The organism is uncultured Chloroflexus sp., from assembly GCF_938091255.1.
Taxonomy (GTDB): Bacteria; Chloroflexota; Chloroflexia; order Chloroflexales; family Chloroflexaceae; genus Chloroflexus.
Genome location: NZ_CALLJH010000010.1, coordinates 1 through 57671, shown reverse-complemented (window position 1 = coordinate 57671; position 57671 = coordinate 1). Strand labels below are relative to the sequence as shown.

The following is a 57671-nucleotide window of genomic DNA, read 5'->3' as shown; positions in this document are numbered from 1 at the left end:
GAACCTGTATGTTGTTGTAGCGCGTACTGCACCAACTGTCACGGTGTTTCGATATAACTCCGCATTGCGAAGAAGCAACAAATGGACAACCGCTATAACACTGTGCTAACACTACGCTACTACCCAACTAATATCGCCAGAGTAGAGTGATGTTAGCTGAAAAACAACAGAACTCAAGCGAGGTCACTATGGTCTTTGCAAGCCCAATTCGCACGGGCGAACAGAGCATCAACCGCGTCTTGCAAGCAGGATTGCCGGTCTTACTCGTCTTCGACCGGCGCGGTTGCCAAACTTGCCAGCAACTCGAACCAACCCTCGAACGGTTGGCGCAACGCTTTGCTGGCAAGGCGCTGATTGCGCGGGTTGATGCCGATGATAACCCGGCTCTAGTGCGGAAATATAGCGTCACCGATCTACCGGGGCTGGTCTTTATTAGGCATGGCGCGATAGTGGCACGCACTGCCGGCGCTGCGCCAGAGACGGCCTTACAAGCATGGTTAAACTACCTGAGCGGCGAGGGTTCGCAGCCGCCGTTGCCGAGCGGGCCGAGTATGCCGCTGCACCAATCGGCGCCGGCCACCAATGGCACCGCACCCAACCCTACGTCAAACCGTCCAGCCGCCAGCGAACCACGCGCGCCGGCTGGGCCGGTGATACTGCGCGACGCCACCTTCGATCAAGTAGTCGGCCAGAGCCAGCAGCCAGTGCTAGTCGATTTCTGGGCGCCGTGGTGCGGCCCGTGCCGGGCCGTCGCGCCATCGATCGAGCGGCTGGCGCAAGAGTTCACCGGCAAGGCGGTGGTTGCCAAGCTCAACGTGGACGAAAACCCGTACACGGCCCAACGCTTCGGCATCACCGGCATCCCAGCGATTTACGTCTTCAAAGACGGTCGGGTCGTTGAGCGGCTAGTCGGCGCACAGCCGTATCAGGTCTTGCGACAAGCGCTGGCCCGGCATGTGGGACGATAGCACACGGGTAGCCTCGGCGGGAATATCTCGCCGAGGCCGTTTTTGCATGCAATGATGGTTACGCATAGAGTGGGGTTAGCGTGAATTATGCGCAAACACTGTGTTCGCCTTTCATACGTCAGGCTCCCTGCTGTATGAAATACTCCTACCTATCTTTAATCCACATTCAGCAGAGAGGTCATGAGGAAGGTATAGTCTCGCTATTCGCTCAGGACCATCATTGAGTGGCCGGGCTTGCTCATCGCTGATGTGCTGTTCTTCGCCCTCGGCTGGAACATCCGCGCCGATCTTGCCCGCCAAATGGCAACCATGATCCCGGCACAAGGCACCGTTGTCGAAGACGTATCGCGCATTGCCAACACCAACAGCGGGAAGCGAACCTTCGACGACCCGGTAGTCAAGTTCTGCACCGCCAATGGCGAGCCGATCCGGTTCGAGAGCACGCTTGGCGGCAATCTGCCAGCGTTTCAAGCCGGCGAGCAAGGAGAAGTGCTGTACACCCTTGTCAATCCATAGGAAAACTGACTACCGGTATATATCTTTCTCGGCAGTTTGGTGACGCTCGATCTGGATTGAATTCTTGAAACTCGGCGGATTGCTTGGCCTGATCGGCACGATTCTGTGGCGCCGCCGCGCCTAGATACACGGCATCCCACCTTTTCTGTCGGGCAGGATGCCGGGTTGACACTTATGGATTAGCCGGCGTTTCTCCCGGCGTTGACGGCTGCGTGCGATTTGGCTGCGGAACAACAAGGGCCTGTCCATCCACCGCTTGATTGTTAAGCAACAGGGTCAGATTGGTGTTTGGGTCAACGAACCACACATTCCCCCTCGACATCATTTGCACGAGCAATTCACGCTTGCGCAGCTCGAACAGTTCGGGGTTTTCGCGCCAGTAGCGACCTTCAATTGCTCGCACCTGCGCTTCGCGATTGGCGGCCTCAAGTGCCGCTGCCGTGATACCTTTTTCGCGAGTCAACGCGACCAAGGCCTCTTGCTCGGCTTGGAAGAGGTTATTGGCTTGTTGCGCTTCGATCTGCTGCCGGCGTTTCTGCTCGGTTTCAATCTGCACTTCAAGATTCGCTTTTTCGGCCAACAACTGAGCGTATGTCTCACCAACCTTGATATCAAGTACCTTTACCGCTTCGATCGTGATGTACAGTTGATCAACCGGCGCGCGTTGGCCATCACCGGGCGGCGTGGTAAGAAAACGGCGGATCCGCTCGGCAAAGGCGCCACGATCCGAGAGCGCTTCATCGAGGGTAAACTGGGTACTGGCGCTCTTGAGCGCATCATTGATAAACCCATCCAGAAAATCATTCAGTTGCGCATCACTGACCCCGATCTCAGCATAGGCGGCGCGTAACGCCTGCTCAGTTGGTAAGCGGCGAAAATCGACTTGAATATCAATGTCGTACAACTGTTTGTCACTGCTGGCAACATTTTGCGAAATTTGCCGTGACTGGCGGCGGATATTGACCAGTTCGATTGCGGTGAAGGGGGCAAAGGGGCGAAAGATCGGCCCCGGCCCATGCACAGCCACGATCCGACCTTGCACCAGCTCAATTGCAGCCTGACCCTCATCAACCTGTACATACTTCATTGTGCTGAGGCCGATACCAGCAATGATCAGCACAAGAATAAGCCCGCCAACTAATGACAACCGTGCATTCATACTTCCTCCTCCACCCGGGCGTGACGCACGTTGCGACGGCGCACCCCCCGATTACGTCGGGAACGACGTGTGTTCTCGTTGATTAGTACGCACCGCAGGGGCGGAAGTTGCAACCGCCTCGTCGATCCCTAACGTTTCGGCAACAATATAGAGTGGCCGGCCTTTCACTTCGTCGTAGATGCGACCGACATATTCGCCGATGATGCCGAGCGAGATCAGTTGAACCGCACCAAGGAAGAGTACACTCGCCAACGTGCTGGCCTGACCATAAAACGCCGGTTCGGCGGCAGCGGGATTGGCTAACCGCATTACAAACACCACAATCAAGAAAATCATACTGATTGCGGCCACGATAAAGCCGAGATAGGTCGCTAGTTGCAGCGGCAGATACGAAAAGCTGGTAATGCCATCGAGGGCAAACCGCAGCATCTTGCGCAACGGATATTTGGTAGTACCGGCGGTGCGGGCATGGCGACGATACGGCACACCGGTCTGACGGAAGCCAACCCACGCTGACAACCCACGCATAAAGCGGTGGTGCTCGCGCATGCGTTTGAGCGCATCGACAACCTTGCGATCCATTAGCCGAAAATCGCCGGTATCGACTGGAATCTTGACGTTGGTAATCCGTACGATCAGGCGATAGAAGATAGCTGCCGTCGTTTTCTTAAACCACGTCTCACCTTCGCGCTCCTCGCGTACACCATACACCACCTGATAGCCTTCGCGCCAACGGGCAATCAGATCGGGGATCACCTCCGGCGGGTCTTGCAAATCAGAATCGATCACGATCACCGCTTTGCCGGTAGCGTAGTCGGTGCCGGCGGTAATCGCAATCTGATGGCCAAAATTGCGCGAGAAGTTGATTACTTTGATGCGTGGATCGCGCTCGTGCAGTTCACGCATAATCTCCGGCGAACGATCTTGGCAACCGTCATTGACCAGCACTAGCTCAAACGGTTCTCCCAGCGGTTCGAGGGCCGCAATCACCCGCCGGCAAAACTCGCCGATCAGTTGCTCTTCATTGTAGACCGGCGCGACCACAGAAAAGGTTGGTTGCACATCAGCCATGGTTCCTCCCCGCCGCATTGGGCGGTTGTAAAGACATTGGATAGTAGCATCTTACGCAATGTAGACGTATCACAATGCGCTTACCAATGACGAGTAAAGCCGCCTGTAGCAAGTTCGATCTCGGCTACCGTAAGATTGATCACAACCCAATAAAACAGGATCGCACTGATCAAGAGCGATCCGAAGGCGAACGGATTCCCAAATCGCCTAAGCCGATGATCTATCTCAGCTAGAAATGACGTTATGAAGAGCGCCAATGCCGGCATCATCGGTAAGAAGAAGCGCTCCTTATTGGTCGTGAGCATCACAACCAAACCGTAGAACATGACCCATCCAAGCAACAGTAGATAGCGCCGATTCGATAATGGGCCTTTCACGATCATACCACCGAACGCTACGAGCCCGAGCGGCCATATAAATAGTTGATGGATTGTATGCTCGCCAAATTGGCGGATATTGCCTAACCAATGACGCCAAAGTCCATACGGATCAAAGTTTAAAATAAACCACATTTGTTCAAACGTTGATCCTTCCGGCACTGAGTCAGTACGCTCAAAAGCGAATGACCAAATGTTTACGTATTGCCGCGTCGAAAATGGCAGACCCGTATCGCGAATATCGAGCAACCACTGCGGCGCCGACACAAGCAGAAATCCGCCAAGCAAAGCCAGCGGGCCAATCAAACGGCCAAGGCGGCTCAACCAAGCTAGCCGTAGCGGCAGTTGAGGCATAGGTTGAAAGTACAACCACACCAAACTCGGGATCAACAGCATCGTGGTCTGTACGCGAAAGAGGTACGCAAGACCAAGCGCCATTCCAGCGAGGATGACTTGCCGCCAAGGCAGTGGCTCATGCCATAGCAAAGCCAGTAACGCCAATGCGGCAAAACTGACCATTGGCGCATCAGTGCTGGCAAAGACGCCATGGGATACCACCACCGGCGCTGCTAACATCACTGCGCTGGCCACCCATGCATACGATCGATGAATCGCTCGCCAAACCATAAGCGTTGTAGCGCCTATCGTCATAAATGTAGCGATAGCGCTGGCGATCCGGCCAAACAGCAGCGCTTGATCACCGGCCAACTGCCCCAACCATAAAATCAGCGGAAAACCGAATGGATAAAAGGGATGGGCGCGGAATACACGCTGCCAAGAGCCGCCATGGTACAAATGCCAATAGTAATCAGGCCCTTCAACGTACCAATGCCATTGCAAGGTTGCTATGACGGCAAACGCCAGAAGTATGACGATCATCCCGGCAATGAACGCGCCGCTATGTGTGCGAGCGGCGCTCTGCGCGAGGAAGGCGCCAATGGTTAATGCCGCAACCATGCCCGGCAACCACGAACATGGCAACCACGTGTAGTCGTTTCCCTGAAGCGGATGCCATACAAGAAGGTCGTATCCTACCGGCAAGAGGAGAGCAACCACGGCAAACCACACAAGCCGTTTGCCGCGCAACGGCCAGAGCAGACGAGCAAATCCCAACAGAGTTACGCCAATCGTGATCAGCGGCGTAATCGGTGCCGTCAACGTGTTTGAACTGCGAATACTTACATGACTGACCGCAATTCCTAACAACCGGGGATCATCTTGATTACGGTTTCGGGTTTCAGCATCAATGGTGAAACGACGTGGTGTAAACAAATCTAACCAGTGATAGGTTGCAGGTGACTGCCAAAGGATATGGTATCTGCGGAAGTCGGGGAGCTGATCTGTAACCACGATTGTGGCCACTGGAAAGGCACGGTCTTTGATCTCAACGTAATAAGGAATAACATCACTGGGAATGTAGGCGCGTATTGTAACCAGATACCTTGCATGCACCGGTGGGAGATTGATAATAGCAGGCCCGCTCGTCCAGCGAAATGGCGTACCATTAGAAGATAGCTCTTTGGTGAAAAAACCGGTTCCCACGATTGCCGAGTCAGCGCCGCCAATGACTGCATCAATCCGCCATGGACGTGATGCCAAGAGCCATGTTGCGCTTAGGGAAATGACGAGCAGTGCAAGGAGCGTTGCCAATGGCAGAAGCTGGATACGCGAGAAATGATAACGCATAATAATTTCAATAACTCAAGCAATCGCGAATAACCACGTCTCACACCGCCGCCATCTCTTCCCAATTCGGCCCAGTCTCGAGATTGACGCCAAGGGGCACAATCAGTTGGTAGGCGCTGCTCATCACTTCACGCAAGAGCTGGGCCGCTTCCACCACCTCTTCTTCCGGTGCTTCGGCGATCAACTCGTCATGCACTTGTAAGAGCAGGCGAGTACGTAAGCCGCGCTCACGTAAGGCGCGATGCACGTTAACCATCGCGATCTTCATAATGTCGGCAGCAGTCCCTTGGATCGGGGCATTGATCGCCTCGCGTTCAGCCGCTGCTCGCCGCGCCCCGCTGGCGCGTAAGTCGTCCATCATACGCTTACGGCCAAACAACGTCTGCACATATCCGTGCTGACGACCAAAGGCGAGGGTCTGGTCAATATAGCGGCGAATGCCGGGGAATTGGGCGAACAGGTTGTCGATCAGTTGACGAGCAAGATCGCGTTCGATGCCAAGACGTTGGGCGAGACCGAAGGCACTAATACCGTAGATGACACCGAACACGACTGTTTTGGCGACACGGCGTTGATTTTTATCGACTTGATCGGGCGCAACGCCAAATAAGCGGCTGGCTGTAGCGGCATGAATATCAAGGCCCTGTTGGAACGCAGCGATCAGATTTTCATCACCGCTGATGTGGGCCAGCACACGCAGCTCGATTTGCGAGTAGTCGGCGGCGATGAATCGATGACCCGGGGCGGCAATAAAAGCGCGTCGAATTTCGCGCCCCTCTTCGGTGCGTACTGGAATGTTTTGCAAATTGGGATTATTCGATGACAACCGGCCAGTCGCGGCGCCAATTTGGTTGTACGAAGTATGAATACGGCCCGTGCGTGGATTGACCAGCTCAGGCAGAGCGTCGATATACGTACTCTTGAGTTTGGTGAGCTGGCGATAGGCCAGAATATCGGCGGCGATCGGGTAGAGCTGGCTCAGCTCTTCCAACACTTCAGCCGTAATCGAATAGCCACCGCTCTTGAGCTTGCTGAGGCCGTGGGCGCGCGGATCAATGCCCATCCGCTCAAACAAGACCTCGTTCAGTTGCGGGCCAGAATTGATGTTAAACGGGCCGCCGGCCTGCGCATAGATGCGTTCGGCCAGCTCGTGAATGCGGTGGGCGAAACGTTTGCCCAGCTCGCGCAGATACTCGTGGTCGAGCAAGATGCCGGCCAACTCCATATCGGTCAACACGTCGATCAACGGCAGTTCGACCCGATAATACAAGTCGCGCAGAGCGGCATCAGCTTCAAGTTGGCTACGCAACACCTCGGTTAAGTGCAGCGTATGCAGCGCATCGGCAGCAGCGTAGGGAGCGGCCTGCTCGATAGGCACGGCGGCAAAGCTGATCTGCTTGCTCCCTCGCCCGATCAGGTCTTCGATCGTCGTGGGTGGTTCGGATAGTTTCAACTCATAAAAGGCCAAATCCTTCAACCCTTGCCGTTTGCCCAACATCGCTGCAGCAATCATCGTATCAAACGCCAGACCAGCCACCTTCATACCAGCACCGGCCAGCACTTCGGCATCAAACTTGGCGTTGTGAGCAAATTTGGGCGTGTGCGGGTCGGCAAATAGTGGGCCAAGCACCGCCACCACCTCGGCCAGCGGCAACTGCTGACCCGTCTCGTGCCCAACCGGTATGTAACAGGCGTCGTCAGGAGTAGTTGCAATCGAAATACCGACCAGATCACTCCCCACTGCTTGCAAGCTCGTGCATTCGGTATCGAAGGCAAACGCCGGTGCGGCGCGCAAGCGCGCCACTAAATCGGCCAATGCCGCCGCGTCGCGCACAATCCGCGTCGCCGCCGAAGCCGGATTAGCTGCCGGCACTGCGCCGCCAAACAGCGAGAGCTGGGTCGGGCCAGCGGCAGCCAGCGGCGCCGCCGGCAGATCGGCGGGCAACTCGGCCAACGCCGGCGCTTGCACCACCGGTGGCAACTTCTTGATCAAGTTTGAGCTAACACCAAACTCCAACTCTTGCAAGAGGGCCATCACTGCGGCCCGATCGTACACGCCAAGCCGGGCTGCCGCTAGATCAAGCTGCACCGGCACGTTGGTCACGATTGTTGCCAGTTGGCGCGAAAAACGGGCTGCATCCGCTTGCCCATTCAGCAAGGTCTGGTACCGCTTCGGCGCATCAGGAATGTGGTCAAGGAGATTGTCGAGTGAGCCAAACTGCTTGAGCAAGGCAATCGCGCCCTTCTCACCGATCCCGCGCACGCCGGGGATGTTGTCAGAGGGATCACCCTTGAGACCACGCAAATCGGCGAGTTGTGCCGGTTCGAGGCCATCGTACCGCTTGCGCACCTGCTCGACATCGTACAGTGTTACACTCGTCTTGCCACCGTAAGGGTTGGCCAGCGCCACGCGCACCTGCTCATTCACCAACTGTAACACATCAGAATCGCCGGTGAGGATGATCACATCTAGCCCTTGAGCAGTCGCTTGGCGAGCCAGTGTGCCGATCACATCATCAGCTTCATACCCCTCGGCAGTGTAGATCGGGATTGACAACGCCTGCACCAATTGGGTGATCCGCTCAAACTGCGGGTAAAACTCTTCCGGTGTCTCGGCGCGCCCGGCTTTGTACTCAGCGTAAAGGTCATCGCGAAAGGTACGCCCGACGTCGAAGGCAACGGCAGCGTATTCAGGCCGGTAGTCGGCCAGCGCCGTCAGCAAGATTTGGGCAAACCCAAAGACGGCATACGTCGGCTCGCCGCGCGACGAGCGCAGCCCACTCTCGCGCAAGGCAAAAAAGGCGCGATACGCCAACGCATGGCCATCAACTAACACCAACAACGGGCGCGCCATACCAAAGCTCCATTCCCAACGATGCGCAACACCCTTTCTGCGCCCATGGATTATACCACGCCGCAATATGGGAACATCCTCGCTCAACGTAAACGGACGTTAATTGCTACGTGGTACAATGTGAGCAATGTCAAAGGCGCTGGCGTAACAACGCGTGATTGCCCAATGCTTGACACCGCCAGCAGCAAATACAACTCACTTGACACACTTGTATGACCACAGCCATTGCAACCGATCAACGGTTCGATCTGCATACATGGCACGGCCACGTTGAACAGGCCAGCCGGCTGCATGCCATTCAGCGCGCGATCCAATCAGCGGGTTTACTCGGCTATCTCAAACCATTGCCCATCCGTCCGGCAACCGAGGCCGAATTGTTGGCCGTTCATAACCCACACATGCTGCACCGGGTGCGCCAACTGGCCAGCTATGGCGGGGGACAGATCGATAGCGACACCTACGTCACCGCTGATTCGTGGGAAGCAGCCATCCTAGCGGCAGGCGCAACGATCTGCTTAGCCGAAGCTATCGCCGAAGGGCGTTGTCACAACGGATTTGCCCTCGTCCGTCCACCCGGCCATCACGCGACTGACATCCGCTCAATGGGGTTTTGCCTCTTCAACAATATTGCGGTTGCCGCACGGGTATTGCTCGATCGGCACGGCCTACAACGAATTGCCATTGTCGATTTTGATGTGCATCACGGCAACGGCACCCAAGACATCTTTTACCGCGACGGGCGGGTGCTCTTTTGTTCGACCCACGCTGCGCCGCTCTACCCCGGCACCGGCGCGATTCACGAGATGGGAGACCCGCGCACTGCCGGCGGCACAACCCTCAATGTTCCCTTACCCTACGGCACTGGCGATCAAGGGTACGACCGCGTCTTCCGCCAGATCATTGGGCCGGCGCTGCGCCGGTTTCAGCCCGAAATCATGCTGGTTTCCGCTGGGTTTGACGCGCACTGGAGCGACCCGATCGGGCCAATGGCGCTTTCAGTAAAGGGGTTTGCCCGTATCGCGCAACACCTGCTCGATTGGGCCGCCGAGCTGTGTGATGGCCGGATCGGATTTGTACTTGAAGGTGGCTATAGCTTGCCCGCCCTCGCTGCCGGTGTCGTTGCCACGCTTCGCTTAATGCTCGGTATGGATCCCGGCCCTGACCCGATGGGTGGCGTCCAAGCACCTGAACCAACGATTGACCATATCATTACCGCATTGCAGAATCAACATCCGCTTTTGATGCAGACTGGTTATCAGGGAGAAGCATGATTGCAGTGATTAACTATGGCGCCGGCAACCTGCCCAATGTGGTGCGCGCGTTGCGGCGGGTCGGCGCCAATTTAACCGTTACCGACAACCCAGAGGTGATTCGTTCGGCGCAGGCGGTCGTCTTACCCGGCGTCGGCGCTACCGCCGATACGATGGCCAGCCTGCGCCAGCTCGGCATTGCCGCTATCTTGCCGGAAGTGGTGGCAGCCGGCACACCGTTTCTCGGCATTTGCGTCGGCATGCAGGTCTTGTTAAGCGAGAGCGAAGAGTTTGGTCGGCACCCGTGTCTCGATATTGTGCGTGGGACAGTTCAACGCTTACCAGAGAGCGCCGGTAAGATTCCGCAAATTGGATGGAATCAGATGCAGATTGACCCAGCATTTCGCGACCATCCTCTCTTTGCCGATATTCCCGATGGCGCTGATGTTTATTTCGTTCACTCGTACTACTGTGATGTCGCTGATCCGACGATCATCGCCGCACGCACCGATTACGGATTGCTCTTTCCGAGCGTGATCATCCGCGACCGGCTGGCAGCGGTGCAGTTTCACCCCGAAAAGAGCGGCGACTATGGCTTGCGCCTGCTAGCCAACTTTGTGGCGTGGAGTGGCGCAACCACTCAGAGAGGATGAGATATGGAGATTATTCCGGCAATTGATTTGAAAGACGGGTGCTGCGTGCGGCTGTACCAAGGCGATTTCGCCCAGATGACAGTCTACGCCGACGATCCGGTCGCCGTGGCGCGGGCATGGCAAGAGCAAGGGGCAACCCGTCTGCATCTGGTCGATCTCGATGGCGCCCGCGCCGGGAGACCGCAGAATGTCGCTGCTGTCTTGGCCATTACCCAAGCCGTGCAGATTCCAGTGCAGCTTGGCGGCGGCTTACGCCGCGAAGAGGATGTCGAGGCGGCTTTAGCCCTTGGGGTCGAGCGCGTGATCATCGGCACCGCCGCGATCGCTGAAACTGAACTGGTGGCTCGCCTGCTCAATCGCTTCGGCGAGCAGATTGTGATCGGGATCGACGCGCGGAACGGTATGGTGGCGACCGATGGCTGGACGGTCACCTCAACTGTGGCGGCCACTACACTCGCCGCACAGATGGCTGCGCTCGGCGCGCGCCGGATCATCTATACCGACATCAACCGCGACGGAGCGCTTAGCGGTCCGAATTTCATCGCGCTGGCCGAATTGATGCGCACCGATGGTCCAGCGATTATCGCGAGCGGCGGCATTGCCACCCTCGATCATGTGCGCCGGCTGGCCCAGCTTGGAGTCGAGGGAGCGATTATCGGCAAGGCGTTGTACGTGGGAGCGATCAGCTTGCCCGAAGCATTGGCCGTCGCCCAAACGGTGACTTCACAACCATAAGAGGATTGTATGTCGAATTCAGACCTCACTGCGCGGTACGAAGAAGAGCGCCTGCGCGCGCAAGAGCAATCGCAATTGGTCTACCTGCAAAGCCAGATCGACGAATTGCGCCGCCTGCTCAAGGACCAGACCAACAAATATCAGTGGGCAATGGAGCAGGTACGCAAAAACGAGGGTGCAATTGCGCAAGTGCAAAGCCTCTTCGAGCGTCACACCAGTGAAGTTGCCCAAGCTAATGAAATCGTGCGCCGCGATGTGGTCGCACTACGACGGGAAGTGGCAGCGGCACTGGTCAAAATCGAAGAAGGTGTGCGTCCGTTGCGTGATATGCAGTCACAGATCCAACAGATCGCCGAAGCGCGCAAACAAGATCGCGACTTTCTCGCCGGCTGGCTTATTCGCATCGAACACGTTGAACAACAAATTACTGCCCTCTCGTCGCAGATCAAAGAACTCGACGAACGTCAACGTCAATTTGCCTTGCAACTCGAACGCTTGCGTGAAGCTGATGCAGCCGTGATGCAAGAGGTGCGGCGTGTTAACGATGATATCCAAGTCGAGAAGCAACAGATGCGGCGAATGGCAGTTGAAGCCCAACAGTTTGTTGCCGATCTCCGTCCATCGATCGACGAGCAGAAGTCACGCATCGATCGGCTCGAAGAACTTCGTCAGCAGATCGACCTCTTTGCCGAGGTACTGCCCGCCCAAATTAAAGAAATCGGAGCAAAGCTCCCTGACATTACTGCCGAAATCAAACGGATTGAGCGCATTTCAACCGAACGCTTCTTGATGAACCAAGAACGGTTGGAAGAGTTGCGCCAGATGGCCGATGATCGGATGAGCGCGTTGCAGGAGACTGATGAGCAGTATCTGCGCCAATTGACGGCATGGCTCGAACGGGTTGATGGTTGGTTGCGCGAGCTTGAGCAGCGCTTCACGCGCACAACTGACCGGATGGAGCTTGAACAAAAGGCGCAACTCTTGCGCATTATGGAATTGGAGCGGCGCGAGGCAGAAACCCTCAATGCCCAACTGGCAACGCTACGCCAACGGCTCGAACAGACGCGCGCTGCCCATCTCGAATTGGGCGGCGGCGATCAGCGATCATAAATACAAGGCGCTGGCGGCAGTCGCCTGCTTCAGCGCCTTGGCGTTACCTTTGCGCTACCCGCCGCAACACGAAAATGCGCGGGTAGAGGCCACCAAGATCAACACGCAGGTGTTGCTCAAGTCGCCATTCCGGCAACTCGGCTAAGGTGCGCTCCATGAGTCGCACTTCGTGGCTGATGATCACTGCGCATCCATCTAGCCGCGTGACGCGGGCCGCCTCACGCAGCAAGGCCGGGTAGAGCGTGACATTGCTGGCATGCGAACCGACCAGATGCCCAAACGGTAAATCGGCCAATACCACATCGATGCTTGCTGGCGGCAATGGCATGTGTTGCGCATCCCAATCGTGCAATGAAACCTTGTGGCTCAAGCCGGCGGCGGCAAGGTTACGATAGGCGCATGCCAACGCTGCAGGGTCAATATCACACCCGATCGCCTGCGCCGCCGGCCCGATCAACAACCGCTCGATCAACAGCGTACCCGAACCGCATCCCACATTTAGCACTCGATCGCTGGCGCGCGGCTTGCTTAGCAGCGCCATTGCGTGCGCTACCGGCCCATTGAGCGCTCCCTCACGATTACACACCCGCCATGAGCGAGTCGCTAATGGCCGCGGCGTCAAGCGTACCAGCACGTCCCAACCAGCCCGCTCGCGGCTGGGGCGCAAGCGCAGCACAAGATCGCCATCGTCTTCACCGATCGAGAGACCGAGCCGCTCGCTCAGCTCGTGCTTGAAACGTCGCAGCACACTACTCTCGGCGCCAGCAGCGCTGAGCAAAAGGGTTTGAAACGTGTTGGCAGGATGCAAACGACGCACCGTGTCGATCATCACCGTGACTTCGCGAAAGTTCTCATCGCCGAGCAAAGCCCGTGGCCGCGGAATGGCAAAGCTGCGCACTAAGAAGACTGAAGTAGCGCAGCGTAAATCGAACAGCGCCGGCAACGGGCCGCGCATCGTTGCCCTGATCACCCCGCTCTCTCCCGGCGGGTCGAGCCGGATACCGGCGATCCGCTGCGCTTCCGCGCGCGCCAATGCTTCGATCCCAGTAGGGACAATGATTTCAATTCGGTGCGACATTGTTATACTATGATAATGAAGAGGCGAGGTTAGCGCTATATCGCCTTGTTAGTATACACGCAAAACGCCTATGGACATCGGAACAACTATTTGGCCGCCTATGCCAGCGCGACCGCAGGCACTGGCCGCAAGCTGGTCGCGCTACGACCACGGCGCGCTGCGTGAATACTTGCAACGCGCGCGTGAGATCGGTTTGCAGCAAGTACGTTTTGATCTGCGCTGGGCAGAGGTGCAGCCAAGCGCACAGCGGATTGCGGTCGCTGCGCTCGATGGCTTCCACCGTGGCCTTGATCTTGCCCAAGCCAACGGTCTGCACGTGGTTGTCTCGCTAATGAGCGCCACCCTTGGCCCGGCGCTCCATCTGCCCGATTGGGCGCTGGGGGTGCCGGCGCAAGCGTTGACCAACCAAGCGGTAAGCGAGATCTTCGCAACACCGGCGTTGACGATTCTTGACAATACCTTCTACCGGCGCGAACCGGTGCGCGATCTCTACGCCGATCCCGACATGCGGGCCGCGCAACGTTACTTGCTCCGCGAAGTGATCGGTAACTTCGCCGCCCATCCAGCTATCCATGGTTGGCTGTTAGCCGCCGGGGTTGAGCGAGTCCTGCCACCAACTGACCATCGCGATGTGGCAGCATGGTGGGCCGATCTCGCCGAGCGTGCTCGCGCCCACGGTGCCAACCGGCTGTTTGGTCAGATTGATGCTGCTGCGCTGAGTGACCCCGCCAGTTTGCGCCCCTATGACATCGCAATGGCCGGTGGCGAAGTCGTGATGAGTGTGGGGCCATGGCCGCCGATCGGCGATGGACCGCCAGCGCGCGGCGAGGCCGTCTGCTTTTTGCACACTGTGGTCGCTGGTTTGCTGGCCGAAGAAGTGAACGATACCGCCGCCACGCAGGTGGTGGTTAGCGATCTCGGCTGGCCCACTGCCCCTCGCCCACAATGGCGCGGCTGGCAGCACGATGAGGTCTTTGCCCGGCCCGCTCAAACGTTTTTGGCTGATGAAGAAGAGGTGGCCACGGCCCTACAAGCAGCACTGCCGACATTGGCCCGCTCTGGGGCCGCCGCGGTCTGGCTGGCCGGGATGGTCGATCCGGCAGAGGAACAGTGGAAGATCCCACCGTTCGACCGCAGTTGGCCGGCGCGCACATGGGGTTTGTGGACGGCAGATGGCCGCCCGAAAGCGAGTTGGGAGGCGCTGCGCGAGACGATTGGCAGTCTGCCAGCGAAGGGTACATTGCCAACCCTGCCGGTTGAACCCGACCGTTTCTGGCGCGATCCGGCCACCGAACTGCGCCGGCTTTGGCGTGAATACCGGGCCGAGATAGTATGAACACGGATTGACACGGATTGGCACGGGTCGGGCCATCCGTGTCAATCCGTGTTCTATTCCTCGTCTATGGTTGGCGGTTGCCATCCCCATTCAGCCAACAACGCCAGATCGGCCTTAGTCAACACACCGGCTGCTGCGGCCCGATCCAGCAGATCGGGCCGGCGGGCCAAGGTGCGGCGCAACCGCTCGGCTCGCCGCCAACGGGCAATCTCGCCATGGTTTCCAGAGAGCAATACCGGCGGCACACTCAACCCCTCCCAAACCGCTGGACGGGTGTAGTGCGGGTATTCGAGCAAAAAATCGCTGTGACTCTCTTCGATAATCGATTCACTATCGATCACCCCCGGCACCAACCGCGCCACCGCATCAACCACCACCATCGCCGCCAACTCACCGCCGGTCAACACATAATCGCCGATGCTGATCTCGCGGTCAATCAGTGTCGCGCGCACTCGCTCATCGATCCCCTCATAGTGACCACAGACGAGGATCAGGCGCGGCAAGGCCGCTAATTCATGCGCTATGCTCTGCGTAAACAACTCACCGTCAGGCGTAAGTAGAATGGTTGGCCCGGCTTGCTCATCAGCGGCGCGCACCGCCCGAATCGCCGCCGCCAACGGCTCAGCTTTCATCACCATCCCGGCGCCGCCGCCATAAGGCGTATCATCGGCGGTGCGATGGCGATCAGTCGCCCACTGTCGAATATCGTGCAAGTGAATGGCAATTTTGCCAGCCTGCTGCGCCCGCTTGAGAATACTCTCGGTCAGCGGCCCCTGAAACATAGCTGGAAAGAGGGTGAGGATATCAAACCGCATGCCGGCTATGCCTCAACGCTACGCAGATACTGGTCAAAAAACTCGACAACCCGCCGGCAATACGTCACCCGATCGACAAAATACCCGCCACAATGCTCGGCGCCGGGCACCTCCCACAAGATGCGCGGCTCGCGAGCAGCGTCATACAATTGGCGCGCGTGGCTCACCGGAATCAGCGAGTCATCAATGCCATGAATGATAAAGACCGGGCGTGGCGCAATCTGGCCGATGGCGTCAATCGGGCGGGCTTGGCTAAAGCGGTAGCCGTGGCGACGAGCGACGATCGCGTCGGCCAAGCGTACCAACGGCTTGGGCGGGATGCGCAGCACTTGGGTGATGCTATGGGCCACCACATCATCACCAGCGGTAAATGAGCTATCGGCCACGAGCGCCCGAACCGACTGATCGCGGGCCGTTGCCAAAATCCCCACTGCCGCTCCCATCGAATAGCCAACCACACCAATCGCCGCAGCGGACATCCGCTGGCGCACAAACTCGAGCGCCGCTAGCAAATCGTCAACCTCGCGGCTCACCAGCGTCTGCGGCCATGGATCCGATTCGCCGCGACCACGATAATCAAACAGCAGGACATTATAGCCGGCTCGCCAGCAATAGCTGCCAATGCCAAGCAATTCATCTTTGCTGCCGGCATGGCCATGGCTGCCCACGATCACCGCATTCGTTTCGGGGCGCGGCAACCACCAGCCCACCAGCCGCAGACCATCGCTGCTGCGAAACTCAACCGTCTCAAACGGCACTCCTAACTCCCACGGGGTAAAGGTATAGCTGTCGAGATAGGTACGGCGCGGCGGCGGGCTGACCCGCAAACTGACGTAGTATGCCGTGCCAGTAATCCCACCTAACACACCAATGGCGCCGGTCAGCGCCATCGGTAACAAACTCCAGCCAAATCTTTTTGCCATCATCCTATCCTCGTGCAGTTCCGACAAACTCAAACACCGGCGTGGCCTGCGGCTGCAATAGCAGATGGATTTCATACAACCCATCGGCATGCCGGCCATGGAAGGGCAAGCCCAAGCTGGTCGCCAGCCGGATCATAGCGGTATTATCGGCGTGCGTCAAAAAGATCAGCCGTTCGAGGTTTGCCGCCCGCGCCTCGGCCAGCAGCAATTCCAGCATCTTACGCCCAACCCCCGCCCCGTGATAGTCATCCCGCACCAAAATTGAGGCCTCAGCTACCTTAGGGTCATGTGGCAAGCGGGCAAAACGGGCCACGGCAATGGATTCTTCACGCCCATGCTCGTCAGCCAACGCCACCAACGCCACTTCGCGGCGCGGATTAATCGCCGCCAACCGTTGCGCCGATTTATGCACCAGTTCGGGGGAAGCATGTTCAGCCGCAATGAAAAACCGGCGATAGATCGATTCCGGCGACAAGCGATAGAACATCCGCTCGAGCAGTTCAGCATCCGCAGCGGCAAGACTGCGCACGCGCAATGTGCGTCCATCACGGGTGGTAATGGTGAGCGGCATTGACTGGCTAACACGTTGTTCGTTCATACTAACCTCCGGCATCGCTCGTGCTCTGGCAGCAGAGAAAACAGAGCAGATACGGTAGATTGCACACCTTCGAGCATCTGAGCTGATGCATGCCGCCGCTGCGCTGCACATACGGCGCTAAAGGTATTGTAGCATGAGAGTGGTACACTGCTGCACTTTTATAACGCAATGCGTTATGAAAGGAACGACAACCAACTTTCCTGCGCTCAATCCGGCACGCCGGACGGCCCGCAGGCAGATCATGCCATGTACAGCGAGGATCGTTTGTTTGAATTAATTGCGATTGTTGGCCCCACTGCCGTGGGTAAAACCGAATTAGCGGTCGCATGGGCGCAACAGATCAACGGCGAGATTGTCTCCGCCGATTCGCGCCAGATCTACCGTGGCATGGACATCGGCACTGCCAAGCCAACCCCTGCCGAACGCGCCCAAGCGCCGCACCACCTGATCGACATTCGCGATCCTGATCAACCGTTTTCGTTGGCCGAATTTCACGATCTGGCGCTGGCGGCGATCACCGACATTCAAGCGCGCGGGCGCACACCACTGCTAGTTGGCGGCACCGGCCAATATCTGGCAGCAGTCTTGGAAGGCTGGCAGATTCCGCGCGTCGCCCCCCAGCCAGAGCTTCGCGCCGAACTTGAGCAAGTAGCAGCTCAAGAGGGCGCTGCCGTACTCCATGCCCGCCTCGCGGCGGTTGATCCGGTCGCGGCGGCGCGCATCCCGGCCACCAACGTGCGACGGGTCGTGCGCGCGCTCGAAGTCTATCTGGTCAGCGGCGAACCGATCTCGCGTCTGCAAGAGCGGCAGCCGCCTCCCTTCCGCCCGCGCACGATTTGGTTGCACCGGCCACGCGCCGAACTTTACGCCCGCGCCGATGCCCGCATCGAACGCATGATCGCTGCCGGCTTGGTTGAAGAGGTCGCAAACCTGCTAGCCCGCGGCTACAATTGGTCGTTGCCGGCGATGTCGAGCCTTGGCTACGTCCAATTCCAGCCGTACTTTGCTGGAACTGCTGATCTTGCTGCTTGCATCGAACGGCTGCGCTTCGACACCCATGCCTTCATCCGTCGGCAAGAGATGTGGTTTCGCCGTTTGCCCAACCTTGAAATCTGGACGCCTGATCACCCGGCTTGGCGCGCCATCATCGCTTGAAAAACATCGTATTCGCGCACCACATGCTCAAGAAACCGTTCGGGATGGCCATCAGCCGGGGGCAATCCGAGGCGTTGGCGTATCAAGGCCGCGAGCTGACCGGCCAACGAGAGGCGCGCATCAGCGCTGAGCGCATCGCGACAGCGCAAGAAGTCAAACACGAGCGCCATTTCCGCCGTCGATAAGCGCTCTAAGTTCGGCAACAACGGCGTTGGCGGCGCATCGGTTGCGCGCGGCGGCACCTGTATTCTGACCGGACTTAAGATTTGGTCAAGGGTGATGAGATTACCTTCGCGCACCACCACCGTACCAGCGGTAAGATCACCTAGCCGGCGGTTATGGCGGTCGATAAAGATGGTGAGCAGGCCAATGCCGTAACCAAACGGCAAAAAGTCAATCGCCCGCATCAGATTACGCACCACGACCGCTGCGCCATCAACCGGGCGGCCACCCTCGCGCAACACGCGCAACCGCAACCACCGTTTACCCAGCGTCTGGCCATTCCAGATTAACTCGAAGAAGACGTAATAGCCCCAATTCAACACAAAAGCGAACACCGCGAACAATGCCCACAGCACGTCTTCATTGCCAACGCCAATATCGTTGCTGGCAAGCACAACGGTGGCAGCCATCATCAGGAACGTGACCAGAATCGTATAATCAATCACCGCCGCTAGACCCCGGCTGGCCAGCCCGGCGGTGGTGTAGGTTATCATAACGCCTTCCGGCGTTTCGACGTGATACGTATTGGCAATGCGATTGGCGGTAAGCATGTGGGTATACAGCAATCGATGGATTACGTATGGAGTGCGGTAGTTCGCCTGCCGCACTCGGTTATCACGAGCGGAGCAACATATAAGCTGCCATTATGATGCGCTCAACGTCACCTGCCAATCCAACTCGAGCACGTTACTGGCTCGGCAACTCGGCGTCATCAGGCGGAGCCGAGACCAGTTCTGGTTCAGGCTCCGCTTCCAAATGCTTCATATCATTCACCAATTTGACCCGCCAGTGTTTGTAACCGATTTCAAGAATGGTGATCGACGTGTTACCGATATGCGGATAGCGCCCAAAGTTGGTGTCATGAAAGTTCTCGGCGTGGGATAACAATGCACGAATACAGCCGCCGTGAGTGACAAACGCCAACGTGTGACCACGATGTTGGGCCGCCATCGCCTCGACGGCTGTCACCACCCGCTGCCGCAGCGCAGCCATCGTCTCGCCACCGCCGCGTGGCAGGTCATAACCTTGCATAATCTGCTTCCATTCATCAGGGAACTGTGTCCGCACCTCATCAGTTGTGAGACCACTCCAGTGGCCGGTATCGATCTCGCGCAACGCCGGCAACAGTTGCACCGGCACTTTCAGTACAGCACCAATCTCCCATGCCGTCTGATACGCGCGCGACAAGTCACTGCTGTAGATGGCAGAAAACCTTACCCCATCACGTACCAACCGGTTGGCCAACAATCGCGCCTGCCGGTAGCCAATCTCGTTGAGCGGAACATCAATATGTCCTTGCCAACGTCCCTGCATATTCCAGTCAGTCTCGCCGTGGCGGATCACGTAGATGGTGGTCATGGCATTCTCCGCGAAGAATCCTTTAGTTCTCTTGCTATGGTAACACAGAGTTATGACCGGAATGTTAAAAGAACGAAACGCACACTGTCATTGCGAGGTGCAGGGGTCGCGCCCTACGCGGCCCCCGCGCCGCAGCAACCTCCCCCATTAGCGAAAGCCATTCCCGTTTGTTCTAATCCCTCGCCCAATTCACGAAAGGGAGCTCGTTTTGTACATGGTGAAGATGCGGTATGATGGGCCAAGGTTCGAAGCAGATTCTCGGATAGATTATGTTCACCCACACAAACGAACATTTCACACCGCAAGAGGTCGCGCTGCTCACGCCATTTGTGACCAATGTTGACCGGCCTGTCTTCTGTTTGCGCAACTTGCCGGAAGTAGTGAAGGGGGCGCTGTTTGCACGTTATAGCCGTAGCACGAAGAGCTTGCGCCGCCTCCTGCTCGACGAGTTCATCACTGAACCAGAGTCAGGGTTCGCCGCGATTGTGTCGGCAGTGGGCGATAGTCCGGCGGCGCAGTTAGTCGCTGCACGCCAAGCCGAAGCCTTCTACGAGCGGGTGCTGATTGGATACGGCGATGACTCGGTGGCTGAATTGGGGGGAGCGCATGTGGCCTGCGAAGGCGTGAGTAACATCGCTGCCAAGCTGCTCGAAGACAGTCGGTTGGGTTTGTCGCCGCTGGAAAAATCGACCCGCTATGTCCGGTTTGATCTGCCGGGGCCAGATGGCTATCGCTACCTGCGCGAACCGGTGTTGATGGCATCGCCGTTTGCGGAACGCTATACGGCGACGATGGACAACCTCTTCGCGACGTATAGCGCATTGCTCGGCCCGGTGCAAGCATGGCTGCAAGCGCAATTCCCCCGCGATGAAGCCACTACCCCACGCGCCTATCGCAATGCGATTCAGGCCAAGGCACTCGATCTGTTGCGCGGGTTGTTGCCGATGGCGACCCAAACCAATGTTGGGTTGTTTGGCAATGGCCGCGCGTTTGAGTATCTGATTATCAAACTCGCCGCTGCACCCTTTGCCGAAGCGCGCGCCTTGAGCGAGGCAATTCAAACTGAGTTAGATTATGTCATTCCGGCCTTTGTCAAGCGGGCACGCAGCGAACGCGGCAAGGCGTATGCCGCATATTTGGCCGCTACCCGCGAACAGGCGGCGCAATGCGCCGCACAGCTCGCCATCGCTCCGACCAACGAGCCAGCGATTGCGGTGCGTTTGGTTGATTATGATCCGCAAGCGGAAGAAAAGATGGTCGCCGCCATCCTCTACCCGCATCTCGATCTGCCGCTGGATTCGATCCTCGCTTCCATCAGCGCAATGCCGGCGCAGGAACGGCAGGCAATCATCGCGGCAGCCGTTGGCGAACGGGGCAGTCGCTTCCACCGGCCCGGTCGCGCCTTCGAGGAGCCGTATTACACCTTCGATATCTTGGCCGACATCGGCGCGTACCGCGATCTCCAGCGCCACCGTGTGCTCACCCAAGAACGGCAGCGCTTCACCGTCAGCCACGGCTACGTCACCCCTCCTGAACTCGAACGGATCGGCGTCGCGCCTCAGTATCGCGCTGCGCTTGAGCAGGCTGCCGAATTGGTGACCGACCTGCAACGCGACTTTCCCAATGAAGCGCAGTACGCAGTGCCCTTCGCCTTCCGTGTGCGCTGGCGGATGAAACTCAATCTGCGCGAAGCCTATCATTTGATCGAACTGCGCAGCGCGCGCCAAGGCCATCCCGCCTACCGCCAAATTGCCCAGATGATGTTTCAGGCTATTAGTGCGGTGCATCCAACGCTCACCGCTGGCATGCGGTTTGTTGACCACCACGACTACGATCTCGAACGGCTGGCTGCCGAGCAGCGGATCGATCAGAAGCGGCAGGGGACGTAACGCCGCGCGCTACGAGGTGGCACGCGGGTTGCTGGCCCACCAGAGGAAGCGCTCTCGATGCGTTGTTGCTGGCTCCATTGAGACGCAAAGCGAACAAAGACGCGAAGGATGGAATACAAAGACGCAGAGGACGCAGTGAATTGTTGATCACCCTCACCCCATCCCCTCTCCCACTCGCGCGGGAGAGGGGTGTTGCGGCGTTCCGCGCTCCGACGCCTGTCCCGAAATCCGCACGGCCCTGCCCCCGTCAAGGGGGAGAGGGTGCCGGAGGGGTGAGAGCCATGATCCCGCACAGTGGGCTTCGTAAGCATAACCCGACCCATTGGGGCCGGGTTCCCTGCACAGCAGTTGCGGCTGTTCTAGATTAGATGTTCTGGCTACGCTCAACAGGTTGATCGCGTTAACTCGGGAAATGGTGCCGGAGACGGGACTCGAACCCGTAAGGGGTTTCCCCCAGCGGTTTTTAAGACCGCAGCGTTTGCCATTTCGCCACTCCGGCATAACGCTTGCCGACCTTCATTATAGCAAATTTACGAAAACCGGTGGCGCCGCACGATGCGCACCAGCAACGAACGATAAAATGATCGCGTACTCATTGCGGCTGCAAAAAGTCTCCGGCGCACCAACCTTCGATCCCGGCGCTACGCACCTGCCACCACACCCAGCCATCACGCTCCACCGGGCCGCCGATAATCTCGACCTGCGTACCCGGAGCTAACACCAGCAACACCGGAATATCAGCGCCAAGCCCGGGTTGCACACGCAAATTCAGCGCCGGAATGCCTTCACTTACCACTGCCGTGCGCCCTATCGCTAAGCCATCGGGCAACGGCGATGGCGAAGGCGCAACGGTTGCCGGCGGATTAGCGCTCACGGTTGCGAGCGGCTCTCCGCCCGGCGCTGCTGTGGTCTGCGCTATAGCTGGCAATTCGGTTGGAGCCGGCGACAGATTGACAATCGGGGCAGTGGGAAGTGTCACTGACGCCGGACTTTGCAAGCTGAGCGCAATTGCTAGCCCGATGACAAAGATACTGACAATGATCAACGTTGGCGCAACCCAACCCGGCACTAACGGCCCGCGCGGCGTCTCTTCATCAAGCGCGCGATGGCCCAGAGCACGAATGCGACGCTCTTCATCATAGGCGGTATGGCGGTCGCGCAACCGCACCCGCACCGGCTCGTCATCGGGCAAGGCGGTTTGCGCACGCATCGGTTGGGTTGCGCGCTGGCGAGGTCGTTCCGTTTCAGTTGTAGGCAATGCCTGCACGCCATAACGCGGCAACAGCATGACGGCGAGCCGCTGATAGGCCGCTAGCGTCTCGCCAGTAACAGCTAGATGTTCACCACGGGCAATCCGCCCGCGTAGCCGGTGCAGGCGCTGCACGGCATCGACCTCTTCGGCGCTGAGCGGCAACCGGTCAAGGGCCTGCATCGCGGCCAACACGCCGGCAAACGGGCCGAGCGCAGCCGGCGAATTGACGCGCAACAGGTGGGCACGCAGCGCATCTTCGATAGCGCCGTGAATGCTGAGCAACGCCAATTCCGGCACATCACGCCGCGCCCGCGCCAACGTATACTTCTCGCGCGCCGACTCGAGCAACGTAATCGGATTCAGCGCGGTTGACTCATCCCCTGTCAGCGTCATCCAAGTTCTGCCTCTAACAATTCACGCACCCGTTGCGCGTTCGCCTGCCCCTTCGTGGCCCGCATCACCATCCCGACCAGAAATTGAATGGCGGTCGTTTTGCCCTTGCGATACTCGGCAATCGCTTTGGCCGCCTTCTCATCGGCCAACGCAGCCCGCACCGCTGCCAACAACGCGCCATCATCGCTAATTTGGGTCAGGCCCCGCTCAGCTACCAGCGCCGCCGGATCAGCACCGGTTGCGAACACTTCTTCAAACAGTTGCTTGGCCACCGCGCGCGTGATCGTCCCGCTTTGCACCAGATCGATCAGCGTCGCCAGCCGGTTCACCGGCATACGATCGATCAACGCCGTCGCCGGCTCGCCGCGATCGTTCAACAAACGAAAGCCTTCGTTCAACACCCAATTCGCCACCTCTTTCGCCCCATCGGGCCGGTTGACCGTTGCTACCGCCGCTTCGTAATAATCGGCGATCGCCCGCTCTTGGGTGAGCAGATCGGCGTCTTGCCACGACAGGCCGTGGGTAGTCATCAGCCGGGCACGGCGCGCGTCAGGCAATTCGGGTAACTCAGCCTTGCGGGCGGCGATCCATTCCGGCGCCAGCACCAACGGCGGAATGTCAGGTTCAGGGAAGTAGCGGTAGTCGTGGGCATACTCTTTCGAGCGTTGACCCTCAGTACGGCCCAGATCCTCGCGCCAGCCGCGCGTCTCTTGCTCAACTACGCCGCCGGATTCGAGCACACGGATCTGCCGCTCGATCTCATACGCTAGCGCTCGTTCGACAAAGCGGAACGAGTTGATGTTCTTGATCTCGACCTTGGCGCCGAACCGATCTGAGCCTGCCGGGCGCACACTGACATTCGCGTCGCAGCGCAGCGCCCCCTCTTCGAGATTGCCGCTATTGGCCCCGATCCAGACTAAAATCTGGCGGATCTTCTCAAAGGTCAAGCGAGCCTCTTCTGGCGTGCGAATATCAGGCCGAGTGACAATTTCCATTAATGGCATGCCACTGCGGTTGTAGTCAATCAACGATGCGCCGTCAGGGCTGTGAATCAAGCGACCAGTATCTTCTTCGATATGCAACCGCTCAATCCCGATTCGGCGCACCTCGCCGGCAGCGGTACGAATCTCGATCGCGCCATCGCTGCACAGCGGCTCATCGTATTGGGTAATCTGAAAGCCCTTAGGCAAGTCAGGATAGGGGTACGACTTGCGGGCAAAGATCGAGCGTTCGTTAACCCGACAACCTAACGCCAACCCGCAAAGCGCAGCCAATTCAACAGCGCGGGCGTTAAGTACGGGCAGCGCGCCGGGCAGGCCAAGGCTCACCACCGAAACGCGGGTATTGGGTGGCGCGCCAGCGTAATCGGTGCTGCAACCGTCGAACATCTTGGAGGCGGTCAGCACATGGGCATGGATCTCAAGGCCGATCGTGGCGATATATTCAGGCATAGGCTTCCTCACGCAACGTCACCTTGCCCTTTATTGTACTCGGTTTTCGGTGATGGTGCGCGGAACGCTCTCCGATAGCGGCTCACACGGATGTACGGAGGGCGACTCACACGGAGCCACGGCAGCAGAAACTCACACAAACCCACCCAGCACCGCGACGGTGACCGCCTACGCGCTCGCCGCACCCACCCAGCACCGCGACGGTGACCGCCTACGCGCTCGCCGCACCCACCCAGCACCGCGACGGTGACCGCCTACGCGCTCGCCGCACCTACATCTTCCCTCTGCGTCTTTGCGCCTGTACGTTTCCCCCTCTGCGCCCTTACACTCACGCTTCTTGTTCTGGATCAACCCCTAGCTCGCGCAGACGCGCCGCCAGCCGCTCGGCCCGTTGTCGCTCTTGCTCGGCCCGTTGTCGCTCTTGCTCAGCCAATGCCTGCAACTCGACAAAACTCAGAAATGGCCGACCATCAGGCCAATACATCTGTATGCCATCAACTGCTCGGCCAAACTTCACCCCTAACCGTGGACTTACCCAACCATCGAGTTCAGGAATGACCCGCAACCGGCCATCAATGCGTTGCCAACCGCTCATATCACCAGTGTCAGGATCGTACAGATAGTACTCCTCGACCCCGTACATATCGTAGAACTCTAACTTGGCGGCCATTTCAGTCAACGTATTACTTGGCGATAACACCTCAAACACGACGTGCGGCGCAGTATTGCCCTCTTCCCATTGCCGATACGACCCGCGATCCCCTTTGGGCCGACCAAACACCACCATCACATCCGGCGCACGCCGAATGTCAGGCCAGCCTTCGACCGGATACCAAAGCAAATCGCCGGCAACAAAGACATCAGCCCGCTCGCGAAAGAGTGCGTCGAGGTTCCCCTGAATGGTGACGATAGCGCGAAACTGCTTGGTGTTATCGGCCATAGGCATGCCGTCACTATCGGGGTAGACGATTGGCGTGGCAACCACCGGCTGACGAGTCATCATCCACCTCCTGTTGCGAACATTTGTTCCAATATACTCCGTTTAAGCAGGTATTGCAAGCAAGATAGACAACAATCCTTCTGAAACATGCGCCTTGTTTGGCAAGCGTTAAGCTTGCCGTACACGTCGCAGGCAAAGACCCTTGCATACTTCACGACAGTATCGTCAGTAGGCTCCCCGCCGAGAGGCAACTCGGTGAACCATGCTCACATCACCTAACCGAGACAGATCACAATCCGCGAGAAGAGGAAAGCGAGTAAGTCGCCTCTCTGTCCGTTTTGGTCTTCGATTCCCCCTTTTCTGTCCATTGACATCACACTAACGCTTTTCTGGTATAATAGTACACGGAAATTGTTTCCGCATCATGAAAGGAGGGTTGCATGACCGCCCCCCAACTCCCTGCCGGAGTGACGATCACTGCACCGATCACACCCGAATATGCCGAGATTCTGACCCCGGAAGCACTGGAATTTCTCGCGACCCTGCATCGCCGCTTTAACGCGCGCCGACTTGAGCTGCTGGCCCGTCGCGCCGAACGCCAGCGCGCGATCGATGCCGGTGAGCGGCCTGATTTTCTGCCCGAAACCGCCCACATCCGCGCGAGCGACTGGACAATCGCACCCTTCCCGCCCCAACTCAATGACCGCCGGGTCGAGATTACCGGCCCGGTTGACCGCAAAATGGTCATTAATGCGCTCAATTCGGGCGCGAAGGTTTTTATGGCCGACTTCGAGGATGCTAATACCCCCACGTGGCAAAATCAGATCGAAGGCCAGATCAACTTGCGCGATGCATTGCGCCGCACAATCACGTACACTAGCCCCGAAGGCAAATATTACGCCCTCAATGCCAATCCCGCCATCTTGTTCGTGCGACCGCGTGGTTGGCATCTCAACGAGAAGCATGTGCTGATCGACGGCGAGCCGATGTCGGGAGCGATCTTCGATTTTGGCCTCTATTTCTTCCACAATGCCCAAACCGCGATCGACGTGCAAGGCGGCCCTTACTTCTACTTGCCGAAGATGGAGAGCCACCTTGAGGCGCGGTTGTGGAATGACATCTTTGTACTGGCGCAGGAGCTGCGCGGTATTCCACGCGGTACGATCAAAGCTACCGTGCTGATCGAGACGATACTCGCCGCATTTGAGATGGATGAAATTCTCTACGAACTGCGCGAGCACTCAGCCGGCCTCAACTGCGGACGGTGGGACTATATCTTCTCGTGCATTAAGAAGTTCCGCAACGACCCCAACTTCTGCCTTGCTGACCGGGCGCTCGTGACGATGACCACTCACTTTATGCGGTCGTACTCGTTGTTGGCGATCAAGACCTGCCACCGCCGCGGCGCCCATGCGATGGGTGGTATGGCGGCCCAGATTCCGATCAAGAATGATCCGGTGGCGAATGAAGCGGCGCTGGCCAAGGTGCGCGCCGACAAGGAGCGGGAGGCGAACGACGGTCACGACGGCACATGGGTCGCTCACCCCGGTCTGGTTCCGGTGGCGATGGAGGTCTTCGACCGTCTGATGCCTACCCCCAATCAGATTAGTCGCCAACGTGACGATGTGCAAGTCACCGCTGCCGACCTGCTCGCATTCGGCCCCAGCGAACCGATCACCGAGCAGGGGATGCGGTTGAATATCAACGTCGGCATCCAGTATCTCGGCGCCTGGCTGGCCGGTAATGGCTGCGTGCCGGTGTTTAATCTCATGGAAGATGCCGCTACCGCCGAGATTTCCCGTGCCCAGATCTGGCAGTGGATCCGCAGTCCGAAGGGTGTGCTCGAAGATGGCCGTAAGGTAACGGTGGAACTCTTCCGCCAGATGCTGCCCGAAGAGCTGACCAAAGTGCGCGAGATTCTGGGACCGGCCTACGATGATGGCCGTTACGAAGAGGCCGCCGAATTGTTTGACGAGATTACCACCGATCCTAATTTCGTTGAATTTTTGACCTTGCCGGCCTACGAGCGTATCCCGTAACCGGTCACACACATAGGGGCGACATCGGCGTCGCCCCTGCAATCTTCACTCACCTCTATCCACAATTTGCCCATCTTTTGTCAGGGAAATTTCCGCTGGCAACAATCCTAACAGAGTGTTACAATTAGCAGTAACCTGCTGCACCTACACAGACAAGCACCGCTTTTGCCGATGTGCAGCCTGCTCTATAAGTCGGGCGGTGTCAGAGTAGTCACCCGCCCCTACACGACGAGGTGACCTATGGCGAATTATCTGATTGCCGGCGCAGCGGGATACATCGGCTCGCGACTGGCCGCACGGCTCCTCGCTGCTGGCCACCGTGTGCGCGGTCTTGTCTACAGCGCCGAAGATCCGGTGGTTGAACGCCTCGCTGCCCGCGGTATGGCGGTCTGGATCGGAGACCTTACCCGCCCCGAAACCATTGATGGCGTCACCGATGAGATTGAGGTGGTCTATAACCTCACCAACCGTATGCCCATCGATGGTTCAGCGCTGCTCCGTTCCCTCTATGTTGATGGCAACCAGCATTTGATCGCGATGTCAGTGCGCGCACGCACAGTGCGTACCTACATTTGGGCCTCCAGCGTCGCCCCCTATGGCGATCACGGCGAGCACTGGGTAGATGAAGACAGCCCAATCGCGCCCTCGTATCCCCTCGGCACGATCCTTGCCGCCGCCGAGCAGATCATCTTGCAAGCAGTGCGCGCTCACCGCTTCCCGGCAATGATTTTACGCATGGCAACAGTGTATGGCCCTGACCGCGATCCGCTCGAGGCGATTGCCAGTGGCCAGCTTACGATTTATGGCAGCGGGCGTAACTTTGTGCCGCATATTCATATCGATGATGCGCTAGAGGTGCTGATCCGCGCCCCCGAAGTTGGCCAGATCGGTGCAATTTACAACGTTGGCGATGATGAACCGCTCCGCCTGATCGAGATCGTCAGCGAGGTACGCCGCCGGCTCGGTATGTTACCACCGCGCACGTTCGATCCAAACGTCGGCCTGCGCGCCGGTCTTGATCGTTCGGTGATCGGAGCACTCACCTCGTCGGTTCGGCTAAGTAATGCCCGTATGCACCACGATCTCGGCATCGAGCTGCGCTATCCTAGCCTACGCTACTGGATCGATGAGCGGCTACCGCTTGAGTTAGCTGTCAGCGCCTGAAACGATAATCCGAAGGTGCGAAGGGTATGAGGTTTCGTATCCTTCGCGCCTTTGCCACTATACCTGTTGCCGCGTCTGCCACCAACTGTACGCACCACGCCAGATGAGCAACAGGGCAGCAACCGTCAAAAACGTTACTACTGCAAAGCTCAGCGGGCTAGAACGACCCAGTTGCCACCAGCGCAGACCTAGCCCAACCGGTAATGCAATCAGCCATGCGCCGAGCGTTAACCCCAGCATCCGTAGTGGTGGCTGCTGGCGGAAGACACCCATCCATGGGGCGACGATCAACCAGCCAATAAAGAAAGGCCAAGCAACCCGTCCCGCTGCTAAGAGGGGATTCTCATCCACCAATCCATGCGAGCTGCGCCCTAACAAAGCAAAGATAACAAAGACGAGCGTATCACCACCAAGCAGGATGACAAGCCGCGACCACGATCCTGTAGCGACCTGACGATTGGTTGTTGCCATAGTTGATCATTCCTTATCTTAAAGTTGGCGACTCTCGAATCATTATTCGTACCGAAGAGTCTTAGCGGATGTAGACCACATCCATTCCTCAAACTTTAGCATCTTCGCGTTTGAAACCATTACCGCTTGAGCGCTTGCAATTCGCGCGCCAAGCCCTGCTGCTGCCAATTCGCCAAGCGCAACCGCAACGCGAGCGCGCTCGCGATATTCCACAACACTGCGTTCCCCAAGGCCGGATCATCCTCGGACAGCGCGCGCAACCGCTCGCGGCGCAACGCCAAGATTGTGACTCCGTCTTCACCGGCACGCAAATCCGCACTCCGCCGACCACCGTCGAGCAATGACATCTCGCCGGTAATTTGGCCCACCACCACCGTTGTGAGCAGGCGCTGGCTACCCGGATCATCATCGATTGGCGGGCTCCAAACCTCTAAGGAGCCATCCTGCACGAGGTAGAGATCGGTCGATTCTTGATTCGTGCGGTCAACCAACGCGCCGGGCGGGTAGCGCCGCCGTTCGAGGTGCGCCGCCAGCCGGGTACGTTGGGCAAGGTTAAGGCCGTTCCCGATCTGGGAATTAGCCAAAAATTCAGCCACCTGCGCTGTCACTTCCGCCGGCTGCACCAAGACATCCGGTTGGCTGACCAGCGAGGGCAAGCCGAGGTAACTGGCGATATAGCGCATCGTTACCTCTGGCGTCTCGAAATGTGGCCAGTGCCCAGCTTTCGGCACAATCCGCAGATCGGCGTTGCGCCATTCATCGGCGACGACGCCAGCATCGCGGAGTGGTACGGTGTTATCTTCCGCCCCCCAAATCACCAACGCCGGGGTCTCAAGCTCGCGCAAACGACCACTGAGATCTTGATTGCGCATCGCAACAAAACATTCCGCCCGTACTCGCCCTTGCCCCGGCCGCCGTGCATCAGCGCGCAACCGTAGATAATCGGCCTCGCTGATCGCCGACCGTTCGGCGAATGAGGCCGGTTTCATCAGGCTATCGGTCACGTACAGCATCGATGGTTCGAGCACTGAGAGCAACCGGCTAAAGAACGGGAAGCGCTCGATCATCGTGATTGGTGAGACGAACGTATTAATCCAGAACGATAGCCGACCCGAAATAGTCGGGCAGAGCAACACCATGCGATCAATTAATTGCGGGATTTGCAGCGCCAGCGTTGCGCTGATCATGCCTCCCATCGAGTGGCCGACCAGTACGGCTGGATGTTCGCTCAGACCGGTGATCAGGCGGCCAACAATCTGCGCATAGCGCCCAATCGTCGCTCGTTCGCGCAGCGGCGGCGACTCGCCGTAGCCGGGCAGATCGATCGCGACGCAGCGAAAGCGCCGGCTGAGCAGAGGAATGAGCGGCGACATCGCAAACGACGAACTCGACCAACCGTGGATGAGAACCGCGAGTTGGGCGTGGCGCGGCCCTGCATCAAGCGCATAAATCTTCGCACCATCAATAGAAAAGATTTCCATCGAACTACCCGTGGTGTGCCACCGGTCTTGTATGGTATCATATCAGTATACGACTAATCGCGTCTATAGCACATTGTGCCTGATTGCAGGCAAATTGCGCATTACAGAACGTTTGCGAATGAACGAAGTACCTCATTCCTATCCTGCCCCGCCCCTCTACATCGTCTCCGGTGGCGCCGGCGCGGTCGGTGAACAGGTGGCGCGCTTGACGCTCTCGCAGTTTGAGGGGGCGGAAGTGCCGTTAATCATTGTGCCAAATGTGCGTGAACCGGAACAGATTGCCGAAGTCGTCGTCCAAGCCGCACAGCAGAACGGCACCATCTTGCACACGTTGATGGAACCAACCCTGCGCCGTGAATTAATGCGACTAGCACGCGAGATGGGAGTCGCCGAGATTGATCTGGTCGGGAGCGTTTTGTCGCGCTTGGCCACAGTATTGCAAAAAGAGCCGCTCGGCAAGCCGGGATTGTATCAAGCCCGCCGTTCGACCTATTTCGAACGGCTGGAAGCGATTGAGTACACCGTTGCCCATGACGATGGCAACAAACCGCGCGAGCTGAGCCACGCCGATATTGTGCTGGTTGGTGTTTCTCGGGTTGGCAAGACGCCGCTGAGTATGTACCTCGCGGTCTTGGGCTGGAAGGTAGCCAATGTGCCGCTCGTGCGGGAAGTTCCCTTACCCAATGATCTGTTTCGGGTTGATCCCCGGCGCGTCATCGGTCTGATTGTCGATGCCGAACAGATCGCCGCTCGCCGGCGTTGGCGCCAGCGGCGGATGGGCATTAATCTGGGTGGCAGCTATACTAACCTTGACGCCGCGATCGATGAGGTGGAATGGGCGCGCCGGATCTTCCGCCAACACGGTTGGACGGCGCTCAATGTGACCGATAAGTCGATCGAAGAAAGCGCCGATGAGATTATTGCCCTGATTTCGCGCCGGTTTAGTACGCCGGGGTAGGGTTAACAGCAGATGTGTGAAGCAGGTCAATTGCTTTTGACAGTTGCGAGACGGCGCAGTATAGTTGCGTTATCTATCATTGTTTGCGGTCATGTTAGCTTCATACAATGATGTGCGATGGGGCCAATGAATTGCAAGTTTATGCCTATGCGCTCAGTGCCGGCAGCGACCGGTCGGTTCACCGTGTCCAATCGTGATCATTCTCGCCGTTAGCGCATTCTCTCGCGCTAAGGTGCATAACAGCATTGTCTCAAGCCACCTTGTTCAAGGAGGAAACGGGTTATGTCCAAGAAGTGGGTTTACCTCTTCCGCGAAGGAAATGCCTCGATGCGTGATCTCCTTGGCGGAAAGGGAGCGGGTGTGGCCGAGATGACACGCACCGGCGTACCGGTGCCGCCCGGGTTTACGATCACCACTGAAGCCTGTAACGCCTATTACGAAAGTGGTCAGCAATTCCCAGCAGGGATGTGGGAGCAAGTGCTGGCAGGGCTGAAGGATATCGAAGCCCAAACCGGCAAGACCTTCGGCGATCCGAATAATCCGCTGCTCGTGTCGGTACGTTCGGGTGCAAAGTTCTCGATGCCCGGCATGATGGATACGGTGCTCAACCTTGGCCTCAACAAGCAGACGCTTGAAGGGTTGGCCCGCCTGACCGATAATCCCCGGTTCGCCGCTGACGCTTACCGCCGTTTTGTGCAACTGTTCGGCAAGATTGTACTTGGTGTTGATGGCGATCGCTTCGAGCACGAGATGGACGAAGCGAAGGGCCATGGCCAACGCCAAGACACTGACTTGACCACCGAGGAATTGCTCGCGCTGGCCGAGAAGTTCAAGGCAATTATTAAGGAAGATGTAGGGGTTGAGTTTCCCGAAGACCCCTTCGATCAGTTGCGCGAGGCGATTGCCGCCGTCTTCCGTTCGTGGAATGGGAAGCGCGCAGTTGATTATCGCCGTGTGAACAAGATTCCCGATAATCTCGGCACTGCCGTCAACGTGCAGGCGATGGTCTTCGGCAATATGGGCAACGACTCGGCCACCGGCGTGGCCTTTACCCGCAACCCAAGCACCGGCGATCCCGAAATTTTCGGCGAATATCTGGTCAATGCCCAAGGTGAAGATGTGGTGGCCGGCATTCGCACACCCCAACCGATCAGTAAACTTGCCGAAGAGATGCCCGAAGTCTACGCCCAATTCCACGAGATTGCCAAGCAGCTCGAACGGCACTACAAAGACATGCAAGATGTCGAGTTCACCATCGAGCGCGGCAAGTTGTGGATGTTGCAGACCCGCACTGGCAAGCGCACCGGCGCGGCAGCAGTTAAGATCGCGGTTGACATGGTGCGCGAAGGTCTGATCGATAAGGCGACGGCGGTGCAACGGGTTGACCCGCACGCGCTTGACCAGTTGCTTCACCCGATGATCGACCCCGAAGCGCGCAAGCAAGCCCAACCTCTCACCACTGGCCTGCCCGCTTCGCCCGGCGCTGCCTCTGGCAAGGCGGTCTTTGACCCCGACGAGGCCGAAGAGCTAGCCAAAACCGGCGAGAAGGTGATTCTGGTGCGGGTCGAGACCGCTCCCGAAGACTTCCACGGTATGGTGGCGGCGCAGGCAATTTTGACCGCCCGTGGCGGGATGACGTGCGTTGCGCCTGAGACGCGCATCTTGACCGATCGTGGTTTGTTGACGGCTGAAGCAGCGTTTGCCTTGATCGAGCAGGGTGCCGCGCCGCGCATTCTCACCTTCGACAGCCGCACTCTGCGCCCGGTGTGGCGGCGGATCATCGCCGCCGGACGCCGCCCGGCTGAGGTCATTCCGATCACACTCTCGCAAACGGGCCGCGCTGACGATAACCAACTGCGCTTGACCGCCGATCACAAGATGTATGTGATCCACAATCGCCAGTTGATGAAGAAGCGCCTTGACGCCGTGTTGGCCGATGAGGATTTCGTGACCGTTGTCGATCAGATCCCGGCGCTCAGCGAGACAGCCACAAGCCCGGCATTGGCCTATGTCGCCGGTGCAATCCTCTCGGATGGTTCGATCAATTTACGCGACACCAAAGGCTTGGTTACGTTCGTGCAGAAGGCGACGCCGGAAAAAGCCGATTTCATCGCTGCGGTTGAGCGCCGCTTCGAGGAAGCGTTTGGCGTGCCGTTTACCTATCTGCACGAGCGTACCTCGCATAGTGAGATGGATGGCCGCGTCATTCGCGGCACGGTCGAAGATCGCATCAGCTTCCGCCGTGAACCGGCTGCCCGCCTTGCTGAGATCCGCGATCATCTGGTTGAGTGGGTGCTGAGCCTCGACCGCACCGCTTTGCTCCACTTCCTTGCCGGCTTTGTCGATGGCGACGGTACCTATGCTGAGGAGTCGAGTCCGGTGCGCTTGCAGATTAGCGTATCGAGCAGCAAGCGCGATCTGCTTGACGGATTGGCGCTGGCCTGTCTGCGGTTGGGCATCGTGCCACAAATTGTCAACAACCGCGAGCATTATCTCCTCCAGATCACCGAGCAGGTAGAGGAGATTCTGGCCTTCACCGAACGGGTGCATGCCGAGCTGCCGCCACGCCGTTACGAGAATAAGTGCTTGAGCATGCGGGCCATGTTCGCCGATGTGCAAGACTCGGTGAATTATATGGGCCGGGTGCGTGAGGCGGTGAAGCGCAACATTATGTTTGGGGTTGAGAAGATCCGGCGCGATCTGTTGCCGCTCTGCACCGGTGCTGTTGCCCGCGAAGTGGCGGCGCTGCTCGACGCACCGCTGCGCTCGTTCCGCGCGCGTGCAGTTGGCGCTGCCGAATCAACGCTGGTCTACAACTTCGAGGTTGATGCCGCCGATGAGCTCGATAAGAACTATATCGTCTTCTCAAGCCGGATGACGCCGGTGCTGATCTCGAACTCTCATGCCGCCGTCGTTGCGCGCGGTATGGGCAAGCCCTGCGTGGCCGGCGCTGGCGATCTGCGCATTAGCTATGCTGACCAACTGATGACGGTCAATGGCACGACGATCCGCAAGGGTGATTGGATCACGCTTGATGGCGGCAGCGGCGAGGTCTTCGCCGGTCAAATGCCGACGGTTGAACCGGAATTGTCTGGTGATTTCGCCACGCTGATGGAATGGGCTGATGAGTTCCGCAAGCTTGGCGTGCGCGCAAACGCCGACATTCCCCGCGACGCCCGGGTAGCCCGCCAGTTTGGCGCGGAAGGCATCGGTCTCTGCCGCACCGAGCACATGTTCTTTGAAGGTGACCGAATCGATGCCATGCGCGAGATGATCCTCGCCGATACCGTCGAAGAGCGGCGCGCCGCGCTGGCCAAGATCGAGCCGCTCCAGCAGGGTGACTTTGAGGGCTTGTTCCGCGAGATGGCCGGACTGCCGGTGACGATCCGTACTCTCGATCCACCACTGCATGAGTTCTTGCCCCACGACGACCACGAGATCGAGGCGCTCGCCGCCAAGCTCGGCGTCGATCCGCACAAGGTCAAGGCGCGGGTCGAGAGCTTGCGCGAAGCGAACCCGATGCTCGGCTTCCGCGGTTGCCGGTTGGGCATCCTCTACCCCGAAATCACCGAGATGCAGGCTCGCGCTATCTTCAAGGCCGCGGTCAAGGTGAAGTCTGAGGGCATCGATGTCTATCCTGAAGTGATGATCCCGCTGGTCGGCTTTATCAGTGAGCTGAAGCTGCAAGAAGAGATCGTCCGGCGGGTAGCCGCCGAGGTCTTCGCCGAAAGCGGTATCGAAGTGCCGTATCTCGTCGGCACGATGATCGAGCTACCGCGCGCGGCGCTCGTCGCCGATGAGATTGCACAGGTGGCCGAGTTCTTCAGCTTCGGCACCAATGACCTCACCCAAACCACGCTAGGTCTCTCACGCGACGACTCGGGGCGCTTCTTGCCGGCCTACGTCGAGAAGAAGCTCATTCCCGACGATCCGTTCCAAACCATCGACCAGCGTGGTGTCGGCCAGTTGGTGCAGATTGGCACCGAGCGCGGGCGCTCAACCCGCTCGAACCTGAAGGTCGGCATTTGCGGCGAGCACGGCGGCGATCCGGCCAGTATCGAGTTCTTCCATCGCGTCGGTCTCAACTACGTCAGTTGTTCGCCGTATCGCGTGCCGATCGCGCGCCTCGCCGCAGCACAAGCGGCGCTCGGCGAAGCTAAGCGCGATAAGTAACCGCTAGCCGTTCGTCGCGATCTTGTAACCAACAGTGGAGACGGTGCGATGCACCGTCTCTCTTTGTCTCGGTATAATGCAAGGCAATAACGAGACCTATGAACGACGTTGACTTGCAACGTCGCTCATAAAGCCAGTGAAATCACCAGTAACGGTCTGAAATCACACGTACTGCATACGTTCCGGCTCCGGTGGATGCGGGTCTGCGACCCGCATTATCGTAGGTGTGACCCTGATTGCGGCGCGTCACTATCCTGCTTACCGGTACAATCTTGATAGAGATGATGAGGTCGCTGATGCCGCCATTGCCAATCGTTGCCACTCTCCTCCACCGCGCTGCTACTGAACCTGAGCATCCGTGCCTGATCGCTGCCGGGCAAACGTTCACATACACAGCGCTGGCCAGCGCAACTGCCGGCTGGGCAACGCGATTGCAGGCACTCGGTCTGGCCCGTGGCGATCGGGTGGCGCTCGCACTCCCCAATACCCCGGCATTCATTGCCGCCTACTTCGGCGCCCAATTGGCCGGCGCAGCAGTGGTGCTAGTCAACCCACAGTACCGCCATGCCGAACTGAGCCATTTGTTGGCCGACTCTGAACCGGCGATTGTGGTGGCGACCGACGAGAATGAGGCCTTGTTGCGCGAGGCGATGCCAGCAACGCCAGCCCGCCTAATCAAACCCGACACCACCGTCTTCGGCGCACCGCCAGCCGATTTCACCGCCTGCCTGCCACCTGACCCCGCTGAGATGGCATTGATCGCCTATACCTCAGGTACCACCGGGCGCGCGAAGGGGGCCGTGCATACCCACGCCAGTCTTGCCGCTAACTGCGACGCGATTATCACTGCATGGCACTGGACTGCCGCCGATCGCTTGCTGTTAATGCTACCGCTTTTTCATGTGCATGGGTTAGGCGTCGGCGTGCATGGTACGATCCGCAGCGGGGCCAGTCTCGAATTGCATCCCCGATTTGATGCTGAAGTGGCATTGCAACGACTGGCCGATCCGGCAATTACGCTCTTTTTTGGCGTGCCGACGATGTATGTGCGATTGGTCGAAGCGGCGCGCCAGCATGGTGTGCCGCCGCATCACGTGCGGCTCTTTGTATCGGGGTCAGCCCCGCTCAGCCCACAAACCTTTGCCGATTTTGCCGCGCTCTTCGGCCAGTCTATCCTCGAACGGTACGGTATGACCGAGACCGGCATGAACCTGACTAATCCCTACAACGGCGAACGACGGCCCGGCAGCGTTGGTATGCCATTCCCCGGCCAAGAGGCGCGCATTGTCGATCGCGACACCCGCCAGCCGTTACCGGTTGGGCAGATTGGCGAGATTCAAGTACGTGGGCCGCACCTCTTCCAAGGCTACTGGCGCAACCCGGTAGCAACGGCGGCAGCCTTTACTGCTGACGGTTGGTTCAACACCGGTGATCTCGGTTTCGTTGATGCCGATGGCTACTTCCACATCACCGGACGCAGCCGCGACTTGATTATCAGCGGCGGCTACAACATCTATCCCCGCGAAGTCGAGGAGGTGTTAGCGCAGCATCCCGCCGTGGCCGAATGCGCGGTGTATGGTCAACCCGATCCCGATCTCGGCGAAGTGCCGGTTGCTGCGGTCGTCATCCGTCCATACCCACCGGTAACCGCTACCGAGTTGATCGACCATTGCCGCGCCAATCTCGCCGCCTACAAACGCCCGCGCGCGATTCGCTTTGTTTCGGCATTGCCTCGCAATGCGCTCGGCAAAGTGCAACGCCACTTGCTGGCAACTGATCCACCCGTCGCCGGGGAAGGGCTATGAGCGATCTCGACGACTACGAAGGCGATCCGGAACTTGACCGTGAACGCCTGAGCGAATTAGTGACCGATCAGCTCGAAGAGCTGGCGCGCGCTATCCACTCGCGTGACCAACTCGTGCGGGCGCGCGCCGCCAGCCGGTTGGTGAGACTGGACGTTGATCCGGAACTAGCATTGCCGGCGCTTAACCATCGCCGGGCGATAGTGCGCGAAGTCGCAGCAGAAGCAATTGGCTACAGCAGTAAACCGCTGAATGCAACGGTCATCGATGCGCTACTGGCCGCTATTGATGATCCCAAACCATTTGTGGCCGCTGCTGCAATTCGCACGTTAGGCCGGCGTCAGATTAGTGTGGCCCGCGCTCAGATCTCGGCCTGTCTCGATGACCCCGAACCGCCAATTGTGGCGGCGGCGATCGTTGCACTCGCCCGTCTTGGCGACACCACGCTCGCGGTGGCGCTGCCCAACTTTCTCAACAGCCCGCATCTCACCATCCGCATCGCCGCCGCCGAAGCCGCCGGCATCCTCCACGCCCCGGCAGCAGTGCCCGGCTTACTCTGTTTGTTGGAAGATTGCATTACCGCGTGGCACGACGCCCAACCGCGCATTCCCAGCCGGGCTGCCAGCGTGGCAATGCAAGCGCTGGCCCGCTTGCGCGCGCGCACCGCCGTGCCGCTGCTGGTCGAGATCGCCCGTTATATCGTTGGCCTGCGCACGTTAGCAGTGCGCACCCTCATCCAACTCCAAGCGGTGGAAGCAGCGCCAGCCATCGCCCCGCTGCTCAATGAAGATGGTAGCCACCTCTTACACGAGGTCATTCGCCTCTTACACATGGCAAACTACCGCGCTGCACTCCCCGAATTGCGGGCATTGCTGCAACGCTCGGCGTCCAACCGCCGGTCATTACTCATGAAAGTGATGCAGGTTTTGACGGAATGGCATGATCGGGAAAGTCTGCCGCTGATTGCGCAGATTGCCGAGAGCGATCCGAGCGCCGAGCTGCGCAGCTACGCTGCCCACTGTGCAGCAACCCTCGCCGTATGCACCCCTCCATCGCCGGCGCACGATATCGAATTGCCACAAGAACTCACTTTGCCGCCATCGTGCCACGAACGCTTGCAACAACGCCGACAACGCATGGCGAGTTTTACCGCCACCAGCGTAGTAGAAGGAGTCGTCTTGCGCGTGCTCAGCTACGGCGCAGTCATTGATCTCGGCGGGGTCGAGGGGTTTGTTCATGTGCGCGATATCGACTGGGGCTGGATTAGCGATGCGCGTACTGCCCTTCACCCCGGCCAAACGGTGCGGGCTGCCGTCACCGGCATCGATGAGACGCGGATGCGCGTCAACCTGAGTATCCGGCGGCTCACGCCCGATCCGTGGTCTCATATCACTCAACAGCTTGCCGTGGGGATGCACATCAACGGCACAGTCTCCGGAATCACCGGTTTTGGTGTCTTTATTGAGGTCTTCCCCGGTGTGCAGGGGTTGGCCCATACCAGCCAGATTCCACCCGATCCGCGACCGTTGCGCGAACGATTTCCGCTTGGCTGCCGTGTCAGCGCCACGATTCTGAACATTGATCCCGATCGGCGACGGATCGCGCTGCGATTGCACGAAGGATTGCAACAAAAAGCCGCACATCAGTGATGTGCGGTAGTAGTGGTGGGGACGATGGGAGTTGAACCCACACGCCTTGCGGCACATGATCCTAAGTCATGCGCGTCTGCCATTCCGCCACGTCCCCGCTGGCGAGTATAGCACGAGATGGCGCTGCCGGCAAGTGGTTGCCGGGCAGGCTCGTGACATGATATACTAAAGCAGTTAATGTGGAATAACCTTGAATGACGCCCCCTCCGCCGCGTAGCACCGTCGTCGCGGTATCGACAGCCAGCAGGAGCCGCCATGAAAGCCGTTGTGATGGCCGGCGGCGAGGGCACTCGCCTGCGACCGCTCACGATTAATCGCCCGAAGCCGATGGTATCGCTGGTCGATCGACCGGTGATGCAACATATTATTGAGTTGCTCAAACTGCACGGGATTACTGACATTATCATTACGGTGCAGTATCTCGCCAACGTGATCCAAGATTATTACGGCGACGGCAGCGCCTACGGCGTGAATATTACCTACTCACTCGAAGAGGTGCCGCTTGGTACTGCCGGCAGCGTCAAGAATGCCGAACATCTGCTGACCGAGCCGTTCCTCGTCATTTCAGGTGATGCGCTGACCGATTTCAACCTGACTCAAATCATTGAGCATCATATTGCCTCTGGCGCCACCGCAACCGTCACTCTGACTCGCGTCGCCAACCCGCTTGACTACGGTGTCATCATTACTGACGAGCAAGGGCGTATTCGCCAATTGCTTGAAAAGCCGAGCTGGGGCGAGGTCTTTTCTGATACGGTCAACACCGGTATCTACGTCTTCAACCCCGACATCTTTAGTTACATCGAACGCGGTCGCGTCACCGACTGGTCGAAAGATGTCTTTCCGCGCATGCTCCACCGCGGCGACCGGCTGTACGGCTATATCGCCAATGGCTACTGGACGGATGTGGGTACGATTGAAGCGTATATGCGCGCCTGCGGCGATTATCTGTCGGGCAAGGTTAATCTGCCGCGGATCGGCCACAACATCGGCGGTGATGTCTGGGTTGACCGCGACGCCGAAATTGCGCCTGACGCTCAATTGCACGGGCCGATCTATCTTGGCCATGGAGCCAAGATTAAGGGTGGCGTGATCATTCACGGGCCATCGGTGATTCGTGATTATACGATCGTCGACTCGCGGGCAAACATCGATCGCTCGATCATTTGGCGCAATTCGTACATCGGCGAACGGGCAGAACTGCGCGGCGCCATCGTGTTGCGCCAGTGCAATATTCGCTCGCGCGCGATGATCTTCGAGGGAGCCGTGATTGGCGATGGAGTGCAGATCGGCGCCGGCGCGGTCGTGCAGCCCAATGTCAAGATTTGGCCTTCCAAAGAGGTTGATGAAGGGGCAACTGTCACCTCGAGCATCATCTGGGGCAGTCAAGGCCGGCGCGTACTGTTTGGCCGTTATGGCATCACTGGGTTGGTCAATATCGAGATCACCCCTGAGATGTGCGCCCGGCTTGGGGCAGCCTACGGCGCAACCTTGCCCCGCGGCGCAACCGTCACGATCAACCGCGATGCGCACTTTACGCCCCGCATGCTCAAACGGGCAATCATCGCCGGTTTGCCTTCGGCTGGGGTCAATGTCTGCGATCTGCGCAATGTGCCTATCCCGCTCGCCCGCTACTACACCCATGCCAGCGGCGCTGCCGGCGGCGTGCATGTGCGGATCTCACCGTTTGATAATCGCGTCGCCGAGATTAAGTTTTTCAACCATCTTGGACTGGATATCAACAGCGCCACCGAACGCAAGATCGAGAGCACCTTCTTCCGCGAAGATTACCGGCGCGCCTACCTCGATGAGATTGGCCGTATCTTCTACGGCGAAGATGTTGAAGAGCGCTACCGCACCGCCTTTATGCGCGCGCTCGGCCAAGAGGCTGCATTTGGCAAAGGCTTTCCGATCGTCATCGATTACGCGAACACCAGCACCAGCACGGTGATGACTGAGATTTTACGTCGCATGCGGGCTGACGCGGTTGAGCTGAACGTGAATCTCGATGAGCGGATGGTGTTTCAGACGAGCGCCGATTTTGAAGCGGCTATGACCCGGCTTACCAAGATTACACCGGTCGTCGGCGCGCAATTCGGCGTGCGCCTTGACCCCGGCGGCGAGAAGATTTTTCTGATCGATGATCGCGGCCAGCGGCTGCATGGGTTGCGCGCACTGGCTGCTATGACTGCGCTGGCGATGCGCGCCCACGGCGGCGGCATTGTGGCGGTACCGGTCACCGCGCCGCGCGCTTTCGAGCAGATTGCCGCTCGTTATGGCGGCAGCATCATTCGCACCCGCGCGAACCTCGGCGCGCTCATGAATTTGGCCGCTGAACGACCCGATCTGTTGTTGCTCGGTGATGGCACCGGCAACTATATTTTCCCCCACTTCTACCCCGTTGCTGATGGAATGTTCGCTATTGCCCACCTGATGGAACTACTCACGCTAAATCAAACCACCCTCAGCGAAGTGCTGGCCGATTTGCCGCCTTATTACCTCTGGCAGACGCGCGTCCCCTGCCGCTGGGAGAGCAAAGGCAAGGTGATGCGCATTCTCAACCAGCAGTACCACGAACGCCACGGCGAGCAGATCGATGGCATCAAGATTGAGTTGGGGCAGGAATGGGTGCTGATTTTACCCGATCCCGACGGGCCATTCTTCCATGTCATCGCCGAAGGCAGCAGCGAAGAGCATGCCCGGGTCTTGACTGATAAGTACGCTGGTTTGGTGACGAGTTTACAGTAATGCCGATCGATTGACCGCTGGCTTGGCCGTATGCGAGGAGGGTGCGATGTCTATCCGCTCAAGGAACAATGATCCGCTTTACGATGCGATCGAGACAACTACGATTCGGATTGGCCGGTTTGGGTACGGTCTCTTGCGGCTGCCGCTTAGCTTGCTGCCATCACAAAGCCGCACCCACATGGAACGCGCGCTCTATGAGCTGAGTCACGGCTTTGCTAGCCTGCCCGGTGATTTCGCCCGTATCGCCGAACACGAGATTAAGCGCTGGATTGATGAGACGCCGCCGGCTCGCCGCCGCCAACCGGAACCGGAACAGCATCTGACGGTGATAATCACGCCGGAAGAGGCGGTGGTTGAACCGGCTCCCTCCCAGCACCTTGCAGTGACGATTGCGCCAGTAGAAGCTAGAACTGAAACTGCTGCGCCAGCCGCCGAACAGTCGCAGCCAACGACTGACGAAGAACCCATCGAAGAAGATGTGGCTGAATTGTTGACCGATGAAGTGTCAGAGTCGATTATTGATATTGAACGGCTGGTGGCCGAACCGCCCAATGTAAGCATTACCTACATTGAGTATGATCCGCCCGGCAGCGATCTTGAGGGTGAATTTGTGGTGATTTCCAACGCTTCCCACGAACCAGTTGATCTTACGGGTTGGACGTTAATTGACGAAGGCGCGAAACACAGCTATACCTTCCCAGCCTTTGTCCTAGCCGGCGGTGCGGAAGTAACATTGTGGACGAAAGCTGGCGTCAACGATGCCAATAACCTCTATTGGGGATCGCACCGGCCAATTTGGAATAATACCGGCGATACTGCTATCTTGCGAGATGCAAATGGCAACTTGATTAGTCGTTATACCTATGCAGCCGGTGCATAATGTGGTTGTAGAGACGAAGGCGGGCGGTTCCCTTCACTCCTCTAGCGAGCGATACTTATGAGCGACGTGTCACTGGTTGGTCAGACCATCGGCCGGTTTGAGATTCTTTCGGAGTTGGGACGCGGCGGCATGGCGGTCGTCTATAAAGCGCGCCAGACTGATCTCGATCGGATTGTGGCGCTGAAGATTTTGCCGCCAAGCCTAACCAGCGATCAGAGCTATATCGCTCGCTTTCGCCAAGAGGCGCGCAGCGCGGCTCGGCTCGAGCATCCTCACATTATGCCGATTTATGAGGTCGGCGAGGTGGCCGGCTATCATTACATCGCGATGAAGTTTATTCAGGGGCGGACGCTCAAGCAGTTGCTTGAGCAAGAGGGCGCGTTGCCTATCACCCGCGCGGCGCAGATTTTAGCGCAGGTGGGCGAGGCGCTCGATTACGCTCATCGGCAAGGGATTATTCACCGCGATATTAAGCCCTCGAACGTGATGATTACCGATGACGGCTGGATCTACCTCACCGACTTCGGTTTAGCGCGTGGTACCGGCAGCAGCGCCGGCGGTTTGACGATGGCCGGAACGGTCATGGGCACGCCCGAATATATGTCGCCCGAACAGGCGCAGGGGTTGCCGAATGTGGGGCCGGCCACCGATATTTACGCGCTAGGGGTGATGCTTTACGAACTATTGACCGGGGCTTTTCCCTTCAAAGCTGAAACACCGATGGCGATGCTGGCCGCGCGCCTTGTGCATGCGCCGATTCCGCCCCGCGACGTGCGCGGCGATTTGCCGCCCGCAGTCGAAGATGTGATTATGCGCGCGCTGGCCCGTAAGCCGGAAGCGCGGTTTGCTTCGGCAGCCGAAATGGTTGCGGCGCTACGGCAAGCGGTTGGGATGAGTGAGAATGAACTGAGCCGCCCGCTGACGCCGCAGCGGGGAATGCCGGCAGCAGCGAGCGACGCGCCCAATTGGCTTAGCCCTGCGCAAGCAGGTCCCCCCCCGCCCGCCTACGGCACACCGCCTACCCCCTCGCCGGTGTATGTGCAGGCGCCGGTCGCGCAACCGTACAGCGTGGCCCCCACCGTTCCAGCCAACCCGCTGAATGCGCCAACGGTACCTGCCCCAGCAACCCGCAAAGGCGCGCCGGTTGGGATCATCGCGGGTGTCATTATCGTGCTGCTGCTCATCGGCGGTGGTATCGCCGCGTTTGTCTTTTCTCGCCCTGCCGAACCGGAACCAGTTGCCAGCAAAGCCGAACCACTGATTGCCGATGGCGACGTGGCACTGGCCCGTACCGGCGGCTTAACCGATGCCATCAGCGCGTATCGCTCGGCGATTGCCGCTGACACCAACAATATGACCGCCCATGCCCGGCTGGCCGGCGCTTTATTGGCGCAGGGCAGATGGGAAGATGCAATAGCTGCTACCGAGCCATTGTTGGCTGCACGCAACCCCCAAGCGCAGGCGCTTGGGTATAGCATCAGCGGCTATGCTTACTTCCAGCTCGGTGATATAGTGAACGCGCGCATCTCCGGAGCAGAAGCGATTGCCACCGACGATTCGGTCGCGCTTGGCTATGCGTTATACGCAGCGGCGCTGGCTTCCAATGCTGAAAACAGCCGCGATAATAGCCTCATGAACGACGCATTTACTGCGATCGGCAATGCGGAAGACCGGCTCAACGCCGCCGATCCGCTCAACCGCGCATTTGCCCGAGCTTTGATCGGCTGGGCCTTCGGACAGGATTTTCGTTTGCGTAACGACCCGAATGTGCTTGAGCAAGCGATTACGAGCCTTGAAGCGGCGATTGATAGCTATCCGACCTTGGCCTTCTTTCACTACGAACTCGGTGCCATCTATCTGGCCGCCAACGACGATACCGAATCCGCGCGCGCTGAATTCAACAGCGCCCTTGAACTCGACCCCAACTTCAGCCCAGCCCAAGCTGGCCTTGGCTGGGTTGCCTATCTTGATGGCCGCACTCGCGAGGCGCGCCAAGCCTTCAATGAGGCCCTCCAACTTAATCCTAACGAAAGCCTTGCCCTGCTTGGTCTAGGACGGCTGGCTTTGGACGATAACCAGTGGGATGAAGCGATTAACTACTTCCAACAAGCGATTGACAGCAATCCCCGTTCGGCGACGGCTTACGGGTATCTGGGTGAGGCCAAGTTGTTCACCGGCTTTAACAGCACTGATCAAGTCACCCAAGACACTTTCTATCAAGAGGCGGAAGAGGCGTACCGCCAATCAATCAGGCTCGATGACTATTTCGTATTGGCACATAACGGGTTGGGGTGGGTTTTGCAGTACCAAGAGCGGTACAGTGAGTCGATCGAGGCGTTTGAACGTGCCCGCCAAATCGACAATCAGGAAGAAGAGATCTTCAATGGTCTCGGCTGGAGTCTCTTTCTCAGCAATCGCTATGTAGAAGCGGAACCCATGTTTAAGCGAGCGGTTGAGCTTGATCCAACTTACGCCAGCGCCTATTTTGGGTTAGGGCGTTCGTATGAAGAGCAAGGCCGGCGCGCAGAGGCGTTAGCGGCATTCCAAGCGACCAAACGCCTCAACCCGAACTATCGTGGCATTGATGAAGCGATTGCACGCGTATCAAATTAACGGATAAACGTGACAGCACTAACAATTCTCTTGATCGGCCCGCCCGGTGCAGGCAAAACGACCATCGCCACCCAATTGGCACGCGAGACCGGGATGGCAATGATTGCCACCGGCCAGCAATTGCGCGCCGAGATCCGGGCGCAGACTCCCATCGGCCAACAGATTGGGGCGCTGCTCGAACAAGGGCAATTGGTACCTGACTCGCTGATGGCCGAGCTGATGCGCTCGTGGCTGCACGCGATTCCGCCCTCGCAACCCTGTCTGCTTGATGGGTATCCGCGCAGTGTGGCCCAAGCGCAGATGCTCGAAGTGCTGCTGGCCGAACAGGGCCGGCAAGTCGATGCCGTGATGGTGCTCGATCTCAGCGAAGCGACGATCATTCATCGCCTCAGTGGTCGCCGCGTCTGCCGCAGTCCCGATGGAGGCGATGTGACGTTGCATATCGATGATGCCGAGACCGTTGCTCAATGTGTGGCCCGCGGCGGTGTATTGCTACAACGTGACGACGATCAACCTGAAGTCATTCGCGCCCGCCTCCAGCTCTACGAGCAAGCGACTGCTCCTGTGCTTGATTTCTACATTGCGCGCGGGTTAGTGCATCACATCAATGCCGAACAGCCGCTGCCAGCAATCGTAGCGGCAATCCGCGCGGCCTTGCAACTTTGAGCTTCCCCAACCCAGCGACGCAGCATCACCTCGCGCTATGCTACAATAGCGGCAACAGGCGTGCATAGGAGGAGGTTCAACGATGAACGGGCATGTGGCGCTGATTACCGGTGCAGCGAGCGGGATTGGCTTGGCCTGCGCGGAACGGTTTGTCGCCGATGGCTATCGGGTCGTAATCGTTGATTTGCCCGGCCCAGCCGGTGAGGCTGTCGCCGAACGGCTCGGCGGTATCTTTGTGGGGGTCGATCTCGCAACGCAGGCCGGCTGCCGGCAAGCGGTTGACGCGGCGCTCAATACGTATGGCCGAGTGGATGCGCTGATCAACAATGCCGGCTTCCAACACATTGATCCGATCGAAGACTTCCCTGAAGATCGGTGGGAGACGATGATCGCGGTGATGTTAACCGCCCCCTTCCGTCTCACGAAATATGTCTGGCCGAGCATGAAGGCCAATGGACGCGGGCGGATTGTGAATATCGGTTCGGTGCATAGCCTGCGCGCCTCGCCCTTCAAAAGTGCGTATATCTCGGCGAAGCATGGTTTACTCGGTTTAACCCGCACCGCGGCGCTGGAAGGCGGCCCCTACGGAATTACCGTTAATCTGATCGCGCCAGCCTACGTGCGCACGCCGCTGGTTGAGAAGCAGATCGCCGATCAAGCTCGTACCCGCGGCATTCCCGAAGATCAGGTCATCGAGAAGGTGATGCTCGAACCGGCAGCGATTAAGCGCCTCATCGAGCCATCTGAAGTTGCTGGCTTGGCGGCGTTCCTCTGCTCTGATGCTGCCGGTGCGATCACTGGGTCGGTGTACGAGATCGCTTTGGGTTGGACGGCACGGTAGGGGCGCGGTCGTAGGCGTTGCGCGGCAACGCCCCTACGACCGCACGGGTAGGCCTAACACGGCCCGTGCTTCGGCCACGTCATGGCGGATTTGGGTGACTAACTCATCAATACTGTTGAATTTACGTTCGTTGCGCAGCCGCATCAACAACTCAAGGCGCAGCCGTTGGTCGTAGAGGTCACCCTCCCAATCGAGCAAATACGCCTCAACCACCCGCCGCGTGCCATCAAACGTAGGGCGGACGCCGATGTTCGTTACTGCCGGCACAACCGCACCAGTGGCGAGATTGGCCCGGCAGGCGTAGACGCCATTGGCCGGCAGGGCAACATCAGGGCTGACCTGAACATTGGCGGTGGGGAAGCCGATCTGGCGTCCGCGCCCGTCGCCGCGAGTCACAATTCCGTGTAGCGCGAACGGGCGCCCCAACAAAGCGCCTGCGCCAGCGACATTGCCGGCCAGCACCAGCTCACGGATGCGCGACGAGCTAACCGGAATACCAGCGACGGTATATTTGCTGAGCGCGCCAACCGCAAATCCCATCTGACGACCGATCTCCATTAAGCGTGGAATATCACCCTCGCGCCCGCGCCCCATAGCAAAATCTTCGCCTACCCAGATCTCGCGTACCGGGAGCGCAGCGCAGATCTGCGCCATATATTCGGCGGCAGACAACCGGCGAATCTCTTCGGTAAAGGGGGCAATAATGAGCAGATCCGGTTCGAGCCGCCGAATCTGCTCGATCTTTTCATCGAGATCGCTCAGCAGTTGCAACGGCTGGCCGGGTTGCAATACCGCGCGCGGATGCGGTTCCCACGTCAGCACCGCACTGAGCATATCGAGCGCACACGCCCGTTCTACCGTGGTACGAATCAATTGTTGATGGCCGAGATGGACGCCATCGAAACGGCCAATGGTTAACACTGTCGCCCGGTTGGCCAAGCCGGGAATGAGGTCGCGGGCGATCTGCACAGGCTTTCTGCTCCGTTTCTATCCCTGATTGGCCAGCCGTTGCAATTCGGCCAGCCGGTTCAACGCTTCTAGCGGAGTCAATTCTTCAATCCGCAGCCTCCGTATGTACTCTACCACCGGATGCGGCGCGAGATCAAAGAACGAGAGCTGCATGCTCGTCGCTGGCGGGCGGGCCGGCGCTTCAGGGGCCGGTTCAGGCTGGTGCAGCGCTGGCGGTTCAGTCACGCCGTCTGGCTCTACATGGCTACGCGCCGCTGCCACCTCAACCGCCCGCCCTTCCAGCTCGGCCAGCAATTGGTTAGCGCGCCGGATCACACTCGCCGGAATACCAGCCAGCTCGGCGACATGGATACCATACGAGCGATCGGCGCCGCCACGGCGCAGTTCATGCAAAAAGACTACCCGCCCATCACGCTCGATCGCCGCCATGTGGTAGTTGCGGACGCGCGCCAACTCACCTTCGAGCGCCGTCAGCTCGTGGTAGTGGGTAGCGAACAACGTCCGGCAACCGAGCTGCGGGTCGTCGTGGATGTATTCCACCACGGCCCGCGCAATCGCCATGCCGTCGTAGGTGCTGGTGCCGCGACCGACTTCGTCGAGAATGATCAGCGAGCGTGGAGTGCTCTGCATGAGCAACGCGGCGGTTTCGGTCATCTCAACCATAAAGGTGCTTTGGCCGGTGGCGATGTCATCTTGCGCGCCAATGCGGGTGAAGATACGATCGACTAGTCCAATTTCAGCTTCATCAGCCGGAACAAACGAGCCGATCTGCGCCATGAGCGTGATTAAGGCCACTTGGCGCAAGAAGGTGCTCTTGCCGGCCATGTTGGGGCCGGTGATGATCAGAATCTGCACATTGTCGCCGTCAAGTTCGATGTCATTGCCGATAAACGGCTCGCTAAGGGTGCGCTCGACCACCGGATGGCGACCTTGCTTGATGCGCAACACCCGATCGGTACGCAGCGCCGGCTGCACATAGCGCCCACGCACCGCCGCTTCGGCCAGCGCTGCCAACGCATCGAGCCGCGCCACTGCCGCTGCCGTCGCTCGCAGCCGGTCAAGGTGTTGCTGGATCTCGTCGCACAGGCGCTGGAAGATATCTCGTTCGAGATCGACCAGTTTCAGGCGCGCATCGCTGAGCAGTCCCTCATAATATTTCAGCTCTTCGGTGACATATCGCTCGGCGTTGACCAGCGTCTGTTTGCGTTCGTAGTGAGATGGGATGAGCTTGGGATCAACCGCGCGCGAAATCTCGATATAGTAGCCAAAGACTTGGTTGTAGCTCACCTTGAGCGAACGAATACCGGTGCGCTCGCGCTCTTTGCTTTCTAAGCGGTCAATAAACTCTTGGGCATGGCGGCTCGCTTTGATCAACGCATCGAGGCGCTGGTCAAAACCGGGCCGGATCACCCGGCGCGGACGCTCACCACCTTCTTCGGCGGCGCGTAGATAGTTTGACGCGCCGAGCAGAGCCGGCGGGTCTTCATCAAGCGCCCGTTCAAGCAGATCGAGCACATCGCGACACAGATCGAACTCCGGCGCCGGTTCGCCGGCCATCTCTGGGGCAAGCAGATCGGGCAAGAGTGGTGCAACCGCTTGAGCCACAGCAGGCAGTTTACGCAACGCCACCCGCAACTGCACCATATCGCGCGGCGTTGCCACCGCAATCCCTTGCGCGATCCGGTTCAGCGCCCGCTCCATATCAGGCAGCTCGGTCAGCGCCGAACGCAGCTCAAGGCGAGCCATCGTCTCGAACACCAGCCGAGCCACGGCGTGTTGGCGCACCTGCAACGGTTCGAGCACGATCAACGGCTGGGTAATCCAGCGCCGCAACAGCCGCCCCCCCATCGCAGTGCAAGTCCGGTCGAGCACACCAATCAGCGAGGCTTTATTCCCCTGCCGCCCGCTGCTTTCGAGCAACTCAAGGTTGCGCCGTGTCTGCGGATCGAGCAACATATAGGCACCAGTATGGTAGAGCCGCAGATGGCGCAGTTGACTCACCCGCTGGCGCTGGGTCATCTGGGCGTACTGGATCAACGCGCCGGCGGCGCGCGTCGCCAAGGGCCGGTCATCAAGGCCGCATACCGCCAGCGAAGCCACCGCCAACTGCTCGAGCAACGCCTCAGCGGCGGTCGCCAACTCCCAGCGCCACGCTGGCCACTCGGTCACTTCGCCCTGCGTCCAACTCGCCGCGCTGGTACCGTCGAGCCGGCGTGCCACCCGCTCGTGAGGCAACAGCGCCTCGCGCTCTTCCTTGGTCAACGGGGCCAGATCTTGGCTGAGACGGGCTTGCACCGGGGTCAAATGCGGCAACCGCAACGTCTCGTCGTCCGGCACCAACACCTCGGCAGGCCGGAGACGGGCTAATTCGGCTTGCAACTGAATGAGCGCGCGGGCATCGGTAAACTCAGCCGCGGCAAACTCACCGGTTGAGAGATCGGCATACGCCAACCCCACCTTGTCCGCTTCGACAATCACCGCAGCCAGATAGTTGTTGGTGCGATCCGGCAACATCGCCGGATCGATCACCGTGCCCGGCGTAATAATCCGCACAATCGCCCGCTGCACCATCTTGCCGTTGCTTTCGAGCGGGGTCAACCCGGCAGCGTAGACGGAACGGGGCCGGGTATCGTTGCGCATCGCCTCGGTCTCACTCAACTGCTCGGCGATCGCCACTCGGTAGCCGCGCGCCACCAACTCGCTGACATAGCGATCGACGGCGTGGTAGGGCATCCCTGCCATCGGCGCATAGAGCTTCTGCTGATCTTTAGGGGCGCGCTTATCAACCGCGTACTCTTTGCGCGTCAACGTTACGTCAAGCAATTCCGCAATCAGCTTGGCGTCATCATCGAACGTCTCATAGAAATCGCCGAAGCGGAAAAGCAGGATGGCGTCAGCAGCCTCTTCTTTGAGTTTGCGATATTGGCGGTACCATGCATGCAGTTCGATTGCGGCCATGGGTTTCTTATCGTATTGCGGGAGCTTGCGCGTCATAGGGTGACGATCATTATCATCCGCGCTATGATAGCATATTCCGTGAGAATGCGAAGATCCTAGCTACGATGGTATCCGCTGTCCCATCTATTCTTCTTTGTATCATTGCGAGCCGCCGTCAGGCGGCGAAGCAATCCCCCACGAGCGCGGAAGCTATAATGTCAGCCGTGATGGCGAATGAAGACACATCAGCAATCCCCCGCGAGCGCGGGAGCTATGCCTGCACGCACTTCGCTCGGCTGAGCAGGAGATTGCAGCGGGGGATACGCGCCCTCGCAATGACCAATCACAGAGGAGTTGGCATTGCGGCAGTAGAACTGCCGCACTCCACAAACCCTAATACGCCAACAACTCGCGGGCGGCGGCAAGGATTTTGGCTGCGTTGGGCCGGTAAGCGTCTTCGAGCGGCGGACTGTAGGGCACCGGTGTGTCAGGGGCGGCTAGCCGGGTGATCGGCCCATCGAGATACTCGAAGGCCTGCTCGGCAATGATCGCGGCCACTTCAGCGCCGACGCCGCAGGTGCGATTAGCTTCATGCACGATCAGCACCTTGCCGGTCTTGCGCGCGGTAGCCAAAATTGCCGCTTCATCGATCGGCTTGAGCGTGCGCAAATCAAGCACCTCAATACTATGTCCCGCGCGTTCGAGTTCGTTTGCCGCGCTGAGCGCCTCTTGCACCATCGCGCCATAGGCGATGATGCTCAACTCTTCGCCGCTGCGCCGCACCGCCGCTTGTCCAATCGGTACCAACGCCTCACCTTCCGGCACCATCCCCTTCAGCGAGCGATAGAGATACTTGGTCTCGTAGTAGATGACCGGGTTGGGGTCGCGGATGGCGCTAAGCAGCAGGCCATAAGCGTCGGCAGGAGTAGCCGGCGCGACGACCTTGAGACCGGGGGTATGGACAAACCACGCTTCGTTGGATTGAGAATGGAACGGGCCGGCCCGCAGACCGCCGCCGCCGGGGGCGCGGATGGTGATCGGCACCGGCTGCCGCCAGCGAAAATGGTTAGTGGCGGCGAATTGCACAATTGCGTCGAAGCCGGTCGAGATAAAGTCAGCGAATTGCATCTCGACCACCGGCAAAAAGCCCTCGAACGACATGCCAATCGCAGCGTAAATCATCGCCAGCTCGGTCATCGGGGTATCGATCACCCGATCCTCGCCAAATTCCTCGATCAAGCCTTGCGTCACCTTAAACGCGCCGCCATAGACGCCGATATCTTCACCCATCACCAACACACGCCGGTCGCGCTGCATCTCGTAGCGCAAGGCAGCCCGGATCGCCTCCAGATAGGTTAGCTCGCGCGTCCCCTGCTCGCCGGCCAATACAGTTGTCGCTTTATGCAATCCTTGATCCCACGTCATGACTTCCTCCTGCCAGCGGGTTAGGCATAGACGCCATCGGTTACAGTTGCCGGGTCGGGGTACGGCGACGACTCGGCAAAGGCTTGCGCTTCATCAAGTTCAGCTTCAATCCGGGCCAGCAATGCGGCCAGCTTGGCGTCATCAAGCAAACCGCGCGCACGCAACTCAGACTCGATGCGGGCAATCGGATCACGCGCCTCCCACTCGGCCAGCAGCTCTTTGGGCACATAGGCCATATTATCGTGAATGGCATGGCCGCGCATGCGCATCGTCTTGCATTCAATAAAGGTTGGCCCGCCACCAGATCGCGCCCGCTCAACTGCCTCTTTCGTGACGTGGTACACTGCGGCAAAGTCGTTGCCATCCACAATCACCCCCGGCATATTGTAGCCAGCAGCGCGTTGCGCGATATGCTCAATCGCCATCTGGCGGCTGAGCGGGGTCGAATAGGCGTACTGGTTATTTTCGCAGATAATGACCATCGGCAATTTAAACACACTCGCCCAATTCATTGCCTCGTGGGCCAGCCCTTGTGAAGCGCTGCCATCGCCAAAAAAGCACATCGCCACCCGCGGCTCGCCTTTCAGCTTGATACCGTGGGCCACACCGGCAATCACGCCGGTCGAGGCGGGCAAATGGCTAATGAAGCCGATAATCCCCAAGCTCAGATCACCCATCCCGTGCAGATTGGCATCGCGCCCGCGGGTTACTCCCGTCTCACGGCCCAGCCACTGGGCCAAAATCCGGCGCGGGGTGAGGCCGCGCACGAGGTATGCGCCCAGATCACGGTGCATCGGTGCGATGATATCCTTGGGGCCGAGGCTCAACGCCGCCGCCACACTGAGGGCTTCGTGGCCGATCTGCGAAAAGTAACCGCCGACAATCTTGCTCTGTTTGTGAAGGAACGTGCCGCGATCATCAAGCGCGCGGGTCAAGCGCATCCAATAGTGGGCTTGTTGCAGTAATTCATCATCAATCTCGTTCATGCCGTCTCCTTGCCGGTGAAGGCATCGCTCAGCCGGCGTCCTTGCCGTGATTCCGCCAACAAGTGGGGTACAGAGGTATTGTACTCGATGAAGAACCGTGTGTGTGCAAAAAAAACCGTAGGGACATTGCTTGGCAATGTCCCTACGTCCAAACCGGTGATGCTTGGCGCGACGACTATTGAGCGACGTTCACCGCAATCTTGCGCGGCTTGATCTCTTCGGCCTTCGGCACGGTCACCGTCAGCACGCCATTCTCAAGCCGAGCCTCAATCCGATCCGGATGGATCTGATTGGGTAGGCGGATGCTGCGGCTGAAGCGGCCATAGCGGCGCTCGGTGACGTGATATTGGCGATCCTTGCGATCGTTGCTCTGCGTAATCTCACCGCTGATCGTCAGCACATTGTTCTCGAAGGTGATGTTGAGTTGATCAGCGGTCATACCGGGCACCGCCATCTCGACGTGATACGCATCAGCGGTCTCGCTCAGGTCGAGCGCCGGCACCAAGCTGCCGCTGCGCGGCATAACACCCGTGAAGCCGGTGAAGAAGGTATCGTCGAGCAATTGGGTCATCTCGCGGAAGGGATCCCAGCGGGTCAGGTTCGTCATAGCCGTCCTCCTTGCATCATCGTGTTATTTCTTTTCATCAGTCGTGCTCTCATTTGAGCCTGCCTATACGATAGCAAGACATTGTTAGAATGGCGTTGGCAAAGTATTAAAGCAGTGTCTACATTTGCAGCAACGATTTCGTAATGCCAAGAGGTCTAACCGGAAATTGACCAGCTATCGAGGGCAATCATAGCAGCACAAACACAACTATGACCACTGTTTATATGCACAATAATGAACAAAGACAGTATAAATCTGATCTATACAGCTTGTATACAACGTGATACAATGCAATTACACTATCACCAGCGCTAATCTAAAGGAGTGCAAACATGGCACGGTCTATTAATATCGACTTGCAGGGAGGTGTAGTACCAATCTCGCAGGCTGCGGCCAGCCTTGCGGCGCTCATTCGACGAGCCAAGGTGAGTGGGCAACCGGTGGTGATCACGCAGAAAGGGTATCCATCGGCGGTACTACTCAATATCGAGCTCTTTGAACAACTGCGGGCAATGGCGATGCAGGCCGAGCAGGCCCGTGAGCAGAATGGGTGATGAATGGAACGACAACGCTACTCGTATAACAAGGATGACGCGGGGTATAGCATCGTCCCCGCGTCATCGTTTAGCCCTAGCCGCGACGCAGCACCCCTACTAGCGCCCGTCTTGCGCAGCCATCAACGCTGGCATGATCCGGTTGTCTGTCTGTGCCGGCACGAGTGTCACGCGCGCCTTGCTCTCAGACAGATTTTGCAATTCGAGGATAGTGAACAACGCATCGCGCACTTGCGGGTCAGACCCGATACGAGCCAGCGCCTGACCAAGGATCTGCGGACGCACCGCTTTGGCGCGAGCGAACTCGATCGCCGCCTGCCGTTCGGCAGTGCTGGTAATGATATTCACCCGGTTGGCGCCATCTTGCAAAATTGCCGACGTCACTTGGCGCAACCGGTTGACCACCTTGGCCTCGATTTGCCGGATCATATTGATGTCGCGGAAGTGAACTTTGCGGATGTAAACTGACCCCAGCCGGTAGCCCCACTCTGCCGCTTTCGGCGACACCTCGGCCCGCACCGCTTGGCTCATGGCGTGCCGGTCTTCCAGCATCTGCGCCAACGGCATATTGCTGAGCGTGCGCACCACCGCATTGCTCACATTCGCCGCCAGCGAGCCTTGCGGATCGACATTCTTGAACAAGTAAGCTACCGGATCAACCACCGCCATCTCGTACCACACACCGATCCCCATCGGCGCGCCCTCTTCTGAATTAACCGGCTGGCTGCGCAGATAGCGCTGATCGAGCCGCATATCGATCACGTACCGCCGGCCAAAGAAGCCGATCAGAAAAGCGTTAATCCCCAGATGGAACGGCAAAATCACCAGCCCCGGCTCGCGCAAGACGCCGACCACGCTGCCGAACAGGGTATAGACGTGGCAGGTGCCTTCGTGAACGATGGTGTAGAAGCCAAACAAGCGTAACAAACCGAAGAAGGTCGGCGCGAGAATAAACGCCGCGACGAACGTAATCGACGCGACCACGATCGTGGAGAGCAAGAAGTTCATTGATCAACCTCCATAATCACTCGCTCGGCCTGCTGATAGAGACCAAGCCGGACATTGCGCAAATAGGCTGGCAGCGCGTCAGAACCGCTCGCCTTTAAGGCTCGCAACTGCTCGGCCAACGCGAGCAATGGCTCCACTTCGGCTTGCGCTTTGAGCGTCTCAATCTCGACTGCACGTTTCGACTGAACGATCTTTTGGTCGGCAGAGGCTTGCGCAAGGCTGATGTCTGACGATACTTGATTATGGGCAGTGTTAATTGCCGCCATCGCCGACTCAACCTCCGACGGTGCATCGATTTCGGTGATCAGTGAGGCATCAAGGATGATTCCGTACCGCGCTGCCGACGACAAGCACTCGCGATCCATCAGCTCGTTGAGATCGCGCAAATTCTTGCGCAGATCGTTGATCGAGACGCCGGTCACTTCAGAGGCTTCGCTCGGCATCGTGTGCAACTGCCCGGTTTCGGTCGCCGGCGCGGCAAAGTTAGCGATCCGTTCGCGTAGGATCGAGATAAAATAACCCATCACATGCACGACCGGATTTTTTACGCCAAACAAATAGGCATAGAGATGCCGCTCCGACACGCGGTAGCGGATCTGGCCCTTTAAGCCGACGTTGAGCTGGTCTTTCGTGACCGCTTCCAACACGCGCCCACCCTGATTAGCGGTTGGATCTTCCAAATCGAGCGCCATATTGATAGTTTGGGTTGCGATTGACACCTTATAAACCCGCTCCCACGGCCACTTAAAGTACGGGCCGCCGGGAGGGATCACCCGCACTTGCGGGTAGCGATACCGTTCACGTTCATCAGGCCGCAGATACTCTAGAAATGGATCATCAACTAGCGGCCCCGGCAAACGTTCGGCCCGACCAAAGATGGTCTTAACGGCTCGTTCATTCTGATCGACGGTGTAGAACCCGGATAAGAAATAGCGTACCACCAGCCAAACTAGTACCCAGAACAAGATACCTGTCATTGCTTGACCTCCCTAAAGTTTTTATGAACAAAAATCCCGATAAAATGTAATCACAATGTTTTCACTGTGATTACAGAATATATTCTGTTGATTACAGACAAGGTCTGCGCCGTGCTGGAGTTGCAGCATGTGCCGAACCACACCACCCTATCGCACGCCTGCAAGCGGCTGCTGCGCATGAACGTGCTGGGGAGGATACAGCGCAAGTTGCGAGACGAGGCAGGAGTGAGGAAGAAACGATGGCCTTTGCGAACACCGGCTACGCTACCTCCTAGGCGATCACATATTCCCGCAGTCGGACAGGCCGCACGATGCGAGTATTCGGGGTAAGGTCCGTCGCGGTGGGCACGTACTCGCAGCTCGTTGTGGCTTGTCAACAGGCAACTATCCCAAGCAGTGACAACGTGTTCCTGAGCAGAGTGCAGTGCGAGGCGCAGTGTTCTGCGCGCAGAGAGCGCTGGGTGATAATGGCTGATGCTGGTTGTGACGGGCGAGGGGGCACAAGGAGATATCTGTTCCCACACATCCGACGTGGCGGCAACGTGGTACGTTCTAAACAGATCGCTAGGGCCGAGTTGGTGACGGTAGCCCAGTTGGATGACTGGTATAGCCATCATTAGAAGGTAGAGACGGTGAACTCTGTCATCAAGCGCACGTCTGGTGATGCCATCCATTCGCGCTCGGCAGTTCTCCGAAACCACGAGCCGGCTATCAGGGGATTGGTCGACAATCTCCATCTAATTTCTTCTCAACCTTCTTGCCTATTTTTGCAACTAAGTAGGTTACTTACATTATAACATACGGCATCCTGCAGAAAAAGTTGCGCTACATGTGCTATAATCGCGCCGACTCACAGATTGCGAGACGTACCATTTGGTGCGTCACAACAGAAGGGCCATGCTCGCCCCCATGGCGCTTCTGAACGGATCCGAT

General features: G+C 58.5%; 43 protein-coding genes and 2 tRNA genes. 21 read left to right on the top strand and 24 right to left on the bottom strand.

Annotation, left to right across the window (positions count from 1 at the left end; translation table 11 throughout):
• The first annotated feature begins 188 nt into the window (after positions 1-188).
• Together trxA and Q1A00_RS05060 are read left to right on the top strand one after the other, a co-directional pair.
• The gene (gene trxA / locus Q1A00_RS05065; protein WP_298406096.1) at positions 189-968 is read left to right on the top strand and encodes a thioredoxin; all 780 of its coding nucleotides are present in this window, start codon (positions 189-191) and stop codon (positions 966-968) included.
• Between the two features lie 234 nt (positions 969-1202).
• The gene (locus tag Q1A00_RS05060; protein ID WP_298406097.1) at positions 1203-1484 is read left to right on the top strand and encodes a DUF3592 domain-containing protein; all 282 of its coding nucleotides are present in this window, start codon (positions 1203-1205) and stop codon (positions 1482-1484) included.
• Positions 1485-1656: 172 nt separating this feature from the next.
• On the opposite strand, the gene Q1A00_RS05055 is transcribed toward Q1A00_RS05060, so the two are convergent.
• The 4 genes from Q1A00_RS05055 to polA form a co-directional block, all read right to left on the bottom strand.
• Entirely contained in the window at positions 1657-2643 is a 987-nt protein-coding gene (locus Q1A00_RS05055; RefSeq protein ID WP_298406099.1) for an SPFH domain-containing protein, read from the bottom strand.
• Between the two features lie 51 nt (positions 2644-2694).
• Complete coding sequence (locus tag Q1A00_RS05050) at positions 2695-3714, bottom strand: glycosyltransferase family 2 protein (RefSeq protein WP_298406101.1); 1020 nt, start codon at positions 3712-3714, stop codon at positions 2695-2697.
• A gap of 80 nt (positions 3715-3794) precedes the next feature.
• The gene (locus Q1A00_RS05045) at positions 3795-5777 is read right to left on the bottom strand and encodes a glycosyltransferase family 39 protein (protein ID WP_299755548.1); all 1983 of its coding nucleotides are present in this window, start codon (positions 5775-5777) and stop codon (positions 3795-3797) included.
• 40 nt (positions 5778-5817) lie between these two features.
• Positions 5818-8631, bottom strand: coding sequence for a DNA polymerase I (polA, locus tag Q1A00_RS05040; protein ID WP_299644789.1), 2814 nt, complete (start codon positions 8629-8631; stop codon positions 5818-5820).
• Between the two features lie 212 nt (positions 8632-8843).
• Here polA and Q1A00_RS05035 point away from each other — a divergent pair, with 212 nt between their 5' ends.
• Genes Q1A00_RS05035 through Q1A00_RS05020 form a run of 4 tightly spaced genes read left to right on the top strand, consistent with a single transcriptional unit; the run spans position 8844 to position 12379 of the window.
• A complete protein-coding gene (locus Q1A00_RS05035; RefSeq protein WP_298406107.1) occupies positions 8844-9902 on the top strand; it encodes a histone deacetylase in 1059 nt (352 codons plus the stop codon).
• Positions 9899-10534, top strand: a complete 636-nt coding sequence (gene hisH, locus Q1A00_RS05030; protein ID WP_298406109.1) for an imidazole glycerol phosphate synthase subunit HisH — start codon at positions 9899-9901, stop codon at positions 10532-10534. Before Q1A00_RS05035 ends, hisH begins: the two co-directional genes overlap by 4 nt.
• Before the next feature lie 3 nt (positions 10535-10537).
• Positions 10538-11269, top strand: coding sequence for a 1-(5-phosphoribosyl)-5-[(5-phosphoribosylamino)methylideneamino]imidazole-4-carboxamide isomerase (gene hisA, locus Q1A00_RS05025; RefSeq protein WP_298406111.1), 732 nt, complete (start codon positions 10538-10540; stop codon positions 11267-11269).
• A gap of 9 nt (positions 11270-11278) precedes the next feature.
• A complete protein-coding gene (locus Q1A00_RS05020) occupies positions 11279-12379 on the top strand; it encodes a hypothetical protein (protein WP_299755543.1) in 1101 nt (366 codons plus the stop codon).
• 43 nt (positions 12380-12422) lie between these two features.
• On the opposite strand, the gene Q1A00_RS05015 is transcribed toward Q1A00_RS05020, so the two are convergent.
• A complete protein-coding gene (locus Q1A00_RS05015) occupies positions 12423-13457 on the bottom strand; it encodes a methyltransferase domain-containing protein (RefSeq protein WP_298406115.1) in 1035 nt (344 codons plus the stop codon).
• Positions 13458-13527: 70 nt separating this feature from the next.
• Here Q1A00_RS05015 and Q1A00_RS05010 point away from each other — a divergent pair, with 70 nt between their 5' ends.
• Positions 13528-14793 (top strand): hypothetical protein, encoded by a 1266-nt coding sequence (locus tag Q1A00_RS05010; RefSeq protein ID WP_298406117.1) that lies wholly within the window; start codon positions 13528-13530, stop codon positions 14791-14793.
• 53 nt (positions 14794-14846) lie between these two features.
• On the opposite strand, the gene trmD is transcribed toward Q1A00_RS05010, so the two are convergent.
• Genes trmD through Q1A00_RS04995 form a run of 3 tightly spaced genes read right to left on the bottom strand, consistent with a single transcriptional unit; the run spans position 14847 to position 17129 of the window.
• Positions 14847-15608 carry a tRNA (guanosine(37)-N1)-methyltransferase TrmD gene (trmD, locus tag Q1A00_RS05005; protein WP_298406119.1) on the bottom strand — a complete coding sequence of 254 codons (762 nt, stop codon included), beginning with the start codon at positions 15606-15608 and terminating at the stop codon, positions 14847-14849.
• A 5-nt stretch (positions 15609-15613) separates the two neighbouring features.
• Positions 15614-16531 carry an alpha/beta hydrolase gene (locus Q1A00_RS05000; RefSeq protein ID WP_298406121.1) on the bottom strand — a complete coding sequence of 306 codons (918 nt, stop codon included), beginning with the start codon at positions 16529-16531 and terminating at the stop codon, positions 15614-15616.
• A gap of 4 nt (positions 16532-16535) precedes the next feature.
• Entirely contained in the window at positions 16536-17129 is a 594-nt protein-coding gene (locus Q1A00_RS04995) for a GNAT family N-acetyltransferase (protein ID WP_298406123.1), read from the bottom strand.
• 264 nt (positions 17130-17393) lie between these two features.
• Between Q1A00_RS04995 and miaA the strand changes: the two genes are divergently transcribed.
• Complete coding sequence (gene miaA, locus Q1A00_RS04990; RefSeq protein ID WP_298406125.1) at positions 17394-18284, top strand: tRNA (adenosine(37)-N6)-dimethylallyltransferase MiaA; 891 nt, start codon at positions 17394-17396, stop codon at positions 18282-18284.
• On the opposite strand, the gene Q1A00_RS04985 is transcribed toward miaA, so the two are convergent.
• Together Q1A00_RS04985 and Q1A00_RS04980 are read right to left on the bottom strand one after the other, a co-directional pair.
• A complete protein-coding gene (locus Q1A00_RS04985; RefSeq protein ID WP_298406127.1) occupies positions 18254-19057 on the bottom strand; it encodes an RDD family protein in 804 nt (267 codons plus the stop codon). The two genes, miaA and Q1A00_RS04985, sit on opposite strands and share 31 nt — an antisense overlap.
• A 136-nt stretch (positions 19058-19193) precedes the next feature.
• Positions 19194-19865: a histidine phosphatase family protein gene (locus tag Q1A00_RS04980; RefSeq protein WP_298406129.1), complete on the bottom strand. Its 672-nt coding sequence runs from the start codon at positions 19863-19865 to the stop codon at positions 19194-19196.
• Positions 19866-20134: 269 nt separating this feature from the next.
• Between Q1A00_RS04980 and Q1A00_RS04975 the strand changes: the two genes are divergently transcribed.
• On the top strand, positions 20135-21754 hold the full coding sequence (locus Q1A00_RS04975; RefSeq protein WP_298406130.1) for an FAD-dependent thymidylate synthase: 1620 nt from the start codon (positions 20135-20137) through the stop codon (positions 21752-21754).
• 413 nt (positions 21755-22167) lie between these two features.
• On the opposite strand, the gene Q1A00_RS04970 is transcribed toward Q1A00_RS04975, so the two are convergent.
• The 4 genes from Q1A00_RS04970 to Q1A00_RS04955 form a co-directional block, all read right to left on the bottom strand.
• A tRNA-Leu gene (locus Q1A00_RS04970) sits at positions 22168-22253 on the bottom strand.
• Positions 22254-22346: 93 nt separating this feature from the next.
• Positions 22347-23399, bottom strand: coding sequence for an SH3 domain-containing protein (locus Q1A00_RS04965; RefSeq protein ID WP_298406131.1), 1053 nt, complete (start codon positions 23397-23399; stop codon positions 22347-22349).
• Entirely contained in the window at positions 23396-24850 is a 1455-nt protein-coding gene (gene gatB / locus Q1A00_RS04960; protein ID WP_298483214.1) for an Asp-tRNA(Asn)/Glu-tRNA(Gln) amidotransferase subunit GatB, read from the bottom strand. Before gatB ends, Q1A00_RS04965 begins: the two co-directional genes overlap by 4 nt.
• 328 nt (positions 24851-25178) lie before the next feature.
• Positions 25179-25850: a Uma2 family endonuclease gene (locus Q1A00_RS04955; RefSeq protein WP_299755593.1), complete on the bottom strand. Its 672-nt coding sequence runs from the start codon at positions 25848-25850 to the stop codon at positions 25179-25181.
• A gap of 380 nt (positions 25851-26230) precedes the next feature.
• Here Q1A00_RS04955 and aceB point away from each other — a divergent pair, with 380 nt between their 5' ends.
• Together aceB and Q1A00_RS04945 are read left to right on the top strand one after the other, a co-directional pair.
• Positions 26231-27829, top strand: a complete 1599-nt coding sequence (gene aceB / locus Q1A00_RS04950) for a malate synthase A (protein ID WP_298406135.1) — start codon at positions 26231-26233, stop codon at positions 27827-27829.
• A gap of 240 nt (positions 27830-28069) precedes the next feature.
• Positions 28070-28993 (top strand): NAD(P)-dependent oxidoreductase, encoded by a 924-nt coding sequence (locus Q1A00_RS04945; RefSeq protein WP_298406136.1) that lies wholly within the window; start codon positions 28070-28072, stop codon positions 28991-28993.
• A 57-nt stretch (positions 28994-29050) separates the two neighbouring features.
• On the opposite strand, the gene Q1A00_RS04940 is transcribed toward Q1A00_RS04945, so the two are convergent.
• Positions 29051-29464, bottom strand: coding sequence for a DUF3054 domain-containing protein (locus Q1A00_RS04940; RefSeq protein WP_298406139.1), 414 nt, complete (start codon positions 29462-29464; stop codon positions 29051-29053).
• Positions 29465-29583: 119 nt separating this feature from the next.
• Entirely contained in the window at positions 29584-30945 is a 1362-nt protein-coding gene (locus Q1A00_RS04935) for an alpha/beta fold hydrolase (RefSeq protein WP_299755532.1), read from the bottom strand.
• Between the two features lie 118 nt (positions 30946-31063).
• On the opposite strand from Q1A00_RS04935, the gene Q1A00_RS04930 reads away from it, so the two are divergent.
• From Q1A00_RS04930 to Q1A00_RS04915, 4 genes are all read left to right on the top strand, one after another.
• Positions 31064-31903: a pyruvate, water dikinase regulatory protein gene (locus tag Q1A00_RS04930; RefSeq protein WP_298406143.1), complete on the top strand. Its 840-nt coding sequence runs from the start codon at positions 31064-31066 to the stop codon at positions 31901-31903.
• A 282-nt stretch (positions 31904-32185) separates the two neighbouring features.
• Positions 32186-36076, top strand: a complete 3891-nt coding sequence (locus tag Q1A00_RS04925) for a pyruvate, phosphate dikinase (protein ID WP_299755528.1) — start codon at positions 32186-32188, stop codon at positions 36074-36076.
• 296 nt (positions 36077-36372) lie between these two features.
• Positions 36373-37881 (top strand): acyl-CoA synthetase, encoded by a 1509-nt coding sequence (locus Q1A00_RS04920; protein ID WP_298483210.1) that lies wholly within the window; start codon positions 36373-36375, stop codon positions 37879-37881.
• Positions 37878-39527, top strand: coding sequence for a S1 RNA-binding domain-containing protein (locus tag Q1A00_RS04915; protein ID WP_299755525.1), 1650 nt, complete (start codon positions 37878-37880; stop codon positions 39525-39527). Before Q1A00_RS04920 ends, Q1A00_RS04915 begins: the two co-directional genes overlap by 4 nt.
• 13 nt (positions 39528-39540) lie before the next feature.
• Here Q1A00_RS04915 and Q1A00_RS04910 read toward each other — a convergent pair.
• A tRNA-Leu gene (locus tag Q1A00_RS04910) sits at positions 39541-39624 on the bottom strand.
• A gap of 158 nt (positions 39625-39782) precedes the next feature.
• On the opposite strand from Q1A00_RS04910, the gene Q1A00_RS04905 reads away from it, so the two are divergent.
• From Q1A00_RS04905 to Q1A00_RS04885, 5 genes are all read left to right on the top strand, one after another.
• The gene (locus Q1A00_RS04905) at positions 39783-42275 is read left to right on the top strand and encodes a mannose-1-phosphate guanyltransferase (protein ID WP_298483206.1); all 2493 of its coding nucleotides are present in this window, start codon (positions 39783-39785) and stop codon (positions 42273-42275) included.
• 46 nt (positions 42276-42321) lie between these two features.
• Complete coding sequence (locus tag Q1A00_RS04900; RefSeq protein ID WP_298483204.1) at positions 42322-43155, top strand: lamin tail domain-containing protein; 834 nt, start codon at positions 42322-42324, stop codon at positions 43153-43155.
• Between the two features lie 57 nt (positions 43156-43212).
• Positions 43213-45768 (top strand): tetratricopeptide repeat protein, encoded by a 2556-nt coding sequence (locus tag Q1A00_RS04895; RefSeq protein ID WP_298483202.1) that lies wholly within the window; start codon positions 43213-43215, stop codon positions 45766-45768.
• Positions 45769-45777: 9 nt separating this feature from the next.
• On the top strand, positions 45778-46434 hold the full coding sequence (locus Q1A00_RS04890; RefSeq protein WP_298483201.1) for a nucleoside monophosphate kinase: 657 nt from the start codon (positions 45778-45780) through the stop codon (positions 46432-46434).
• Between the two features lie 82 nt (positions 46435-46516).
• Entirely contained in the window at positions 46517-47275 is a 759-nt protein-coding gene (locus tag Q1A00_RS04885) for a 3-hydroxybutyrate dehydrogenase (protein WP_299755520.1), read from the top strand.
• A 33-nt stretch (positions 47276-47308) separates the two neighbouring features.
• On the opposite strand, the gene Q1A00_RS04880 is transcribed toward Q1A00_RS04885, so the two are convergent.
• The 5 genes from Q1A00_RS04880 to Q1A00_RS04860 form a co-directional block, all read right to left on the bottom strand.
• Positions 47309-48244 carry a bifunctional riboflavin kinase/FAD synthetase gene (locus tag Q1A00_RS04880; protein WP_298483197.1) on the bottom strand — a complete coding sequence of 312 codons (936 nt, stop codon included), beginning with the start codon at positions 48242-48244 and terminating at the stop codon, positions 47309-47311.
• 18 nt (positions 48245-48262) lie between these two features.
• A complete protein-coding gene (mutS, locus tag Q1A00_RS04875; protein WP_298483218.1) occupies positions 48263-51202 on the bottom strand; it encodes a DNA mismatch repair protein MutS in 2940 nt (979 codons plus the stop codon).
• 372 nt (positions 51203-51574) lie between these two features.
• Complete coding sequence (locus Q1A00_RS04870; RefSeq protein WP_298483195.1) at positions 51575-52606, bottom strand: alpha-ketoacid dehydrogenase subunit beta; 1032 nt, start codon at positions 52604-52606, stop codon at positions 51575-51577.
• A 20-nt stretch (positions 52607-52626) separates the two neighbouring features.
• The gene (locus Q1A00_RS04865; protein WP_298483193.1) at positions 52627-53592 is read right to left on the bottom strand and encodes a thiamine pyrophosphate-dependent dehydrogenase E1 component subunit alpha; all 966 of its coding nucleotides are present in this window, start codon (positions 53590-53592) and stop codon (positions 52627-52629) included.
• A gap of 175 nt (positions 53593-53767) precedes the next feature.
• Positions 53768-54199 (bottom strand): Hsp20/alpha crystallin family protein, encoded by a 432-nt coding sequence (locus Q1A00_RS04860; RefSeq protein ID WP_299755517.1) that lies wholly within the window; start codon positions 54197-54199, stop codon positions 53768-53770.
• A gap of 332 nt (positions 54200-54531) precedes the next feature.
• On the opposite strand from Q1A00_RS04860, the gene Q1A00_RS04855 reads away from it, so the two are divergent.
• Positions 54532-54753, top strand: coding sequence for a type II toxin-antitoxin system prevent-host-death family antitoxin (locus Q1A00_RS04855; RefSeq protein WP_066791558.1), 222 nt, complete (start codon positions 54532-54534; stop codon positions 54751-54753).
• 99 nt (positions 54754-54852) lie between these two features.
• On the opposite strand, the gene Q1A00_RS04850 is transcribed toward Q1A00_RS04855, so the two are convergent.
• Positions 54853-55761, bottom strand: a complete 909-nt coding sequence (locus Q1A00_RS04850) for an SPFH domain-containing protein (protein WP_299755512.1) — start codon at positions 55759-55761, stop codon at positions 54853-54855.
• Positions 55758-56738, bottom strand: coding sequence for an SPFH domain-containing protein (locus tag Q1A00_RS04845; protein WP_299755510.1), 981 nt, complete (start codon positions 56736-56738; stop codon positions 55758-55760). Before Q1A00_RS04845 ends, Q1A00_RS04850 begins: the two co-directional genes overlap by 4 nt.
• Positions 56739-57671: the final 933 nt, after the last annotated feature.

Excerpts from the sequence above, each read along its gene's own strand:
- trxA (WP_298406096.1), top strand. The coding sequence starts at position 189 with ATGGTCTTTGCAAGCCCAATTCGCACGGGCGAACAGAGCATCAACCGC.
- Q1A00_RS05055 (WP_298406099.1), bottom strand. The coding sequence starts at position 2,643 with ATGAATGCACGGTTGTCATTAGTTGGCGGGCTTATTCTTGTGCTGATC.
- Q1A00_RS05050 (WP_298406101.1), bottom strand. The coding sequence starts at position 3,714 with ATGGCTGATGTGCAACCAACCTTTTCTGTGGTCGCGCCGGTCTACAAT.
- Q1A00_RS05045 (WP_299755548.1), bottom strand. The coding sequence starts at position 5,777 with ATGCGTTATCATTTCTCGCGTATCCAGCTTCTGCCATTGGCAACGCTC.
- polA (WP_299644789.1), bottom strand. The coding sequence starts at position 8,631 with ATGGCGCGCCCGTTGTTGGTGTTAGTTGATGGCCATGCGTTGGCGTAT.
- Q1A00_RS05035 (WP_298406107.1), top strand. The coding sequence starts at position 8,844 with ATGACCACAGCCATTGCAACCGATCAACGGTTCGATCTGCATACATGG.
- hisH (WP_298406109.1), top strand. The coding sequence starts at position 9,899 with ATGATTGCAGTGATTAACTATGGCGCCGGCAACCTGCCCAATGTGGTG.
- hisA (WP_298406111.1), top strand. The coding sequence starts at position 10,538 with ATGGAGATTATTCCGGCAATTGATTTGAAAGACGGGTGCTGCGTGCGG.
- Q1A00_RS05020 (WP_299755543.1), top strand. The coding sequence starts at position 11,279 with ATGTCGAATTCAGACCTCACTGCGCGGTACGAAGAAGAGCGCCTGCGC.
- Q1A00_RS05015 (WP_298406115.1), bottom strand. The coding sequence starts at position 13,457 with ATGTCGCACCGAATTGAAATCATTGTCCCTACTGGGATCGAAGCATTG.
- Q1A00_RS05010 (WP_298406117.1), top strand. The coding sequence starts at position 13,528 with ATGGACATCGGAACAACTATTTGGCCGCCTATGCCAGCGCGACCGCAG.
- trmD (WP_298406119.1), bottom strand. The coding sequence starts at position 15,608 with ATGCGGTTTGATATCCTCACCCTCTTTCCAGCTATGTTTCAGGGGCCG.
- Q1A00_RS05000 (WP_298406121.1), bottom strand. The coding sequence starts at position 16,531 with ATGGCAAAAAGATTTGGCTGGAGTTTGTTACCGATGGCGCTGACCGGC.
- Q1A00_RS04995 (WP_298406123.1), bottom strand. The coding sequence starts at position 17,129 with ATGAACGAACAACGTGTTAGCCAGTCAATGCCGCTCACCATTACCACC.
- Q1A00_RS04985 (WP_298406127.1), bottom strand. The coding sequence starts at position 19,057 with ATGCTTACCGCCAATCGCATTGCCAATACGTATCACGTCGAAACGCCG.
- Q1A00_RS04980 (WP_298406129.1), bottom strand. The coding sequence starts at position 19,865 with ATGACCACCATCTACGTGATCCGCCACGGCGAGACTGACTGGAATATG.
- Q1A00_RS04975 (WP_298406130.1), top strand. The coding sequence starts at position 20,135 with ATGTTCACCCACACAAACGAACATTTCACACCGCAAGAGGTCGCGCTG.
- Q1A00_RS04965 (WP_298406131.1), bottom strand. The coding sequence starts at position 23,399 with ATGACGCTGACAGGGGATGAGTCAACCGCGCTGAATCCGATTACGTTG.
- gatB (WP_298483214.1), bottom strand. The coding sequence starts at position 24,850 with ATGCCTGAATATATCGCCACGATCGGCCTTGAGATCCATGCCCATGTG.
- Q1A00_RS04955 (WP_299755593.1), bottom strand. The coding sequence starts at position 25,850 with ATGACTCGTCAGCCGGTGGTTGCCACGCCAATCGTCTACCCCGATAGT.
- aceB (WP_298406135.1), top strand. The coding sequence starts at position 26,231 with ATGACCGCCCCCCAACTCCCTGCCGGAGTGACGATCACTGCACCGATC.
- Q1A00_RS04945 (WP_298406136.1), top strand. The coding sequence starts at position 28,070 with ATGGCGAATTATCTGATTGCCGGCGCAGCGGGATACATCGGCTCGCGA.
- Q1A00_RS04940 (WP_298406139.1), bottom strand. The coding sequence starts at position 29,464 with ATGGCAACAACCAATCGTCAGGTCGCTACAGGATCGTGGTCGCGGCTT.
- Q1A00_RS04935 (WP_299755532.1), bottom strand. The coding sequence starts at position 30,945 with ATGGAAATCTTTTCTATTGATGGTGCGAAGATTTATGCGCTTGATGCA.
- Q1A00_RS04930 (WP_298406143.1), top strand. The coding sequence starts at position 31,064 with ATGAACGAAGTACCTCATTCCTATCCTGCCCCGCCCCTCTACATCGTC.
- Q1A00_RS04925 (WP_299755528.1), top strand. The coding sequence starts at position 32,186 with ATGTCCAAGAAGTGGGTTTACCTCTTCCGCGAAGGAAATGCCTCGATG.
- Q1A00_RS04920 (WP_298483210.1), top strand. The coding sequence starts at position 36,373 with ATGCCGCCATTGCCAATCGTTGCCACTCTCCTCCACCGCGCTGCTACT.
- Q1A00_RS04915 (WP_299755525.1), top strand. The coding sequence starts at position 37,878 with ATGAGCGATCTCGACGACTACGAAGGCGATCCGGAACTTGACCGTGAA.
- Q1A00_RS04905 (WP_298483206.1), top strand. The coding sequence starts at position 39,783 with ATGAAAGCCGTTGTGATGGCCGGCGGCGAGGGCACTCGCCTGCGACCG.
- Q1A00_RS04900 (WP_298483204.1), top strand. The coding sequence starts at position 42,322 with ATGTCTATCCGCTCAAGGAACAATGATCCGCTTTACGATGCGATCGAG.
- Q1A00_RS04895 (WP_298483202.1), top strand. The coding sequence starts at position 43,213 with ATGAGCGACGTGTCACTGGTTGGTCAGACCATCGGCCGGTTTGAGATT.
- Q1A00_RS04885 (WP_299755520.1), top strand. The coding sequence starts at position 46,517 with ATGAACGGGCATGTGGCGCTGATTACCGGTGCAGCGAGCGGGATTGGC.
- mutS (WP_298483218.1), bottom strand. The coding sequence starts at position 51,202 with ATGGCCGCAATCGAACTGCATGCATGGTACCGCCAATATCGCAAACTC.
- Q1A00_RS04870 (WP_298483195.1), bottom strand. The coding sequence starts at position 52,606 with ATGACGTGGGATCAAGGATTGCATAAAGCGACAACTGTATTGGCCGGC.
- Q1A00_RS04865 (WP_298483193.1), bottom strand. The coding sequence starts at position 53,592 with ATGAACGAGATTGATGATGAATTACTGCAACAAGCCCACTATTGGATG.
- Q1A00_RS04860 (WP_299755517.1), bottom strand. The coding sequence starts at position 54,199 with ATGACGAACCTGACCCGCTGGGATCCCTTCCGCGAGATGACCCAATTG.
- Q1A00_RS04855 (WP_066791558.1), top strand. The coding sequence starts at position 54,532 with ATGGCACGGTCTATTAATATCGACTTGCAGGGAGGTGTAGTACCAATC.
- Q1A00_RS04850 (WP_299755512.1), bottom strand. The coding sequence starts at position 55,761 with ATGAACTTCTTGCTCTCCACGATCGTGGTCGCGTCGATTACGTTCGTC.
- Q1A00_RS04845 (WP_299755510.1), bottom strand. The coding sequence starts at position 56,738 with ATGACAGGTATCTTGTTCTGGGTACTAGTTTGGCTGGTGGTACGCTAT.